Here is a 47,621-nt window from a genome sequence, read left to right on the forward strand (position 1 = left end):
CCCGGCGCTAAACGGAGTACCGTTATAGCGCCGGGATATAAGGCGAAATAGTTAAAACAAATCTTCTTTAATTATCCGACCATCTTCTATGTGGATGATTTTATCTGCTATGTCTAGAACTCGATTGTCATGAGTCACCATTAAAATAGCACATTGCTGTTCCTTAGCCAGTAGCTGCATTATTTCTACAACTTCTCGACCTGATTTACTGTCTAAGGCAGCAGTTGGTTCATCTGCTAAAACTAATTTGGGCTGACTCACCAAAGCACGGGCAATGGCTACACGTTGCTTTTGACCTCCCGAAAGGTGGGTAGGATAATAATTAACTCGATGTCCCAATTTAACAGCATGAAGCATCGCTTCTGATTTCAGACGAGCCTGTCGATAAGAAAGATTTTTTTGTAGTTCAAGTGACATTTGGACATTCTGGCGGGCTGTTAAGAAATCCAGCAAGTTGTGAGCTTGAAAAATATAGCCAATCTGACGTCGTATTTGCACTAACTTCTCATTACTAGCCCCATGTAACTCCCAATCTATAAATTTAAGGCTCCCTTCTTGGACAGATCGCAAACCACCAATCAAAGTTAATAAAGTCGTTTTTCCTGAACCAGATGGGCCAGACATAATTACAATTTCTCCAGATTTTATAACTAAATTAATGTCAAATAAAATCTGGCTTCGTAATGATTTTTGACCGAAGTAGTGATTGATATTTTCAACGGAAACAACAATTTCTTGTTGAAACATGAATTTATTATGTTATGTGATTAAATTAGAAAATGTCTGCTGGATCTACAGAACGCAATTTATTTGTTGATAAAAATGCCGAAGTTAAACACATTAAGAGTGTAGAAAATAAGATTATTAATGCCTTATCGTAACTCATAATTACTGGTAACTGAGTAGCATTTTTTGCCAAATTATATAGACCAATAGATATAATGATGCCAGGGATATAGCCTACGATTGCTAAAATTACAGCCTGTTGAAAAACTACACCTAGCAAATATTTATTTTTAAATCCCATTGCTTTTAATGTTGCATATTCAGCTAAGTGATTAGATATATTACTATAAAGTATTTGATAAACAACAACTACACCAACAATAAATCCCATGATTACCATAAGATTAAATACAAATCCAATAGGTGTTCTTAGACTCCAATAGTTTTTTTCAAAATCAATAAAACCCTGACGCGTTAAAATTTTCACATCTTTGGGTAAGTGATCTGACAAACTTGCTAAAACTTTTTGGTGATCAGCACTGGGTTTGAGAGTAAGTAATCCTATATCTATATAATCAGCAGTACGGTCTCTAAATACCTTGATGAAAGTTGAGTAACTAATCATTAAATTTCCATCAACTCCAAAGGAAGGACCAAGCTTAAACAAGCCACCGACTTTAACTTTGTAGCCAATTGTTGAATTATATCCAAATATTTCAATTCTGACAGATTCTTGTTGCTCAAAATTTTCCGCGATTGGTCCAAATTCTGAGCGAGAACCACGATCAAATAAAACTACATTAGGACGTTTGAGAAGATTTATATTACTCTCAACATCTGGTAATTTAAAAACAGATTCTGCTGGGTCAAAACCCAGCACGTAGATTGGGAACTTACGACCATTAATTGGATTTTTGAGTTTAGCAAATTGAACGTATACAGGCATGACTGACTTTATATCATCAAACCCTAATGCTTGATATAAACGAACACGTGGAAAACTTTGATTTGAGGTTAAAGATTTATATTGAGAACTTATTATAAATAAATCTCCTGCTAAGTTTTTCTGCACTTGCGTAGCACTATCATAGAGAGCATCTTGAAAGCCAATTTGCATGAACATCAAAACAGCAACAAACGTAATACCAGCTAAAGCTACTACAAAGCGAAGTTTTTGTCGAGCTAGTTGTAGCCAGGCTACAGGTATATTGTTAATCATCTTGTAAACCTCAAAATTGAGATTAAAAATGCAATTTTTTGGAAGAAAATCCTCAAAAAATTTATTCAGATTTTCTCTGCTCAAAAAAGTATTTATTATTGAGATTGTCCAAGATTAATAAGTACTTCTACTTGTAAGTTAGTCAGGGCTGCAACTCGTTCATTATCTTTTGGATTATTGATACGAATTTTGACATCAACTACTTTGTTATCTGTATCTGCTCCTGGATTGTTACTAAAGATATTTTGTTGGGTAACTTGTAAGCCTATATCTGTTACTGTTCCTTGCAATTTGCCGGAAAAAGCATCGCTACTAATAATTGCCAACTGACCTAGATGTACTTTTTTAATATCAGTTTCATAGACTTCTGCTACCACATACATTTGGTCTGTGTAACCGATCTGAGCAATTCCTTGATTGCCGATAATTTCTCCAGGCCAAGTATAAATTTTGATGATTTGCCCATCTACAGGCGATCGCACTATGCTTAGATCCAGATCAGCACGAGCCTGTACTACTGCTGTTTTTGCCTTCTCAACCTCAGCTTGAGCTGCTTGTACATCGGTAGGACGGACTTCAGCAATACTTTCCAGCCTAGCTCTAGCCTCACTTAACTGTTTTTGAAGAGTGTCTACTGTACGGCTTCGATTAGCTTTTGCCTCATTGAGCTGTTGTTGGACAGTATCCATTCTCAAGCGTTTAGCATCTGCATCTGATGCTGAAATGGCTCCCTGTTTGTACAACATCTGATATCGTTGATTTTCACTTTTGGCATTACGTAATTCTGCCTGTAAGCGAGCTATGCTTGCTTGTTGTGTAGATATTTCTCCATCTAACTCAGCTTCTAGGCGAGCAATAGTCGCCTTTTGGGCAGCTATATCTCCTGCTTTGGCTCCTGCTTTTACCTGATTGAGACTAGCTTGGGCAACCAAAATTTGTTGTTTCGCATTTTCTAAGGCTGCAAGACGGACATAAAAATTGTCAAGAAGTGCAACTGCTTGACCTTTACGCACTTTATCTCCTTTGTCTACAAGCAGTTTTGCGACTTGCACACCACCTTGGGAATTAGGAGCAGACAAATTAATCACTTCTCCTTGAGGTTCTAAACGTCCAAGAGCGGCAACACTAGTAATAGTAGGGGAATTAATTGGGGTAGCTGAATCATTATTTGCAGACTTTGGTCTAAATCTAGAAAGGCCGTAGAGAGAAATTGCACCGATACCTACAGCCATAGCAATTGCTAAAATTATAGGCAACTGATTTATAGGTATCGTAATTGGCTGCCTTTGTTTTTGCACCATGATTTATGTTTTGCTAGTTAAGGATACTACTCTCTTGCAATTATTCATGTAATTTAAGAGAGACGAATGGCAATATCTCTGCTCTACAGTCATATAAATAGTAGAAAGTAAAGTGGATCAGATTGGCTGATAATTTCGGATTTTATTGTTGCTATCAGAGGATGGATTATAGAAAAAATATCCATCACTCTGTAGCAGTAACAACCAATCAGGAATTTATGTCTTCAAATTTGTACTTATTTATTGATTTAGCACACCTCTTTTTTCCTTTTCATAATGTCTAAGTATTCGCTGCGAGTTCCATCTATACGATAGTGATCGCAGATCTGACAGAGTTTTAAAAGATCTAATCGACTAAATACTTTCTGATGCTCAATTCCATTATCATTTCTCCATCGCCAAAAAGTTGTTCGATCAATACGGCGATTGTTTTCAGGCCATCGTCGTCTCGATAAAAACTCTATAAGTTCTTGTTCATAAAAACAGTAGCCTTTTGGCAATTTGAGGAGCTCTTCTCTTAAGTTAGATAGTGGTATGAGTGGATCTAGCTCAGATAGTCTCATGCCAGCAACTCCGTTTAGTTTCGTGGAATTCTAATCAAGTAAAAGCTGAATGTCACAAGGTGGTAATCATATCTAATGGTAGATGAGGAAATAGAGTTATTAAGGTAGTAAATATGTTCAATGCCATTACCTCCTGTACGGAGTTAAATCTTTATTCAATTTAATCACCAACCATAGTCTTTTTGATACTCAAATGCAACTCCTATGCAACAACTTTAAAAAGAAAAAATAATCGCAAGTAAATTATTAACATGAAGAGTAATAAGCATCTCTTCGCAAGCAAATATATTAGTAGAATTTAGTGAAAAACGTAATTAATTCATCTATCATCAAGCAGAATAATTTGTATCATTTATTTGTGATTGAAATAACAATATAAAATTTATATAAAATCTAGACTCGTACAATATATTTTTAAAATGCCATTTTTTTATAGTAGATGTTTATACTAATAATTTTGATACATTAATCTGCGTATAACTATCCCATTTCACTCTTCTGATAAAAAGAACTTAGAAGGAGATGCTTCAACAGTATAAACAAATAGTAATAAATAGTACATATAATTTGAATCCAAACTCATAAATTACATATTCTCAGAATAAAGAATGGAAGCTAACTTTATAATTCAGTATGAAAAATAACTTATTTTCTTTTATTTTTTGCCTGATTCTCGGATTTTTATGGCATTAACATGACCTTCAAAAGAAGGAATATACAATTTATATGCAATTTTGGAAGATAAACTCTTGGTAGATGAGATAGTGTAATTAAAAGTTGGACATAGGTGATGTGGCTAAAGTTGTTCGCGTCCTCAAGAGAATGAAACTACAGCGATTCATGCTCTCATTAACCAGATTTGATCACCAGCGGCTAATTTTTCATGCAGCCCGCCAGACAGCTCGTAAAGCTGAAATGGCACGTATCGCAGTGCATGAATGGCTCAATCAACACGATTCTGAACTGGAAGAATGGAAAACCAAAACCGCTTCTGAGCTTGGAATTAGTATTAGTGAACTTGAACGACGGCTATTAACTGCTGCTGAAGAAAAGACAGAATCTAGAAAAAAAAGTAGTAATGCTGATTCAGAATAGAACTACGTTTAAACTGTGGCATAATTGCTCCATAATGTATCAAATTATCAACAACGAATGAATGATCACTAATGTAGTTATAGGAATCCTTTTTGTTTGATTAACTTAGTAGTTGAGCTAGGGAGATCTTAACTCTAAATATGAAACCTAAACTGTACTTAATTCGGGTTAAAAGCTCAATAGGAATCCTATATATGAATTGACAATTACCTTACAGAAAACACTTCATTAGAATTTCATATCCCAATAGTTGGTTTGTTGCATATAAGTTGCTACACAGAAGTAAGCAGTCTAGAATAAGCAGCAAGAGTCATGGATGATATGACTAAAATAAACTAATTGGATTAACTTCTTTCGATGAAGTAATCCAAAATAAAGCTATTTCAAGACTTATGTAGCAGCCTTAAAGATATGAATTCTAACTCGCTCTGTAAAGATAATCAATGATTGCTCTCCTAACTATTACTTCAAGATTATTTTGTATAGAGCATATAAATCTTGGCTATTTCCCTATATTCTCCAAGTAAATAATGAAAATTAAGCCATGGCTGCTTCTAGAATTGAAGTTGACTTTGCACAGTTACAAAAAGAAGTAAGCAATTGTGAAAAGGCTTTGCACAAACTGATACAGGTTAAAAAAATGATGTCTGCAAATGCAACTGAAACTCATAAGATCAATAGAAGATTGCAACAAAATCCTGTTGCTATTATTGGAATGGCTTCTATTTTCCCGCAATCTAAAAATTTACGGGAATATTGGGAAAAAATTATTCGCCAAGTTGATTGTATTACTGATGTTCCTCCATCGCGCTGGAATATTGAGGATTACTATGATCCTAACCCCAAAGCCCCTGACAAAACTTACTGCAAACGTGGTGGATTCATCCCCGAAATCGAATTCAACCCAATGGAATTTGGACTTCCTCCAAATCTTTTGGAAGTTACAGATGTTTCCCAGTTACTGGGTTTAGTTGTTGCAAAAGCAGCAATCGAAGATGCAGGCTATGGCGAAACAAGACAATTTAACCGAGAGCGTACTGGGGTGATTTTGGGTGTAGCCCTAGCAAGACAGTTAGCAATGCCATTGGCTACTAGATTAGAGTATCCCATATGGGAAAAAGTCTTAAAAAGTAGTGGCTTATCTGACCAAGATACGCAAAAAATTATCGAGAAAATCAAAAGTGCATATGTGCCATGGGAAGAGAACGCTTTTCCCGGTATGTTAGCAAACATAGTTTCTGGGCGAATTGCCAACCGCCTAGATTTGGGAGGAATGAACTGTGTAGTCGATGCTGCTTGTGCCAGTTCATTAGGAGCATTAGCAATGTCAATTAGTGAACTAGTCGATCATCGAGCCGACATGATGCTCACTGGTGGAGTTGACACTGACAACTCAATTGTTGCCTATATGTGTTTTAGCAAAACACCTGCTGTTTCCCCAAGCCAGAACACCAAACCTTTTGATGCTCAATCAGATGGCATGATGTTGGCTGAAGGTATTGGTATGTTGGTGTTGAAACGCTTGGAAGACGCAATTAGGGATAATGACCGAATTTATGCAGTGATCAAAGGTATTGGCGCCTCCAGTGATGGTCGCTATAAAAGCATTTATGCACCTCGCCCAGAAGGTCAAGTCAGAGCTTTGCATCGTGCTTATGAAGATGCAGGATTTTCACCTACCAGTGTTGGTTTAATTGAAGCACACGGCACAGGTACCATGGTTGGAGATCCCACCGAATTTACAGCTCTCAAAGAAGTTTTTAGCGAAAACAATTCCCGAACACAACATATTGCACTTGGAAGTGTCAAATCACAGATTGGACATGCAAAAGCTGCTGCGGGTGCTGCAAGTCTAATCAAAACAGCATTAGCTTTACACCACAAAGTATTGCCAGCAACCATTAATATCACTCAACCACATCCTAAACTAGGTCTTGAAAACTCACCATTGTATTTGAATACAGAAACTAGGCCTTGGATTTGCTCTCAAGGAGAAGTGCCAAGACGTGCAGGAGTGAGTTCCTTTGGTTTTGGTGGCACAAATTACCACATTGTCTTAGAAGAATACTCTAGTGAACACGATCGCCCTTATCGTTTACATAACACCCCCCAATCAGTACTGTTATTTGCATCAACACCTGAGCAGTTAAGATCACGCTGTCAAGAAATTTTGGGTCAGTTGCAATCTCCAGAAAAAGAAAGAAGTTATGCACAACTAATTGCAACGTGTCAATCATCAGAAATTCCTGCCACAAATGCTAGAGTAGGATTTGTCGCCGAATCTTTGACTGAGGCTTGCAAATTATTGCAGATCAGTATTGACTTGCTCACCAATAAGTCACAAGCGGAATCTTGGGAGCATCCTCAAGGAATTTATTATCGCAAAACGAATCTGCCAACTGAAGGCAAAGTAGTTGCCTTGTTTTCTGGTCAAGGTTCTCAATACCTGGAAATGGGTCGAGAACTTGTCATCAACTTTCCTTGCTTGCGACAGACCTATAGTCAGATAGATAACCTTTTCTGCAAAGATGGTCTCAAACCCGTTTCAGAAATAGTTTTCCCTCGCCCTGTTTTTGATCAAGCTCAAAAACAGTCACAAGTTGAAGCATTGCAAAAGACAGAATATGCACAAGCAGCAATTGGAGCTTTCAGCGTTGGTCTGTATAAGCTATTACAACAGGGAGGATTCAAGCCAGATTTTCTCGTCGGACACAGCTTTGGAGAATTGACGGCTTTGTGGGCTGCGGGTGTTCTCAGTGAGGAAGATTACTTTTTCCTGGTTAAAGCCAGGGGTCAAGCGATGGCTGCACCAAACGATCCTGAGTTTGATGCAGGAGCTATGCTGGCAGTTAAAGGTGATGTCAGTCAAGTTGAAGAAATCATCAAGAACTTCCCTCTAGTGACGATCGCTAACTTGAATTCTCCAAATCAAGTGGTGTTGGCAGGAGCGAAAGCTGAGATCAGCCAAGTACAGGAGCAACTGAAAGCTAAGGCTTATTCTACCGTTTTGCTGCCTGTTTCAGCAGCTTTTCATACACCATTGGTAACTCATGCTCAAAAACCCTTTACTCAAGCAATTGAGGGAATTCATTTCAACGAGCCAATAATGCCTGTGTATACTAATGTGACAGGAAAGTGTTACCCGCAAGAACCACAAGCGATTCAAAAAATCCTGAAACAACACCTGATTAATCAGGTACATTTTAAGCAAGAGATTGAAAATATTTACGCTCAAGGTGGCTATTGTTTCATAGAGTTTGGCCCTAAAGGCATTCTGACTAAATTAGTCAAAGATATCCTCTGTGATCAACCTCATTTAGCTGTGGCTTTGAATGGCAGTTATCAAAAAGATAGCGATCGCTGTTTTCGAGAAGCTGTTATGCAATTACGTGTCGCTGGCTTATCTTTAAAAAACCCCGATCTCTACCAACTTGAGCAGAAAACACCAGAAGTAAAAAACAATAAGCAGCTGATTGTCCAGCTAAATGGTTCTAACTACATCTCAGAAAAAAGAAAACAGGCTTTTGAAAAAGCTTTGCACAACGGACATCAAGTTAATCTCCCACACACAAAAGATAAATCCTCTGAGGTAAATACTCTGTCTACATCCCCTATTCAAAAGACAGATCAGACGCCCATCTCCCAACCTGTCAATACACACCGCAGCGAGTCCACACCAGTTGCAAACGGTAATAAACCAGAAAAATCTTCTGATCTAAACAAATACCCTCAAGCAACTCCTAAAGCACAAATGCAAACAAGTCCAGAACTTACTCAAAATTATCAACTAGTTTTAGATAGTTTAGAATATAGCCTCATAGAATTCAATCGCAATCAACGTGACGCCTTACATGTTCATGAACAATCTTTGAAGCATCAAACGGAATATACCAAAACCTTTTTCCAACTGATGCAGCAACAGAATTCTTTGCTGGTAAATGATCAATTCCCTCACCAAGATGCGGAAACCAAACAAATAGCCCTCTCCTACTCTGAGCGCAGCATCATGCGCTTTCACGAACATCATGGTGAAACACTGCGTGTCCACGAGCAATATCTAAACCATCAAACAGAACAAACCAAAAAGTTTTTCCAATTGCTCCAGCAACATTACAGTCAGCTACTTGCTACCATAAACACGGAACAGCCCACAGTATTGCCATCAGAAACGACATCTATTGTTAGTGATGAACATACTTCTGTTGCTCCAGTTGCAGTCAATGATAGAACTACCACATCTGTTGCTGTACCCACTCACAGCTTTATAACTAACTTTGAGCCTGTTTTAGTCAATGGCACAAGCAATGGTGTGAGTAATGGTGTTAGCAATGGTACTTACAATAGCACTAGTAACGACACAAAAGCAATCTCCGTAAAAACCTCTGATACTCTTGTCATTCCAACTTCAGATGTGCCGTCATTACCTATAACCATTGATGAACCCACCTTTATTCAGACTCTACTAAACATAGTCAGTGAAAAGACGGGCTATCCGGTAGGAATGCTGGAACTGTCGATGGATATAGAGGTGGACTTGGGAATTGATGCCGTTAAAAGAGTTGAAATTCTGGGATCATTACTGGAATTATACCCATATTTGTCCAAACCCAATCTCGAAGAACTAGAAAAACGACGTAGCCTTGGTCAAATCGTAGAATATTTGCGGACTCTGCTTCCAGGAAGTACTGACGTTGAATCTGCACCTGGGAAGACAGCACAAGAAGTTGCTTGGAATGAGGCTAAGAGCAGCGAAGTAAGTGACGTGGGGACGCGGGGAACAAAAGACGCGAAGAGTGAAAATATACAAATAATTTCTTCCGCAGTTCCCCTCACTTTTACTACTTCCGAAGAAGCAACTTCACCAGTTTCCTCCTCCGATTTAACTGATCTCAGTCAAATTCTGCTAAACGTAGTTAGTGAAAAGACAGGCTATCCAGTTGAAATGTTGGAGCTGTCAATGGATATGGAGGCAGATTTAGGTATTGATTCCATTAAACGAGTTGAGATTTTGGGAGGGCTATTAGAATTATGCCCAGATTTGCCTAAGCCCAATCCTGAAGAACTGGGAGAATTACGTACTCTTAGTCAAATCGTTGACTATATGAAACAACAGGCTAATGTGCTGGAAAAAAAAACACTTCTAGCCGAGCCTTGCAACCAGCAATCTGAAGTAAATCATAATATTCTCCGCAGTTCAGTTCATCTCAAATTCCTTCCTGAACCAGATATATTAGATTTTTCCTTACCTGAGAAGTATATCGCCTTGCTTACTGATGATGGCACCCCCATGACTTCAGAACTAGCTCTAGCTCTTTTACAGGGTGATTGGAAAGTAGTTGTGTTGAGTTTTCCTAAAACCTTAATTGCAGATCAATTACCTTTACCAGAAGGAATCAATCGGGTTGTGCTGGCAAATTTGAGCGAGGAGCATTTGCAACATCAGTTAGAAGCGATCGCTTCTCAGTATGGTCAAATTGCTGCTTTTATCCATCTCAATCCTGATAGCCATGATGATACAAGTAATCACGTCCGTTACTTGGAAACTGAGAAAGCACTTCTGCGTCACGTTTTTCTCATCGCCAAACACCTCAAAACATCACTCAATCAAGCAGCATCTCAAGGATGCAGTTGCTTCCTTAGCGTTGCTCGTCTTGATGGCCAGTTTGGGCTAGGCTGTAAAACTAATTTTGGTGCCATTAGTAGCGGATTATTTGGACTAACCAAAAGCCTGAATCAGGAATGGGAAACTGTATTTTGCCGTGCAATTGATCTAAGTCCCGATATAAATACTCAAACATCAGTACAGTATATCCTTAACGAACTTCATGATCCCAATCGGTTAATTGCTGAAGTTGGATATAGCTCACAAGGACGAACAACGTTAGTGTGCAAGCCGGAGAGATGGGGACATGGAGGACATGGAGGACACGGAGGATATGGGGACACAGAGGACATTTTTTCTCCCTTGTCTGTCTCCTCTTCTCATTCTCTCAATCCCCAATCCCAAGTTTTTCTTGTCAGTGGTGGTGCAAGGGGAATCACAGCTGAATGTGTCATCAAGCTGGCGCAGTGTTATCAATGCAAGTTCATTCTGCTAGGGCGTTCGCCTGTAGATCCTGAACCTGTGTGGGCTGAAGGCTGCTCGACAGAAGGGGAATTGAAAAAGCGGATTATGGATGATTTTATCGCCAGAGGAGAAAAGCCTACACCTGCAATGGTGCAGAAAAAGTACAAGGGTATTTCATCTAGACGAGAAATTCAAGCAACGCTACGAGCAATTGAGAAAGCTGGTGGACAAGCGGAATATCTGAGCGTAGATATCACCGATGCAACACAACTTCAAGAGCAAGTTGCTACAGCAGTTGAGCGTTTAGGTGAAGTAACCGGAATTATTCATGGGGCTGGTAATCTAGCAGATAAGCGAATTGAAAATAAATCAGAACGGGATTTTGAAATTGTTTATGCTGCCAAAGTTGCAGGTCTGGAAAACATGCTACATTGCGTGTCACCTAGCCAACTTAATTATTTAGTGTTATTTTCCTCGGTAGTTGGTTTTTACGGGAATATTGGTCAGTCAGATTATGCGATCGCCAATGAAATTCTCAACAAGTCCGCTCATCTTGTTAAACGCAACTATCCAAATTGTCATGTCGTTGCAATTAATTGGGGACCTTGGGATAGTGGCATGGTAACACCAGAATTGAAGAAAGCTTTTGCCGAAAGAAGCATAGAGACTATTCCTATAGAACTTGGAACTCAGATGTTAGTTAATGAACTAGCACCAGTAAATCAACAAACTACCCAAGTAGTAATAGGTAGTCCCTTAGTGTACATACCTCAGTCGTCCAACCCAGATCTGAAAAAATATCGTATCCAGCGCCGATTAATCTTAGCAGCCAATCCATTTTTACAAGATCATGTCATTGCTGGCCGTCCAGTTTTACCTGCTACTTGCGCTCTCACATGGATTGCTAATACCTGTGAACAACTTTATCCTGGCTACAAAATCTTTAGTTGCTCAAACTTCAAAGTTTTGAAAGGAATTGTTTTTGATAAAACTCAGCCAACTGAATACATTTTAGATTTGCAAGAAATTTCTAAAAACGATGTTGATGAGATACAGTTTGATGCTAAAATATGGAGTAAGAATCTAGAAGGGAAAACTCGTTATCATTTCAGCAGCCAGCTAAAGATTAAGCAGAAAATTCCAGTTTCTCCTAATTATGATTCGCTTAATTTAAAAAGGGAAGAAATAACACTCGGTTCTAATAAATCACTTTATCAAAACGGGGCATCAAGCTTATTTCATGGAGCTTCTTTTCAGGGTGTAAAAACTATCTTAAATGCTAGCTCTGAAAAAATAACTCTAGAATGTGCTTTGTCAAATGTTGAGGAAAGAAAACAAGGGCAATTTCCTGTAAAAACTTTTAATCCCTATATTGCAGATGTTCAAGTTCATGCACTTTGGCTTTGGACGCAATATTTTCATCAGCAAGGTTGTTTACCATCAGAAATTAAAACTTTTGAACAGTTCGCACCTATACCATTTGATAAACCCTTTTACGTTTCTTGCGAAGTAAAATTGAAGACAGAATCATCTGTGACTGCTGATGTGATTGCACATGATATTCAAGGGAAAGTATATAATCGCATGATTGGAGCAAAAGGAACTATTTTACCCAGAAGATTTAAAGATTAGAAGGATAAAAAAGGACAAGGAGATATTTGTGAGTCCTTGTCTCTCCATCCTAATTTATCTCCAAAAAATACATAGCTAGAGATTAAATAATGGAAAACTATGAACAAATTAAAAATCCTAAAGTAGCCATTGTCGGTATGGATTGCTTTTTAGGTGGTTGTCAAGGATTAGATGCTTTTGAACGCAGTATTTATGAAGCAAATCAACACTTTACTAACTTTCCTTATGAGAGATGGCAAGAAGTTAAAAACCAAGATATTTTGCTCAAAAACAATAATTTTGACACTGAATTTGCACCTTTAGGAGCGTATATCAAAGATTTTGAAATAGATTTTTTGGATTTTAAATTAGCATCTGAAGAAGACAAATTCAAACCTCAAGAACTGTTGATGCTTAAGGTTGCTGACAATGCGCTCAAAGATGTAAAATTAAACAAAGGAAGCAGGGTGGCAGTTATTATTGTCGCCGCAACAGAACTTTCTCTTCGTATTCTTAAACCAGAAGCGAAAGACACTATTTCCAATCTCTGGAATTTTGCAGATCCTTTATTCACACTAGTTGCCGAACAACATTCTATATTCAAAGCTTTGGAGGTTGCAAAAAAGCTACTTGCAATTCGAGAAGTAGATGCTGTTGTTGTTGGTGCTGTCGAGCTAGCTGAGAATAGCCTTAGTGTTTTAGTGCAAAATCAAACGGCAAAATCCAACACAGGTGTTAATACTTTAAGTTATGACCAGAATGTTAATGGTTGGATGCTAGGCGAAGGTGCAGCCGCCGTAGTATTGAAGCTCCACAAAACAGCACAACAAGACAATGACCGTATCTATGCGGTAGTTGATGCTCTCAATATCTTGAAGGATAATTCTTCTTCTCACGCGATTCCTGACTCAAAAGCAGTCACGCAAGTATGTCAACTTGCTTTTGATTTGGCAGGTATTAAACCCAAGGACATTGGCTATCTAGAAGTTTTTGCCAGTGGGGTTCCTCAGCAAGATGAGTCAGAAATGCTAGGTTTGATTCGAGCTTATCAGACTTCTGAGCCTGATCTGTGTTGTGCGATTGGTAGTGTCAAAGCCAACATTGGTCATACCTCTGCTGCATCAGGAATAGTCAGTTTAATTAAAACAGCACTCTGTTTGTATCACCGTTACATTCCTGGTGTTCCTCACTGGTCTGCTCCCAAAATGCCGCAAATCTGGCAGAATAGTCCGTTTTATGTTGCTCCTGAATCAAAGCCTTGGTTTTTAGAGAAAGGAGCTACTAAAAGAATTGCTGCCATTAACAGTATGGAGATAGATGGCAGTTACGCACATTTAATTTTATCGGAGGAAGCAACTCAGATACATCGTAGCAGCAGATATTTAGAGCAAATGCCTTTTTATCTTTTTGCGATCGCAGCTGAGGATTGTTCTACATTATTAGAGCAGATCGGTTCCCTAGAACAAACAATTGCCAATTCCTCTTCTCTATTTGCTGCTGCAAGCATTACTTTTAAAGCTTTTCAACAGCGTCAAAATGCCACTTATGCACTGGCAATTCTCGGACGTAATCAACAAGAATTGACGCGGGAAATTCAGCGCGCTCTTAAAGGTGTTGCAGATGCTTTCAATACAGGTAAAGACTGGCAAACACCTGTAGGTAGCTATTTTACGCCCAAACCATTGGGTAACAAAGGTAGTGTTGCTTTCGTTTATCCTGGTGCTTACAGTTCTTATCTTGGAATTGCCCGCAATCTCTTCCGCTTGTTTCCCAAAATTTATGAAGATCCAATCATCAAAAGCGTTTACACTCGTGTCAACAATATAGAAAAAATTCTCTATCCCAGAAGTCTGAACAAATTATCAACAAGGCACTTAGAAAAGTTGGAACAGCAATTGATAGATGATCCAGTTGCAATGCTCGAATCTGAGGTTGGCGTTGCTGGACTATTGACTGCTATTCTGAGAAATTATTTCCAACTACAGCCCCAATTTGCCTTTGGGTATAGCTTGGGTGAAACGAGTATGATGCTTTCTCAGGGTATCTGGACACACTTTCACGAAGGTAGTGAAGGCTTGAGTTCATCTGCTTTGTTTAAAACACAGTTGTCCGGCCCTAAAAATGCAGTTCGCAAATATTGGGAATTACCCCAGGAACAGGATAGTGAAGGTAAAGAGTTCTGGAGTACGTACGTTCTCATGTGTCCAGTTTCTCGCGTTCGAGAAGTTCTTAGACATGAGGAGAATGTGTACTTAACTCTCATCAATACTCCAGAAGAAGTGGCGATCGCTGGTGATACAAAAGCCTGTCAAAGGGTGATTAAAACTCTAAATTGTGATGCTTTCAATGCTCCTTTCAATCATGTAATTCATTGTGAGCCAATACGTTCTGAATACGATGCACTTGTTAAACTAAATACCTTACCTATTCAAAACGTACCAAATACCGTTTTTTATTCTGCCGCAGAATACAAACCTATTACTCTTAACAGTGATTCTATTGGACACAATATTGCCAAAGTGCTTGTTCAACAGCTTGATTTCCCTCGGCTAGTTCAGCGCGTCTGGGACGACGGCGCCAGAATATTTATTGAAGTTGGTGCTGGAAATAACTGCTCAAGATGGATTAGTGGAAACCTCAAGCAAAAAGAACACATGATGGTTTCTCTAAATAAGAGAGGGATAGACGAGCATACTTGTATTGTTAAAGCATTAGTAAAGCTCCTCAGTCATAGGGTAAAAATGGACTTGTCCTCACTATATTCTCAAGTTCAAGAAAATAATATAAAAAGTCAATCTAAGCTTAAAACTATAACTTGGAACGGCAATGAATTGAACATTGCATCATTAAACAATACAGACAAAAAAAAATTCCAAGATACAGTTTCAGGTATTTCGATTAATGGTGAAGAAAAACGACAGTATAACATACTGGATTTTAAAGAGTTTGAACGTTTGGATCATTGTTTTAAGCACAATTCTGTAAAAAGTTTTGAATTTGCAGAAAAATCACAAAATTCAAATGTGAATACGATACAGGATGAAAATTCTCAATACTTCTCTGCTTATAGTTCAAGCATTCATACTTCTGTTCAGCAAGAGCGTATGATAAATTTCCGAAAGAATTTATATCAAAATCTCAGTGAAAACACTTCTCGTATTACCAAATCTCACAGTAATTTTTTAGAAATACGACAAGAATCATTGCTTCAAATAAGTGCTATTATTCACCTTCAGTTAGATTGTTTACAGCATATTTTTCATAGCAAACATCACTCATAGAAGATTTATAAGTTATGCACAAGCTGCTAAATAATTGCGGAACCAAAAAACACCTAGTTTCAAGTTTACGTTTCTGTAAAGATATAAAGCTGGGCATTACTACTTCTTATTTTCATAAACTAGAGGGCTAATAACGTGAGTATTTTAAACACTGTAATACCTAAAAATCAAAATTATCTAAATTTTTCAGAGTTTAGTCGCAAGCAAAATCAAGTTTGGCAAGGTGCTTTAGATTCTGTCTCTTTTGATCAGGAAGCTATAAAAACTAAGCTACTGAATTTAGAGAAACCTTGTTACATTATTAGACTAGATGATGAAATTGGTGTAACCAACGAAGGTTACTTGTATCATTCCAATGGACAAACAGGAAAAGTGGAAATGCTCATAGCTGTTCCACCTCTAGCTATTCAACAGTTAGGCGATCGCAATTTCTTGGATTTTTACAATGTTAAATATGCCTATATGACTGGTGCGATGGCTCATGGTATTGCTTCTGAAGAACTAGTCATTGCTCTTGGCCAAGAAAGAATTTTAAGCTCATTTGGTGCAGGAGGACTAGCTCCTTCTCGTGTCGAAGCAGCTATTAAGCGTATTCAACAAGCTCTACCAGAAGGCCCTTACGTTTTTAACTTACTCCACAGCCCAAGCGAACCTGCGATTGAACGTAGTGCTGTTGATTTGTATCTCAAATATCAAGTGAGAACCATAGAAGCTTCTGCATTCCTAGATTTAACTGACAACATCGTCTACTATCGAGCTTCTGGGCTTAGTTTAAATGCAGCTAATCAAATCGAAATCAAAAATAAAGTAATTGCCAAAATTTCTCGCACAGAAGTTGCAAGTAAATTTCTTCAGCCTGCTCCTACAAAAATTCTCAAGCAATTAGTTGAACAAGGTCTGATTAGCGAATTACAAGCAAAACTAGCTGAACAAGTTCCAATGGCAGATGATATCACCGTAGAAGCAGATTCTGGTGGTCATACAGATAATCGTCCTCTAGTTTGCCTCTTACCCTCAATTTTAGAATTGAGAGATGAAATTCAAAACAAATACTGTTACCAAAGACCTGTTCGAGTTGGAGCAGCAGGAGGAATTGCAACTCCCCAATCGGCATTAGCTGCTTTTATGATGGGCGCTGCCTATGTTGTTACTGGTTCTATTAATCAATCTTGTGTTGAAGCTGGAACTTCTCAACATACAAAACAATTATTGGCTCAAGCCGAGATGGCTGATGTGATGATGGCTCCAGCAGCAGATATGTTTGAAATGGGAGTCAAACTTCAAGTTTTAAAAAGAGGAAGTTTCTTTCCTCTACGGGCGCAAAAATTACTAGATTTATACAAAACATATGATTCCATTGAAGACATCCCATTTGAAGAAAAAGATAAACTAGAAAAACAAGTTTTTAGAAAAAATTTGGAAGTTATTTGGAAGGAAACAGCAGCCTATTTATCTCAAAGAAATCCTGATAAATTAATCAAGGCTGCCAACAACCCTAAATTGAAGATGGCTCTAATTTTCCGTTGGTATCTTGGATTATCATCTCGCTGGTCTAACTTGGGGGAAAAAGGTCGAGAAATGGATTATCAAATTTGGTGTGGTCCAGCAATGGGTAGTTTTAATGACTGGGCCAAAGCTACTTATCTCGCTGAACCAAATAATCGGAGAGTGGTTGATGTTGCTAACCATATTATGAGAGGAACTGCATTTTTATTCCGAATGCAGAGTTTGCAAATCCAAGGATTACAAATGCCAGCTAACTACATTCAGTATCAGCCGAAATAGAAATTACACATTTTTCTGCCATTTATGTAATAACTTTTCCTAAGTAAATTGGCAGTTTTGATAAGTTGTGGATGCTCAGTTCCTCGATTTATTAAAGAAGCCGAGGATCTATAACTCCTCATAATTAATGTGGTGAAGTACTAGCTAGTTAGCTTGATTTGTATCGACCTACAATCATTTTTCCAATTACAGTCATGAAACGTGTATTGGTAGTTTATTACTCACAATCAGGGGATGTGACTAGCGCAGCTAAATCTTTTACCAAGTATCTTGATATACCAGAAGTCGAGCTTATCTGGGAGTGTATTAAACCAAGAGATGATTATCCTTCTCCTTGGAGCTTATATAAGTTTTTTGATGTTTTTCCAGAATGTGTGAACGAGGAGCCTCCAGAAATCTCTCCACCGAAATTTAGTCAAGATGATAAATTCGATTTAGTTATTCTTGCTTATCAGGTTTGGTTTTTAGCACCATCTTTACCAATTCAAGGATTTTTGAAATCCAAGTATGCAAAAGTTTTGAAGGATACAAAAGTTATCACTTTAGTAGTTTGTCGAAATATGTGGCACTCCGCCTCAGAAATTATGAAGAGAATGATTGCTGAAGTCGGAGGTATTCATATCGACAATGTGGTTTTGACTCACCAAGGACCACCTTTAGCTACCTTCATCACTACTCCCCGGCTATTATTTACTGGGAAAAAAAACAAATTTTTGGGAATATTCCCTGCTGCGGGGGTTACAGATGAAGACATCTATGCACTATCAAGGTTTGGCAAGCGTTTAGCCAACAATATCGATGTATTAAGTGATTATTCTCATCAGCCAATGCTTAAAGGACTAGGGGCTGTTGAAGTGAATCAACGTTATGTTATCCCGGAATTAATTGGGCGATTACTATATCATCCATGGGCCAAGATTGCTCGTTTTTTTGGTAAGCAGGGAAGCTGGAGCAGAATACCAATTATCTGTTTATTTGCGGTTCAACTCCTATTTGCTATTCCTACTCTTCTCTTATTTTCTACGCTCATGCAATTTCTTTTTGCTTCCTTGATTAATCAAAAAATAGCATTTTATCTTGAGCGTTTGAAATCACCAACTGGGGTGAAATAAGAGTTAACAAGAATTGAATTTTTTGAGTCCTATTAGTTTATTTGAGGTAAATTATGGCTTCAGCATACATTACAGGTTTAGGAGTTTTTCTACCTAATGAACCGGTGAATAATGACGAAATAGAAAACGTTCTTGGGTTCATCAATGAAAAACCCTCTCGGTGCAAAAATCGAATCCTCAAAAACAACGGTATCAAATCTAGATATTATGCAATAGATCCTAAGACTGGTAAGCAAACTCATACTAATGCACAATTAACAGCAAAAGCAGTGCGTACTCTTTCCAAAAATTCTAATTTTCCTTTACAGGAAATAGAGTGTTTAGTTTGTGGGACATCTTCTCCGGATCAGATTGTTCCTAACCATGGTCTGATGGTGCATGGGGAGCTTGGGTGTCCCCCTTGTGAAGTTATATCAACAAGTGGAGTCTGCTGCTCTGGAATGACCGCTTTTAAGTATGGATATATGAGCGTTTATTCCGGGTTGACAAAAAATGCTGTAACCACAGGTTCAGAACTTGTGTCAAACCAATTTAGAGCGAAGTTCTTTCAACCAGAAATAGAAGCTAAAATTCAGGAGTTGGAAGCAAAACCGATCATAGCTTTTGAGAAGGATTTTTTGAGGTGGATGCTTTCTGATGCAGCAGCAGCAGTGCTAATCACAGATACACCTCATCAAAATGGTATTTCATTTAGGGTAGACTGGGTTGATATTATCTCTTTTGCCAATGAGCTAGAGACTTGTATGTATGCTGGAGCCGTGAAGAGAGCCGATGGTTCTTTAAAAGGCTTGCGGGATGTTGAAAATCCAGATGAAGTCTGGAAAGAAAATTATATTGCCTTAAAACAGGATGTAAAACTGCTAGGTGAAAATGTGGTTCCCTATGCAATTCAAAAAGGTTTAGCACAAGTCCGAGACAAACATAACCTGAAATCAGATGATCTCACTTGGTATTTACCTCATTACTCATCAGAACATTTTAAGCAGTCACTCTACGATGAGTTAGTGGCAATTGGATTTGAGATTCCGTTTGACAAGTGGTTTACTAACCTAACATACAAGGGTAATACAGGCTCTGCCTCTATCTTTGTTATGTTGGAAGAATTGATGTCATCAGGAAAACTTGAACAAGGTAATAAAATATTTTGCTTTATTCCTGAAAGTGCTAGATTTTCATATGCTTATATGCTCCTGACAGTGGTCTAATTTGTGCTGCACAGCGACTCTAGTCAGTCGTCTGTCATGTTTATTGCCACTCATTAATAATAATGAGTTTAAGTTAAGAAATGGTGCTATTTTGACAAACGACTTGGCTCATCATCCAGAGATTGAAGTACTGCTCCAGGTGGAATCAGATGGAAAATCTATGGACAAAATTGGAAAGCGATATCAACGCCAATTTTGTAAGGATATTAAATGTAAACACACCTGGCAGTGACTTGCTTTTCAAGAACCAGAGCAGTGAACTCATGTGGGGTCGTTCTGGGAACGATACCTTTGTTGGTTTAAAACCTGGTAGTGATCATTCCGCTCAACCACAAATTGATGTTATCTTGGGTGATGCGGACTTAATGGCGGCACTAAAGGGTAGTCAACTTCACTGGGGCGATAGATTTGTTCTTGGTGATTGGCAACAGCCATATTATACCGACGGCAATCAAATCGACTTTGGTTTAAAACAATTTGCTTCAATTTTAGACTTCAATCCCTGGCAGGATAAAATTCAGCTACACGGCACTTCTAAGGACTACAAGTTACTTAATTCTCCCGCAGGAACAGCAATATTTTGGCAGCAGGGAATTGTACCTGATCTCATTGGGCTTGTACCTGGTATTCATCATTTGAGTCTTGAAGGAGACTACTTCCAGTACGAGGGTTATACTCCACCTCCTGGACCTGCACAAGCAAAGATTCAGCAATTGGGGACTACCGATGTTGACATAACCCTAAGTTCAGCTGCGGATACTTTTGGCAATTTATATGTAGCAGGAGTGACTAGCGGCTCTTTAGGAGGAGTCAATGCTGGCTCTAATGATGCTTGGGTGGCTAAGTATGACAATGATGGCAATCAGAAGTGGATTCAACAATTTGGTACTTCCAGTGCTGACTTAGCTACTAGTATTGCCACCGATAAAGAAGGTAACTTCTATCTAGCGGGAATAAGCAAAGGCGATTTAGGAGGAAATAATCAGGGACAAGAAAATTATGATGTCTGGGTGGGCAAGTATGACAGCAATGGTAATCAGCAGTGGATTCAACAGTTTGGGACTGAACTTATCGATGCTTCCTTTGATGTGACAATTGATGACAATGAAAATGTCTACCTCTCAGGATTTACTATCAGGCAACAAAAACAAGGACTTTTTTTTCAGCCTGATGTTTTCGCAGATGATGTCTGGATAACCAAATATGACAGTAATGGCAACCAGCTGTGGTTTGAAAAGTTTGGTACCTCAGAATTTGACGAAGCTTACGGTATTGACGTCAGTAATGATGGCAATATCTACTCTACAGGATGGACTATGGGCGATTTGGGAGGAAAGAATGCAGGGCTGTATGATGTCTGGGTTGCCAAGAACAACAACAATGGTCAATTAGAGTGGATTCGACAGTTTGGCACCAAGGATAATGAATTTCCCAAGGCAATTGATACAGATGGTCAGGGTAATATCTACATGACAGGATGGACATTGGGTAGTTTGAGGGGGAAGAATGCTGGATCTGATGACGCTTGGATAGCCAAATATGATAGCAATGGTAATCAGTTGTGGATAAAACAGTTTGGCACTTACGGTGATGAAGCCTCCTCAAGTATGAAAGTAGATCACAATGGCAATATATTCCTAGCAGGATATACCGACAACAATTTGGGGGGAAAGAATGCTGGATCTGATGATGCTTGGGTTGCTAAGTACGACAGTGACGGTAATCAGTTGTGGATTCAACAGTTTGGAACCTCTAAGTCTGATGCTGCTACCAATGTTACCTTCGATAACGTTGGTCACGTATACATCACAGGAACTACTGAGGGTTCTTTTGGAGGTATCAATGCTGGATCTGTGGACAGCTGGATAGCTAAACTCGATTCCCAGTCAGGAACTTTGCAAAACTTTAGTGGTACTCCAGAGCAGGTTAGTAAGAGTAACATTCTTATCGATAGCCTGCCAGTTTAGATATTTTTTAAGGATTTCATAGTACATAAAGTATTTGATTTTATAGAACTCATAAACACAGACATATGATAGATAACATTGAAGAATCAAATACAAAAAAACAACCTCAGACTACATCCGATATACATGTCAAGAAGCATTTAAAACTTACAGAAATCAACTATCGGCGTAACAGGGAGTCTAATTACACCGAGAAAATAATAGAGTTGGATCAAAACTTTAATTACAACAACCACAGAGATTATTATTGGAGCGATCCTGAGCTTTCAATTTTGTATGGTACTCCACTTTACGAAGCAGCTTCTTCCTCACAAAAAATTGCTCTCAATCATATTTTTTGGGTTGGAGGTTACAATCTTACTGCTGCTAGCGAGACTAATACAATTCTTTACAATCAGATTACAAGCAGCGTTTTTTACAATGCAGGTGACTACAATACCTTGTGCCATGAGCTGGATGTTGAAACTTCTCAGGAACGCTACCACATTCATGCCTTTCGCACGATTGGTGACATGACAGAGATGACCCTGCTAGGTAAGGTCATATGTGGAAATCCCCTTGCAGGAAATGAGTCCAAGGTGATTCAGAAGGGTCTGGGTGGGCGTTTGTCACCTGGACCTCTGCGACAGTTATTCAGCTTCAACTGGGGAAGTACGCCTTTCTTGGCATCTCAATATTATGCCTTACGTTTCACCGCCAATATGATTCTTAAGCTAACAGAACACCCTCGTTCCCAATACTTCCGGCTATTGGAGAACAAAGGCGAGTTTATCCCAGATCCTGTGGCTGTCTCTCATTACCATTTCTTGGATGAATCTTTTCACACTACAACTTCTCATCTGATCGCTCAAGATCTCTACAAAGACTTTCCAAAACCAACATCTTATGAGAAATTCATGGCTAATTTGGCAATCTACATGATGCAACTTACTATACTCAATGGGCTGTCTGCTGGAGCAGTTGCAAGTTTTTCTCCAGATAAAGTCTTTGTCATGCCCTTAGTTTATAAGATACTAAGAACTCCTCTATTTGATATGTCTAGTCAAGAAGCGCTCTGTTGGATAGAGAAGTGCTTCTGTCACGAACACGAAGGTTTACATTTGAATTTGAAGTACCACCAACACCTTTTCTCAAGTCTCTGCCAATTTTTCGACAAATTAGATTACACATGGTCTATCAATCGTGAGATGCGTGTTATGGCCGCAGGAGCTTCGATTAGCAAGACTGTCCAAGATAACACTAAATTCTTTGATAAATTCTCGAAATCTGTCGCTTGTATATAGAAGTCGAACAATTTTATGAATCACAGTGACTATGATGTCGTCATTATTGGAGGAGGTCCTGCTGGCTCTACTTTGTCTACTTTCCTGGTTCGCAAAGGACATCAAGTTTTGGTACTCGAACGCGAGAAATTTCCCCGTTTTCACGTAGGCGAGTCTCTTTTGCCTGCAACCCAGCTGATCTGGGAAAAGCTAGGAATCGCTGAGTCATTGCAGAATTTTGGTAATACATTTAAATATGGTACGGAAATTCGGATGGGGCTTAATCCACAGCAATCTGAATATGAGTACAGCAGACAAGAATTTTATAACATTCCAAGACAACGGCTTCATCAGCGTCCTTATGCCTATCAAGTAGAACGAAGCGAGTTTGATCTGTTTCTACTTAATCATGCTCGTCAAGAGGGAGTCACAGTTTTTGAGGAAGCAGTCGTCAAAGAAATCCTTTGGGAAGGTGACAAAGCAACTGGAATCCGTTGGAAAAACAAAGACAATATTGAATATATCACCAAAGCCAAATGTATTGCTGATTGCTCAGGGCGGTACGCTTTTATCAGCAGAAGCCGTAAATTCCTGACTCCGAACAAAACGATCAAAACCTCGGCTGTATTTGGACACTTCAAGCATGTCACTCGTGCCTCTGGTATCCAGCAAGGCTACTTTAATGGATACTTGATTGAAAACGGGTGGATCTGGTTCATTCCGCTTGCATCAGACATCATGAGTATTGGAGTGGTAATGAACGAGCCAGGAACAAGTTGGTGGAAGCAGAAAAGCTCAGAGGAAATTTTACTGACTTATATTAAGCAATATAAGTTTATCCAGGAGCGGTTTGAGCAGGCCGAACAATTTTCCAAAGTCCGAATGTTGCACAATCTATCCTACGCTTCAAAACACTCTGTGGGAAATGGCTGGATTCTTGTGGGAGATGCCAATTTCTTTGTTGATCCTCTTTTCTCTTCTGGGGTACACATCGCCTTTCGTTCAGCAGAAAAAGCAGCAGATGCTATTGATGGGTTTTTGAAGAACAATTGGGACAAAAAAGCTTTCCAATACTACCAAAAGTGGAGTCAGAAGGAGCATTTCCATGTTTCCACAACGATGGGACTCATGTACAAGATGCTGAAATACCGGGTTTCCATGGAGATTCTTGTCAAACTAACTGGCAAGTACAGCAATCACTGGGATAATCCACTACTGCGGCGCTTGGTTGCCTGGGGTAGTGGGTATTACGAAGAGTTCCACTTGGTACTTTATTGTTCTTGGATATTCTGCATTCTTCTGATCGCGATTGGCTGGGTGTATGAAAAGTTTTTGGGTATCTCAGCTTGGAATACTCATCATGAGTTCAACTCAGAATCACCACAGGCGATCGCAAAATCTGTAGGAATCCTTGAGAAATGAAAATGTTAGCAATTCAGTTCTATCAACCACTCCAGTTCATGATCTCAATCATCCAGAGCAATCAGTAGTTTCAACTGATTAGTTAGAAACTGTTCCTTTAATTTCACAGGTATAAATATGAATCAGTCGGTGATTAATTCAAGTGCCAAGCAGTCTTACACAGCAGAAGAAATACAAGCCTGGCTAGTCTCTAACATTTCTGAGATGCTAGGAGTTGAAGCAGATGAAATAGATATTCGAGAACCTTTAGATAGTTACGGCTTAGATTCAGCACAAGGGATGGTTATTACCAGTAGAGCAGAGAAATTGTTTGGATTTAAGATGTCTCTTATTCTGTTGTGGCATTATCCCACTATTGAAGCATTAAGCAAGCGTTTAGCGGAAGAATTGGTAGATTCGGAATCATTTGAGATTTGATTTTGATGAGTAATGCGTTAAATATTTAAGCACTAAAGTGTTTACTACAAACCTATCAAAAAGTGGTCTGTCCCATTAATTTTGATGAGTCGTGGATGTTCAGATCCCTGACTTATCAAAGAAGTCGGGGATCTATAAACCCTTAGAATTAATGCGGTAGACCACTAGTTAACCTTTTTCTCGAAAACTTGTTTCTGAAAGCATATAAATACAATCATATTGAGAGATAGAGAAACTATGAACGTACATGAACTTTTAGAAAACCTGACTCAAAACGGTATTGACTTGTGGGTTAACAATAATAAACTAAATCTTCGTTCTCCCAAGGGGGTAATGACACCAGAAATACAGGCTGAACTAACTGCTCATAAAACCGAAATTTTAACCTTGTTACGCGATAGAGATATTGCTCTCAAAGCCGCTTCTGTTCCATTAGATATAGGACTCAGTCTACAAACAATTGGTCGTATAATCGGGGGATTTATTCAACAATCAAATATGGAATATAAGCCACCAGTGATTGATCCTAAAGTTATGGCTCAAAAGCTAACAATTACATTTAGACCATTACCGAAAAATTATAAGCAGCTAGAAGTTATTAAATTCCAAGAAGAATTGGCAATTAAACTCAAGGATTATGGAGTAAAAGTTTTACCTTGGAAAGAAGCAACAACCGAATTAAGTTATGAAATTAATTTACCAATAAACCAATTAAAGAAAAACTTCAAAATTAGGAGTGTTAAATCGGAAATAGATGCAGTAATTGATGTGGAAAAATCTCCTCGTTGTATCCGAAAATTGGGTGTATTGGCAGCAGAGAGTTTGTATCAAATATATTCTCGCTTTATCTTAAAAGATCGAGAAATTTCTGTTTCTAGAATAGCAAAATTGAGTAGTTGGGCTGAAGACCATGTAGCAAAATACATTGAAGATCCTACCAATACTCAAGTAATTACTTTAACAGAAATAGATAAAAAATTTACAAATCCTTTAATTTCTTATCAAGAAAAAATCAATATTGGCTTAAATACTCTCATCAGAACATTTTCAGAGATGGTAATTGGAGTATCCAGTGAAAAAATTTCCATTTTAAATATGAATCTTTCTGATTCTGTATTTCATAAAAATGAGATCGAACACTTTGTTTTAAACTCATTAGTGCCTAAAGTTTTTGTGCCGATATATCCACTTTTGCTGAGTCGATTTACTTTAGGGCAGTATAATCCTCATGAATCTAGCTATGCTAAAAAACTAGTAAAATTAGGTAATGATCTGGCATCAACAGGTTTATTTCCACCAGGTTTTAAACTGTGTGAAGTTATTAAAAGAAAATCTCATAGAGATATTGTTAACGTCATTGTGAATGGGAGGACAGGTGTCTCTTATGGTTTTGTTGCTTATGCTGAACCTCCGCAATATGTTGGTAAGCCAGAAATAACTGAAAATGAGTGGCAAATTCTATTGTCGGTTGCGGGATTTAGTAGTGATGAATTTCGTCAGAATGACCAAGGTAGATATTACATCAAAACCAAGATCAAAGGAGAATATAGATTTAAACAGATTCCAGATATTTGGCTTGTCAGTTCTCGTTCTGGCTCAAACAAAACAAATTTAAATCTTGAAAGTGATATTATTCGGATTGGTTTGAAAGAAAAGTTATTTTTGCAATTACCACAGGGTATTCATCCAGAGTTAGTAGATATCAAACCTTCTTATGATATCTATGTCATGCTTGCTATTACTTTATCTGCTGCTTTATACACACCAGAAATGATTAAAGATGGTGCGCCAATCGTTCATTTCCACGGCTATCCAGCATCTGACTGGTTTAAAGCAAATGAATATTATGTTGGAATAAACAACCCTTCAGTTCCTTGTGGAACTTATGAATCAGGAGTACTAAATTTTTTGGGTATTTCTTGCATGGCAAATCAAGAGGTAGAAAATACAGCCCTAGTAAGTTTAGTAGAACCAGATCATGGCACAAATTTTATAGCTAATGATTTGGAGTATCTAGTAGAAAGATTGAAGACTGGGTGTAAACAAGGACAAATTGAACTTGGTGGAAAACATTTTGCTTCTTTGAAAGCAAAAGCCAGCGATCGCTAAAGCTGAATTGAATCAAACTGAGTACAAAGCATGAAATACAGCACATAATACTTATGCTCTACGACAGAGAACTTTCTCCTTTGGAGCAAGTTATAGAAATTGTGAATCGTCGTGCTAGCGCTTACAATATAGTCACGATTTGTCGAATCAACGGACTCCTCGACGAAGAAACCATCAGACAAGCTTTGGAATTACTACAACTACGTCATCCTCGGCTTAACTCTCGGATTGTTGATAAGTTAGATAGTCTGCGCTTTGAAACTGGAGATATCCAGATTCCTTTACGTGTAGTTAAAAAACTGCATTCACAACAATCACAGGAAGTTGTTTGGGAAGAACTCAATCAAAAAATTGAGAGTGACAAAACTTTAATGCGAGTTGTCCTTGTTCATCTCAAAAATGACAGCAACGTCAATTATTTGATTACAACAATACATCATGCGATCGCAGACGGTTTGTCATGTATACAACTGCATTCAGAACTTTTGAAATATTGCCAAAAAATCATATCTTTTGAACCAATAGAAGTTGTCAGCTTACCTGCACTACCATCGATTAAAAAACTCCTACCAGAATCAATGCAGAGATGGAAAGGTGCGCTGAATATCTTCTTGACCATATTCAAGCATGTGGTAAGAGATATGCGATACCGACCAAAAACTTTAAAGTTTGAAAAATTTGCACCCATAGAATCACGCCGTACTGGTATTGTCCACCGAAAGCTTAACAAAGAGCAAACCACACAATTAATAAATATTTGTAGAAAAAACCAGACAACTGTACATGCTGCTTTGTGTGCGGCGATGTTATTTGCAGCAGGTAGAAAAATCAATGCTGGCAAAAAAACGAATGTGGGTGTAAGCTGTTGGTCAAGCATTAATCTGCGTAACCGACTCAAACCAAAAGTTAGTGATGAGCATTTAGGTGTCTTGGTTTCCGGTGATATTTCCTGTCATACCCTAAAAATAAATACAGGCTTTTGGGATTTAGCGCGCAACAGAAGACAACAAATGGAAATAAATACAGAAGGTGATCAGGTCTTTTGTTCAGCTTTATTAATTGAGCCGTTAACCGATTTTCTAATCACATTTCCTCGCCAAATGTTTGCCACAGTAGGTGTCACAAATATAGGAAGAGTCAACATTCCTGCGGATTATGGTGTTTTTAAACTTGAAGAAATTAGCTTTGTTCCTGCATGGGGAGCATTTGGAGGTTTGTGTGTTGCAGTTCTCACTTTTGAAGAAAAAATGGTTTTGAATTTCATGTTTTCTGAGCCTGCAATTAGTCAGGAAACAGCAGAAGTTCTCGCCGATAATGTCCTTGCTTGTATTTTTGAGGCTTGCAACAACGCAAAATTCACTTTTTCCGATCAAATTGTTGCACTTCCTCGGCATCAGCTACCCTCAACTGCTCCTACTGCTTTGAGTGTTGCTCGTCGAGGTTCTGGACGCTATCAATAGCCATTATTTTGATTGTCCAATTTTAATAAGTTTTTAATACAAAGGTAATTATGCTCTATGACAGGAAACTTTCTCCCTACGAGCAAGCGATGGAGATTTTGAATCGTCGTGCGACAACATACAATATAATTACGATTTGTCGAATTAACGGACTCCTCAACAAAGAAATTATTAGACAAGCTCTTGAGTTGTTACAAGCACGTCATCCTCGTCTTAAATCGCGGATTATCGGGAAATTAAATAGTCTGCGCTTTGAAAGTGGAGACATCCAGATTCCTTTACGTGTTGTGACAAAGCTGCACCCACAACAGTGGCAAGAAGTTGTTCAGGAAGAACTCAATCAAAAAATTGAAAGTGACAAAAGTTTAATGCGAGTTGTCTTTGTGCGTCTGAAAAATGAGAGCAACGTCAACTATGTGATCACAACAATACATCATGCGATCGCAGACGGTTTGTCATGTATGCAATTGCATTCAGACCTTTTGAGATATTGTCAAAAACTCATATCTTTAGAACCGATAGAAATTATCAGCTTGCCTGCATTACCACCGATAACAAAACTTTTTCCAGACTCAATGCAGGGATGGAAAGGTCGCCTAAATCTCTTTTTAGGGATGTTGAGACTTTTGTTAAGGGATCTTCGATATCGACCAAAAACTTTAAACTTTGAAAAATTTGCACCAATTGAATCACGCCATACTGGTATTGTTCACAGAAAGCTCAACAAAGAGCAAACCACACAATTAATAAATGTTTGTAGAAAGAACAGGACAACGGTACACGCTGCTTTGTGTGCAGCGATGTTGTTTGCAACAGGTATAAAAATCAATGCTGGCAAAAAAACAGATTTGAGTGTCAGCTGTTGGTCTCCCATTGATCTGCGTCATCGACTCAAACCAGAAATCACTGATGAACATTTGGGTGTTTTGGTTTCCGGTGATATCTCATGTCATACATTAAAATTAAATACACGCTTTTGGAATTTAGCTCGCAACAGAAGACAACAAATGCAAGAGACTGTGGAAAGCGATCGCGTCTTTTGTTTACCCATGTTAACCAAGCTGTTAATTAAGTTTCTTCTGGCTTACCCTCATCAAGTATTTTCAACAGTCGGTGTCACAAATATAGGTAGAGTCAATATTCGTTCAGATTATGGTGTATTTGAACTTGAAGAAATCAGCTTTGTTACTTCTAATGCAGCATTTAGAGGACTGTGTGTTGCAGTTCTCACTTTTGAAGAAAAAATGTATTTGAATTTCATGTTTTCTGAACCTGCAATTAGTCAGGAAACAGCAGAAATTCTCGCCGATAATGTCCTTGCTTGTATTGTTGAGGCTTGTAACAATAAAAAATTCACTTTTGCTGATCAAATGATTGCCATTCCCCGGTATCCTGCTTTGAGTATTGTTCGTCGAGTCCCTAGACACCGTCAGTAAAAAATTTTCTGAATAGCAATCTTGATCTTTACAGCCTACATAACTTTAAAGAACTAGTTTAAAAAGTGAGTAAGTTTTATGAACCTCTCTGGACAAACACTTCTCATTTCAGGAATTGGTGGATTTATTGGCTTGCGGACTACTGAACTAGCCATAGCGCGAGGGATGAAAGTCCGGGGATTAGGACGTTCCGCAGAAAAAGTCAAAAAAGCACAACAACTAGGTGCTGAGATCATAGTTGGTAGTGTCACCGATCCTGCAACTGCTGAATTAGCTTGTCAGGGAGTAGACATCGTTTTGCATACGGCTGGTGTTGTCCAAGAAACTGGACAAATTAAGCATTTTCGTGAGATCAATGTGGGTGGAACCGTGAATATGGCTAAAGCTGCCAAAAATGCTGGTGTCAAAACCTTTACTCATCTCTCCAGTGCGATGGTTTACGGTTTCAACTATCCCGATGGCGTTACAGAAGAAGGGCCACTGCGTGGTGAGAATAATCCTTTCTGCCAAACAAAAATAGAAGCAGAAGCAGCACTCTTACAACTGGATACTCCACCAGATTTTGGAATCATCATTATTAGACCAGGAGATGTTTATGGACCAGGGAGTATTCCCTGGATAGTCCGACCAATAGTGATGATGCAGCGAAAATTATTCGCATTGATTAACGATGGACAAGGAGTTATCAACCATTTATATATTGATAATCTGATTGATGCCATCTTTCTTGCTATGGAAAAAGAAGTATATGGAGAAATTTTTAATATCACTGATGGTAAGAATACTTCTTGGAAAAAATATTTTACCAACTTAGCTGAAATAGCAGATTTACCTGTACCTTTTTCTTTATCAAAAGATGAAGCTAAATTATTTCTTCGGGTACGCGAACAGGGACAAAAACTTTTTCGGAAAAAGCCTGATTTGCTGCCAGAAACTATGGATTTTCTCTCTCGTCCCTATGCTTATTCTATTTCCAAAGCCCAAAGAATGTTAAATTTTGAAGCAAATATTAACCTAGAAGAGGGAATGAGACGCACCCAGAAATGGCTGCAAATAACAGATATTCAAAAATTAATTTAAGAAGTAAACTACTCCTTAAAAATATATGATTATACAAAAAATTACTCTCTTTCATCTGTTTGTAATCTCTAATTTTGTCATTTTGGGTTTGGCAACAGCAAATCAAAATTCCACTATCAACCTAACTGTTGTAGTAAATGGAATCCGTAATCAAAATGGGCAAGTTTGCCTGAGAATTTATAATAATGAACAAGGATTTCCCCTGAGTGATACTAGTGAAGTACAAAGTGGTTGTGTTCAAATTCAGGGAAGTTCTATCAAAAAAGAATTCTACGGATTGCAGCCTGGAACTTATGCTGTCGCCGCAGTAGATGATCAAAATGGAGATTACAAACTAAACAGAGACTTTCTAGGTATTCCACAAGAGGGTTTTGGTGTGTCTAATAATCCAACAATATCAGTTAAAACTGGTATACCAAATTTTAAAAACTCAAGTTTCCCACTGAGGAAGAATGCAACAATTAGGATTGCGATGAAATATTCGCTAGATCCATAAAAGATCAAGTTTGACTGCGGTGCGATCGCCATCAGTGCATAGTAGCGATTGATGCTATTGTGGCTTAAACGCCACAGCCAAAAGTGCATCCAAACCATCGTATCAAGGACAAACGGCTATAGATGTTGCATGAAAGTTGCATATACCTTTAAAAAATCATGCTTTTCTGGAATTCTTATTTATAGCTCAGCGAACCTTGTGCTCTTGGATTCATTTCCGCCAGTGATATTTTTTTACACTGGCTTTTTTTTCCTTTATATGAAAATATATTCTCTGTTATTGACACTCTCAGGTCTAAAGACACTGAGATTCTGCGGACAGAGTATACTTTGGTAGCACCCAAAGTCTAACTCTCGCTACGGTTGTCAAAGACCGTCTACCCAGTAAGCCTAAGTCTAAGCTTAGATTGCTGGCTACTTTTCTTAAAATATTTGCTGCACCATTTAAGTCAGCGTTAACAATTAGCCCTTTTGCTGACCGATACAAACCACGCTGTACACGCTTTCCCGATGCTTTCCACCCTTCCGGCTTTTCGCCGTACTTGGGTAGGGAGTCTCCATCTAAGTAGCTGGCTTTTGAAGTGTAGCTTTCTTCGGTTTCTTGGTATCTGATGCCGTGTAATTCACAAAGCTGTTTTAATCGGTCTTTAAGCTTCCCTAATGGCATTTGAACAAACTTTTGATTGTTCAATCTACCCATATCAGCGTTAGCTTTAAATCCATCATTCCAACCAATAACTAATGTTCCAATGCCATATTTAAGGCAATGGTCAATAATTAGCTTTGCTGCTTTGTTGATGCCATCACGCATTTGATGGTTACGTTTACGGGTTACACGGTCTAACCAGTTGTCCCAATAAGCTTCGGGTTTACCTTCTTTGCGTGTTGATACTTTTTTGTTCCATAGTTGATTCATTGCTTTCATTACACGAGCGTCAATCAACAAAGAATTCCCCAAAGTGTCAACACAAGCAGCGAGATTATCAGCAGTACCAAGGTCAATTGATAAAGCTTGATTAATGTCTAATTCGTGTTTTTGTTTTTCCACCTCATAAGACATCTCAAGATAAAAAGCACCATTTTTAGGAAGAATGGTAAACTCTTTAATCTTTGAGTAATCAATGTTTGATGGCATTGGTAATTTGAAATCTGACAAGCCAAACCACCGTCTCACAGTTAAGCCTAAAGAAAACTGTAGTTGACCATCAACAAGCTTGGGTTTTTGACCTCCACTGTTGGGATATGCCACCTTAAACAGCTTAGAACCCTTGAGGTAATCAGGTGGTTTAGGCTTAAAATGCAATTGTCCTTTGAAGTGTTTTTCTCTGAGTTCCTTAAAAGATTTAAAAGCTTCTAGCACTGATAACAATGTTTGCTGTGCTGGTGTAGATGGCAAAGATTGAGCAACTATTGATTTAGAAACTGATGGTTCATAAGCTAAATCAAATTTACCAGTTAATATTTTGCCAGTCTTAAAAAATGTTTGACGCGCAAAATAAACACCATTGTTGTAAAGCTTCCCTGATTGTTGACAGAGATACTCTAATAACGCTGTAGTTTCACCATCAGGAGAAAGTAAAACTTGTTGCACTCCCATCGTTTTTTTTGCTTTAGCCACTGGCTCGACTTTCCAGAACTTTGTTGATTTCTCTATAGTAATCGACTAGACTAAAAGTGTCAATAGATGTAGAGCAATCAACAGAGAAAATGTTAACGCAGGAAGATTACAAAACCCATAACCATGTTCAATTCTTGGTCAATTTCCATTTTGTGTGGATACCAAAGCGAAGAAAAAAAGTTTTAACTGGTGAGATAGCAACAAGAATTAGGCAGATTTTTGCAGAATTAGCAATAGAAAAGGGTTGGGATATTTTAGCTTTAGAAGTAGCACCAGACCATATCCATTTATTTGTTAGCGTCAAACCAACAGATACCCCGCATCTTGTAGTTAAAGCTTTTAAAGGACGCTCTAGTTACTACCTGCGAAAAGAGTTCCCATCCTTGTTAAAACTACCTTCTTTGTGGACTAATAGCTATTTTGTTAGCACAGCAGGCAACGTTAGTAGTGAGGCTGTCAGACGTTATATTGAAGACCCACATCACGGATAATACAAAGAACACGGTGGTTAAAACCACTCGTGTCGCTTCCCTCTCAGGTCTGTAGCTTGCTTCCCGTAGGGTAGACGCTGAGTTTCCCGCATACCGCGAGGTCTTATGAGAAAGCTGGTAGACTCAATACGGTTCGGATAAGACAAATCGATTAACTTTTAAATCCTGTACCAGACGCGATATATCGCGTCTGGTACAATCCCAAAATTATGACGAAAAATCCTTAACCGAACCGTATTGCTGGTGGACTTATGCAAACAATAGCCAAAACTCTAATTTTTAGTTCGCGTTCTTAAATTAAAGTAAAAGTTTTTTAATACTTCACATACATATTCAATTTCCTCATCTTTCAAATCGGGATAGCTGGGAAGATTTATCCCACGCCGACTAATATCCTCGGCAACCCTATGACGTTCATATCTTTGAGAATACATAGGCATAGTATGAACTGGGTAAAAAACTGGTCGAGTTTCAATACCTCCAACCTTAGCTAAATATTCTCTCAAGCTGTCGCGTTGACTTGCCTGGGGAGTGAGAATGGAAACCATCCAGTATGAATGAAAAACATCACCAATCTCAGGATGAACTTTTAATTTTGTGTCTTTTAAGTATTTATTGTATAGTTCAGCAATATGGTGCTTTTTTTGCAAAATATCATTAATTTTTTCTATTTGGGCTAAACCTATAGCTGCACAAATATTAGTCATACGGTAATTGTAACCAACTACATCATGCCAATACTCTCGATACTTAGCTAAACCTTGTCTGTTGAAATGAAGTGCATGTTCAAAGGTACTTTGATCGTTGGTGATTAACATTCCCCCTTCACCAGTTGTTATAGTTTTATTTCCATAGAAACTAAAAGTAGCTACATCACCAAAAGTACCTACATGCTGACTTTGATATTTAGAACCTATAGCTTCTGCACAATCTTCAATCAAAAATAGTTTATATTCATCAGCTATTTCTTTAATAACTGACATTTCACAAGGATGACCGTATAGATGTACAACTAAAATTGCTTTAGTTCTATCTGTTATACTCTTACGGATTTCTTGAGGATTTATTTGCCATGTATCAGGCAGAGAATCAACAAATATAGGAGTTGCACCTGTGTAAACAACAGCATTTACTGAAGCAATATAAGTTAGTGTTGGAACAATTACCTCATCGCCACAACCTATACCAAGCGCTAATAAGGCTAGATGTAAAGCGACCGTTCCATTACAAACTCCTGTAGCATGTTTTACATTAATATATTTTGCAAATTCCCTCTCGAATAAAGATACATATTTTCCCTTAGAAGAAATCCAATTAGAATCAAGACAATCGTTTACATATTTTTTTTCATTACCAAATAGACTTGGTTTATAAATAGGAATTTTATACATTTTTTAGCAAGTCTTTTTTAGTAAGCCTTTTGTTAGTCATACTTGAAAGCAAGTATTCTGAGAGATTGCAACAATAAAAAATTTGGATTTTATATAATTTAGTTACACAGTATTACTGCCAAAACTCTTATTTAGCGATCAACAGCTAAGAAAATAAATGGAGCTTGATTGGGAGCATCCCAATTTTTTCAATATACCGCTAACGGTTTAAACCGTTAGCTAATAGCACAAGTCGTCTGAAGACGACTCAAATAAATCAAGCTATGAGACTGCGATTTCAATCGCAGGCGGGTTTTTTGAACATTTGGGATGCTCTCGCTTTATTTCTCTAGTTTTTGTCAGATTGATGTTTATATGCAGAGTTACATAATCTGTGCCTCATACTAGCAGCAAATACCTCGTCGCCACTAGCGACCTATGAAATAAACAAGTCAAATACTCTTTTTTTCTGGCTTCTGACTTGTTTATTAAAAGTATAGGAATCCTATTTTATTTTGAAAACACTCCTTACATTTCTATTTCTTTTCTATTTATCTGTAAATCAAATAAATTACCAATTTAATAATTATATGAAATCAGTGGATTGTAAATTTACATGCTACTTTCATGCAATCACATGCTACTGGATAAAAGTTGTTAGAGATAATTCATTTAGAGGATGTTTGAAAAGTATTGGGCGAATATATAGTAGTTCTCGGTTGTGTCCAATACGTACCCCACCCCTTAATCCCCTCCCCGCTTGCGCTTAGGGGAGGTTTTGCGTCAGCAAAGCCGGGGTGGGGTTCCGACTGTATTGCAATCGAGTCAGAAGTGCTATAATTCACTACTACACAAGCGCGACGCGTAGTGGATTCCTGAAAAGAAGTTCGCCTGCGCGGACTAATGGAAAATTAAGGGTTTTAAACCCGCGTCGGCAGTTTTGGCGTTAGACAAAGCCGGGGTGGGGTTCAAAGGGAATTATAAGTAATCAAGCGAATCTGATATGAAACGAGAATCTTCGGGTTTGAAACTTGATCAGTCGCGGGTGTTCAGATCCCCGACTTCGCAAAAGTTGTCGGGGATCTAAGTTGGGATATATAAGCCTTCATAATTAATCAAATACATATTTTTCTGCGACTTTCCAGTAACGAGAAAAGCGCTTGAGGTCTATATAACCGTCATAATCAAAAAATGGCTCTAATTCAAAAATTTCTAAATCTACAAAACGCTCTATTTGCTGACAAATATTTTCAAACTTGGGACTAGGACTATCTGCTGTTACTACTTGTGTAGCATTATGTGAGTTAGCAAAAGCCAAAACCTCTTGGGCAACATCGCCACGTCGGATAATTACAGGTAACTCTAGCAAGCATTCGTAAATAAAAGCGATGCGTTTGAGACTAATTTGCCATTCTTCTAGTAAAGCATCATCCCAAACCCAGATAGCAGGTGCATCTGGATATTCTTGCAATGCTGGATTGTGTGGACTCAAGCAATCCCCATGTACCCAGATAACAGGTTTACTCATACAATTTAAATTCAATCCAAGTCAAATGTTAATTGGTAGCTAGAGTTTATACAATATAGGGAAAACCCTTTAATTTATAAATCTTAAGTATAATCGCCCATGACAATTTCACGCCGCCATTATCACATCACTACTTTCGGTTGCCAGATGAACAAAGCTGACTCAGAGCGGATGGCTGGTATTTTAGAAGACATGGGCTTTGAGTGGTCAGAAGATCCGAATCAGGCAGATGTAATTCTCTACAACACCTGCACTATCCGAGATAATGCAGAGCAAAAAGTATATTCTTATCTAGGCAGGCAAGCAAAGCGCAAGCATGAACAACCGGATTTAACACTAGTTGTTGCTGGTTGTGTTGCTCAACAGGAAGGAGAAGCCCTACTGCGACGAGTACCAGAATTAGATTTAGTCATGGGCCCACAACACGCTAACCGTCTAAAAGATTTATTGCAACAGGTATTTGACGGCAATCAGATTGTAGCCACAGAACCAATTCATATTATTGAGGATATTACCAAGCCACGCCGAGATAGTAAGGTTACGGCTTGGGTGAATGTAATATATGGTTGTAACGAACGCTGCACCTACTGCGTAGTACCGAGTGTGCGGGGTGTGGAACAATCTCGTACACCAGAAGCAATTCGCGCCGAAATTGAGGAACTAGGACGTCAAGGTTACAAAGAAATCACACTCTTGGGTCAAAATATTGACGCCTACGGACGGGATTTGCCAGGAGTGACACCAGAAGGTCGTCATCAGCATACATTTACAGATTTGCTGTACTATGTTCATGATGTTCCAAGTGTGGAACGAATCAGATTTGCTACTAGTCACCCCCGTTATTTTACTGAGCGCTTGATTCGAGCTTGTGCAGAATTGCCAAAAGTATGCGAACACTTCCACATTCCATTTCAATCTGGGGATAATGAAGTTTTAAAACGCATGGCACGGGGTTACACTCACGAGAAATACCGCCGGATTATCAACACAATCCGTGAGTATATGCCAGATGCAGCGATTAGCGCTGATGCAATTGTGGGTTTCCCAACAGAAACAGAAGCACAGTTTGAGAACACACTCAAGTTAGTAGAAGACATTGGTTTTGATCAGTTGAACACTGCTGCTTATTCCCCTCGTCCGGGAACACCCGCCGCCGTGTGGGAAAATCAACTTAGTGAAGAAGTGAAAAGCGATCGCCTACAAAGATTAAACCATTTAGTGGGGATTAAAGCCGCCGAGCGATCGCAACGTTATATGGGACGTTTAGAAGAAGTTCTAGTAGAAGACCAAAACCCCAAAGACAAAACTCAAGTAATGGGACGCACCCGCACCAACCGCCTAACTTTCTTTAGTGGTGACATTAACGAACTCAAAGGTAAGTTAGTGAAAGTCAAAATCACTGAAGTTCGCGCCTTTAGTTTGACGGGTGAACCAGTTGAAGTGCGAGAAATAGTATCAGTCTGAAACTGCTTCGGGTTCTAGTGATCTGGAAACCTAACTTTGAAGGGTTTGTAGTAAGGACTTTAGTCCTTAATGAGCGCTTAAGCGCTCACTACATCATAATCTTGCATCAGCTTTTCATCCCGCCAATAAATAAATTTATTGGCTAATAGCTAAAGTCAGATAAATCTGACTAGGACAGTGTTTGAGTCAGTTTTAACGAACTTATGCTATTAGCCTCATTCCTTAATTCTGAGGCGGGATATGGGGTTGGTGCAAGATATCAGTTAATGAGCGCTTAAGCGTACCCTACCCTACAGGAACACCTTACGGCGTACGGGAAGCCGCTATCGCGTCTACACTTACGAACTCAGCTAGCGTTGACTTGCCAGACCACTAGTACAACAAGGCAAAAGTAAAAAGTAAAAAGGCAAAAGAAAGAAAGCTTATTTTATAGGCTTTTCAGCCATTTTTAATGGTAGCTTTATTTCCGCCGACCTGTACTAGTTTAAAACAGCTTCGCCCCGCCGATAAATTTCGCGCGCATAATCAGTCCAAACTCCTTGTCCCCAGTAACGAAAACAACTGGTCTGCAACAACAAGTTATATAACAAAGCTTCTTGATAATCTGGACGCTGCGTTATTGAGGGATCTTGCTGCACCAATGAGTCATATTTTTCATGAAACATGATACTGAGTTTCTTCATCGGGTCTAAAACATTTTCATAGCCTTCCACCCAATTTAAATCATTCGTCCAAGAAGCACCATCCATATGAAATTGATGATCATTTGCTTTTAACTCTGCGATTACCTGTTCTACAGTTTCCGGTGTTGCATTATCTGGATTCACTCGCTGCCAAATTTTATGCTGATGCACAGCTTGACAAGTTGGGTAATCTCCAGGATTTACACCTGCTGCTTCAATTAGTTCGAGATATTCAGTACCATTGAGTGCAACCACATCTGCATAATTATTGCCTGCATCACGAATTTCATGATAAACCCTAAAGAAATCACGGGGATATTCGTTCATCATCACGCCGCCATTTTCTCCATCGGCTATTTGGGTAACTAAAGAGGGGATTGTCATATTACCAATTTGTTGCTTACCCCTACCCTTGGCTTCAAAATAAGGTTGCATCTGAGCAACTAATTTTGTATCCGAACCTTGAGTTTTAATTAATGCTGTAATGCTGATAGCTTCACCATGAGAATTACGGGCAATCAAACGATTGGGAATATATTTATTCTCGTGTTTTAAGGCAGAACCATCAAGGTTTTCCAGTGAATGTTCTTGCACCATTAACCAACGATAGCCACATTCTTTTAATGCTTTGATGTATTCAAATAGAGTATCTGGATGATTAGGTAAATGCATTTCTGGAGGAGAAAAACCCTTGACGCGCTTGAGAGCATCGTAACCAAAAATAGCTGCAAAATGATGTTGCCACGCTTGGATGTGTAGTTTAATATCAGGAATAGGTGTGGAGGGAACTACGGCATGACTCCACATCGTTCCTAACCATTCTACATAAGGCTGATATTGGGAATCACAAGTAATACGCTTAAGATTATCGAAGATATCATCGCGTCCCATTTGACGCAAACCCCACAGCAGATTACCTGAATAATCAAGCATAATTCGAGGGTTACAACCTTCCGAAATCAGTTGCGGGATAAATTCTCCCATGCGGCTATAGCACCATGCAAAAGGCTCGGCATTATGATTATCTCCATTATTTGGATGTTCAAACATATACTGGAGATTACTGATGATTTCGCCGTTTGCACCTGCGGGAATGCTTGGTTGATGCATGTGTAAAGCGCAGGCAAATCCCGCAGTAATATTTTCTAACTTAAGGTTAGTAGTGTTTAAATATACTGGTTCCTTTTGTTTAATTATTGACTGAATTGCGGCTTCCCAACCGCAAAGATTTGGCAACCCTGACCTTAATTCTGCCAATGTGGGTAGATTGAAGGATGGTGCTGTAGCAGTCATTTGTCATTTGTCCTTTGTCATATGTCATTTGTCATTGGGAAGGGTTTTGATGGTTATTTAGGTTTTGTAACTTTGTTTGTGTTTATTCCCGCAGACTTATTAATTCTTTAATCATTGTGACTGGCTGAATATCGTTTACCCGAATCCAGTAACAATTCACAGTTAAATTTGTTAGTTTGAAACAATTGGTATACAGTCTTATTACTGCGAGATAAAACCAGCAAGCAAAAGGGGTAATAGGAGCAGGACAGACACAATCAACAATAGAGTTCCCGGATCAATCTTAATTTGTGGGTCACGCATTGTTTTGTTGATGAAAGAAGTATATATATGTACTCAGTTTAAATTATCTTGGTTTATTTCTCCAATCTAGGAGACTATTTATATTAAATAGGGTGCGTGATAGCGAAGCCATAACACACCCTACAGTAATTTTATTTTCACTAAGCAGTTTTGATCACAGAAGATCTCTTCGCTGTCTATTCGTTTCATCCAAAGGTAAATTACCTTCGGTTTCGATATCTAATTCTTCGCGACGAACTGTTTCTTGAGCTTCAACTACATCTCTATCAACAATCTTTTTGACACGGACTTCTTCACGTACAAAAGCTTCTTTCTCTATTTCAGGTGTTTCTTCGTAGAGTTCTATACGTGCTACTTCTCCTGTTTGGAATTGAGCTTCATTGGGACTAACTGCAACACCTTCTGCGGTGGCTGGAACTCTCTCAATTACAACTCGTTCTTTCTCAATTGGAACTGAAACAGTTGCAGTTTCTGTTTCAATATGTTTACCAACGGCAACTTCTCCGGTTTTGATGCGGTTTTTGTTAGCAATTAGGCGTTCTTCATACAATTTGAAAGTTTGATGGTTTTGCTCATTTAAATTATATAAAGACGCATCATTTTGATAATTGTAGCTATCGCGATCGTATGTTAAATTTCGTTCTGGACGATAATTCCTGCGTACCTGCTCTTCGTAATCATAATCGACAGTCATGTCATCTTTATAAGCAGGTAAATTTTGTACTTGCTGTTTGCTTAAGCCATCAACATAAACACGCTGTTGACTATAGTCTATGCGAGAAAGACCTATTGGTAGCAATATTCTTTTGCTATGAAAATCTGATTCAGTTTCAATGACTAAATAACGAAAACGTCCATCTGGGTCTACTAGCGCATCCATAACTTTACCAATTCTATTTCCGCCTTCGGTATAGGTCGGTAAACCTTTAATATCATCACCACCAAAGGTATCTCGGTAAGTAGGATCAAAGTCTTCAAGCTTGTAAAGAGGCATAATAAAATTACCTATGAAAGCATCTATAACTATTACTTTAAAAAGTTAGTCAGTTTTTTTCCTCTTGCTTGCGACTGAATTATCTTAATTATTAAGTTTGAAAAAATCCATAGTTAATAGTAATAGCTGAAAAATCATGGTTATTGAGTTTTAACTGGATTATTATTAATTATGGTATCTATCTATGGTTAGATTAAACAAATATTTTAAGTTAGTGTTACTTTTAGTGAACTAAAGTACATTGCTTTTGAGCTAATTCTTAATTTTTTGTTCACATGTCGAATCACCCTTGGTTAACGTTGGTAAAAAAACACCGAGCGATCGCAGTTATCCGCGCTTCAAAATTAGAACTTGGACGCCAGATGGCTTTGGCTATGGCATCTGGAGGTATACAATTTATCGAAATCACTTGGAATAGTGCTAACGCTTGCGAGTTAATTGGCAAACTCCGTTCAGAATTACCTAACTGTATCATCGGCACTGGAAGTTTGTTAAATTTAGAACAAGTTTATCAAGCAATATCCGCAGGGGCGCAATTTATATTTACACCCCATATTGATCCAATGATGATCCAAGCAGCAGTTGCAGAAAATATAGCGATCATTCCTGGGGCGCTTTCTCCCACAGAAATAGTTACAGCTTGGAATCATGGTGCAACTTGTGTGAAGGTGTTTCCTGTACAGGCTGTAGGTGGAGCAAGCTATATTAAGAGTTTACAAGGGCCATTGGGTCATATTCCTTTGATTCCTACAGGCGGCGTGACTTTAAAAAATGCCCAAGAATTCTTACTATCAGGAGCGATCGCAGTAGGTTTGAGTAGTGAGTTATTTCCTAAACAATTTGTAGAAACTGAAAATTGGCAAGCAATATCTCAGCAAGCAAAAACTTTAGTCAATACTTGTTTAATCAGAGATTGATTAGTAACAATTAAGATTGCTCTATCAGTCAATAATTTTAATTATTGGCGGATTCTTCCTTGTGAGTAAAAATACATAAATTTGATTTTTCAACAATTCCTCATTTTTCTTCTCCTTTGCTAGTTACGAATTGGGACATCTGCTATAGGATGAAATTAGGAAAACTTACGCCGATTGCAGCAAAAAGCGAAAAATAATCAGGGAAAACTAAAGTTTTCCTAAACAATGGCATTATGGTCTAATCATTATGGAAAAGACATCTTCTTCCAGTTGGGTGCATTTTCTAAAAGTACTCTTTGTGGGTACAGCACTCTGTTTAAGTGTTTTTAGTACCCCTTCACAAGGGGTTTTGAAACAATCAAAACAATCAAAAAGAAGTACAATCAGGCAAACAATCGTTAACCTCAAACAATCTCAACGACGCTGGATACAAGTTGATTTGTCCCAACAACGATTAATTGCTTGGGAAGGTAAAAAGCCTGTTTACAGAGTGATTATATCTACAGGAAAGAAATCTACACCGACTCGCACTGGTGTTTTTCGGATTCAAACCAAACTGAGAAAAACTCGGATGCGGGGTAGAGGCTACAACGTTCCCAATGTGCCATATACGATGTACTATAGGGAAGGCTATGCTATTCATGGAGCCTACTGGCATCGAAGATTTGGTACACCAGTTAGCCACGGCTGCATAAATTTACCACCGAAACATGCTAGATGGGTATACAAATGGGCATCGGTAGGTACGCCAGTAGTTGTGCAAAGATAATAATTTACTGGTTAGTGGTTAGTTGTGAATAGTTGGTAGTCTTTCCAAACAACAAACAACCAACGATTCACAACAAACACCAAACAACAAACACATTACTTTGGGCATTTTCTGCGAATTAATAAATTAAGATAATGGGAAATTGGATTGGTAGTAGTTGGCTGGCTTGGTTAACAACTTTTTTAGCATCTGTAGGAATCTTGTGTGGAGCTGCTTTTACTTCTTCCGATTCAAAGACAACTCTTTCACATTTTTCCTATCGTATATTTGATCGCAATTCTATTAACGAAGCTGATATCTGGAAGGAACTACGCCCTCCTCGCAAAATCGAAATTGATTTGTCAAAACAGCGCCTATATGCTTGGGAAGGAAGCCAGCTTGTCTATTCTATGCGAATTTCCACAGGTAAGCGTTCGACTCCTACAAAAAAAGGTAAGTTTTTGATTGGCTCTAAGCATCGCTATGCCAGAATGCGAGGCCCTGGCTATGATATTTCTGGTGTTCCCTATACTATGTATTTTTACGAAGGATATGCAATTCATGGTGCTTTTTGGCATAGTAATTTTGGAACACCAGTTAGTCATGGTTGTGTAAATTTACCAGTCAAAGAAGCTCGTAAGCTTTTCAATTGGTCTGATGTGGGGACGGTGGTAGTAGTGCATAAGTGAAGAATGCAAAATATAGCAATCCGATTTGATTTCTGAATTACTCGTAGAGGCAGGCAACAGGCAATAGGCAATAGGCAATAGGGAAAGCTGATAGTCATGCTTAAGGTCAAAATGTACGGAATTTTTTCAAAAATCAAATAGGAGTCCTATATGAACCTTTGTCGTTAGATTACAGAGAAAAATGCTGAAAGCCCCTACAGCAAATTATCAAATCTTTAAATCCAAAAGAGCCAGACGAATTTGCTCTATTCGCCTACGGTTGACTCCGAGATCCGACTCTCCCACGCGAGATGCTGATCGCAGATGAATTACTGACTCATTCGGAGGAAAATAAAACTCTACGTCATCAACAAATTTGAAGATGCGGCTTTTTGAAAGGTGCTTTTCTTCTGCAAAATGCGCTTGCAAGAATTGTTGCAACTTCAATTAATCCCTATTAGGGATTGAAACCCTTGGGCTTTGGAACGTTCATTTATGAGAGTGGTGTTGCAACTTCAATTAATCCCTATTAGGGATTAAAACTTAAATCACAATTTTTTATCTGGAATATTTCTGTAAAAGCTTGGAGATCTATATAGAGGTAGACAGTACACGGTTGTGTGCAATCAACCTCAAACACCCTCTTATATATGATTAAGTTCGAGAAATATCAATGATTAACCGTGTTTTGGATGTGATTTTTATAGATTCCTTTGCATTTGTCATTAATACGATGTTTGGTAGATTGCTTAAAAGTAAAATATGTAACTATGTGAGTGAGGGACAAGATAAACAGTTTACTGAAAATGAACGAGATACAGAGCAGAATGATCATGACGAATTTGCGGAAAATTTATATTTGTGATAGATAAAATCATGACTAAGTAATCGTCCGATATCTCAAATACATCAACGAAAAGCGATCGCACCGGGAGCATCCCAAATGTTCAAAAAATTGTTAGTCATAATTTTGGACATGTAGAGACGTTGTAGGACATGTAGAGACGTTGCACTGCAACGTCTCTACAGGGTTTAAATGTTAATTGATGTGTCTGATTTGAACCGTATTGTATTCGCCTCTACCCACCACCAACAAACAATAACTAACTCAATTGTGCTACCAGTTGATTTTCCAACAGAGTTTCATTTGTGAGTAAATCCTCAACTGTGATTCGCAAAAATCGTTGTTCATCAACTAAAAACAGGATCTTGATGCGATCGCTTCCTGGAAATCCTAGTGGTGTCAACTTAGCAATAGTCCTCGCTCCATCTCGATCATTGAGGGGTTTGACAGTCGTCACACTACTATCAAGACGACGGGTAATCATGCGATCGCCATCAAAATAAACTTCTGTAGCGCCTGTATCTGTCCCCAATTCGCCCATAATTAACTCAATGCTGGTCTGACTTTCTACAGAAGCACCCAAAACTACTTGTACTGGTTGAGACATCGGATAAGGTTGTCCCTCTCTAATAATCGGATGCCAACTGTGTCGATAGTTACGTCGATCCCAGTAGCGGATACCGTAACTGTGGTAAAGAAAGTCTTTGATTTCTACGCCTTGAGTGATTTGCAAAGCACCTTGAGCTATGGCTTCAAAGGGGCGATCGCACCGGATTTTTTCTGGTGCAAAATATTGCTTTACCCATGTCTGTACTGCTGGTATTTGTACGGTACCGCCAACTAATAGCACAGCATTAATATCGCCAACTTCAATTCCTTGGCGTCGTGCTTGTTGTAGTAGCTGAGTCATCGACTCATCAAGTCGTTCAAAAAACAAATGTTCTCTAAGGATACCTTCCAACGTATCGCGATCTAATTCCAACTCATAACTTTCAAAGGTTTCATCGTTGAAATAAACTTCACTCGCTTGGGTTTGAGTTGATAGCTGAATTTTTACCTTTTCCGCCAGTCGCATTGTTAAAGGACTGACTGATAAGCCTTGAGTTGTGGCAAAATAATCAACTATCCAATTGTCTAAATCAGAACCACCTAAATTTTGTCCAGCTTTAGCCAAGACATGAGCAGTTTTCACCTTTTGTTTGGAGTCTTCTGCTAAAAATTTATTGCCAAACTTGAGTAAAAACCCAACAGGCTTACTAGCGACTTTGGTACTTTTATCCAACTGCACCAAGGATAAATCCAATGTACCACCGCCAAAGTCAATTACCAAGAGAATTTCTTGGTCTGCCATACCATAACCTAAAGCGGCGGCTGTTGGTTCATCCAGCATCCGCACTTGTTCGACTGGTAATCCTTGACAAACTTTGCCCAACCAGTAACGATAAGCTTCAAAACTATCCACAGGTACGGTTAATACCAATGATTCCAATCCTCCTTGCATGGGTTCTAATTGGGTAATCACCTGGTTGAGGAACCATTGTCCCACTTGTTCAAAAGTAACTATTTGTCCATCTAATTCCGGTAAGAAACCTTGGATATCTGTACCGATACCGCGTTTGAAAGTACGGAAAAAGCGGGGATCATTTTTCAAGTCTAAACCGCGATCGCGCACTTGTTGCCCGACCAAAACTTGTCCTTTAGTAGCATTTTCTACATAAAGTAAACTGGGGACGAGTGGCGGATTTAGACTTTGTTGAACTGATAAACCGGGTAGATTGAGAGTTTCTGACTCTTGGGTGACAGGATTCCAACGAGTGATAACTGTGTTGCTTGTACCAAAATCGATTGCGATCGCCATATCTAGTAATTTTGCGCTTTTGTTGCCAAGACGCAAATAGCTACTTCACCTTTATTAAAAATTATTCTCTAACAGCCACCAAGAACGCAAATAGGCGATCGCTTGTTCTTTGTGTTTCGCTTCCACTTCAATCCAAGGTGCTTGGCGATAAACACTCGGCATAGCAATAATTAAATCACTATGCTTTCTATCATTAAAAGCTTCTTCCCCATTAGAAATATGAACTAATTGCCACTCAGGATTAGTCCAAGTTTGTTGAGCAGCATAAAACATTTCTGTCACACTGGGATCATCATAACTATCTAAATTCTCGTGACAGATATGATGATGAGCATCGAATACCAATGGCACACCAGTAAGTTGGCAAACTTCTAAAATTTCGCTAGCACTGTAAGCATACTCATCATTTTCCAAAGTCAAGCGACTTTTGATGTTTTCTGGTAGCTGCGAAATTACTTCTACTAACTGTTCAATTCGTTGAGATTTCCCACCATGAATATTCATCAACGACCAAGCAGAACGAGGTAAGCCCAACAAATCTAGTGTTCTCGCATGTCGTTGTAAAATTTTAATACTTGTTGTCACTACCTGCGGCGAATCAGAACTTAAGACTACATATTGATCAGGGTGCAGCACTATTCTGATCCCCAGTTGATTTGCCCGTTGTCCAATTTTACTCAAATCATCACTCATTTCCTCAAGCAAACTAGCCCCGATGTCATCTTCCCAATCACTCAATGGGAATAAACCAGAAGACATGCGATAAAGTCGAATATTATATTGTTGACAAAAAGTTAATGCCCCATCCAAACGCTGTAAGTTATCTCGATATAATTCTTTGAGGGTACTAGCGCGTTGTTCCTCACTCAATTGTAAATAGCGGGTGCGGGTAATCGTCCGAAAGCGCACCTGTTTAGAAAAAGTGATGCAAACCAATCCTAAATACGGCGGGGTATCTTTAGGTTTGGGGTGTACTACTGGGAGATTATCTAACTCAACTGGGGTCATTAACTCATAAATTTATGTGGTCGCCTCTTCGATTTAACTAGTTTTTGCCCCTGAATGATGAGTATCTGAAGGTAGAAAGTTTCCTCAAACTGATGGAAATAGCGGTTTCCTCCCCTAGTGCATAATTAGCGAGTGAAACTTTCACGCCGATTATCCATGACAACATTATACAGCGTATTGCAGGTTTATGAAGTACAGTAACAACAGTTTGTAAACCAGTT

General features: G+C 38.6%; 32 protein-coding genes and 1 pseudogene. 21 read left to right on the forward strand and 12 right to left on the reverse strand.

Annotated features, from left to right (window positions below; translation table 11 throughout):
* Positions 1 to 51: 51 nt before the first annotated feature.
* The 4 genes from AC5JMK_RS18715 to AC5JMK_RS18730 form a co-directional block, all read right to left on the reverse strand.
* A complete protein-coding gene (locus tag AC5JMK_RS18715) occupies positions 52 to 747 on the reverse strand; it encodes a DevA family ABC transporter ATP-binding protein (RefSeq protein WP_495910781.1) in 696 nt (231 codons plus the stop codon).
* A 25-nt stretch (positions 748 to 772) separates the two neighbouring features.
* A complete protein-coding gene (gene devC / locus AC5JMK_RS18720) occupies positions 773 to 1,945 on the reverse strand; it encodes an ABC transporter permease DevC (protein ID WP_495910782.1) in 1,173 nt (390 codons plus the stop codon).
* A gap of 95 nt (positions 1,946 to 2,040) precedes the next feature.
* Complete coding sequence (locus tag AC5JMK_RS18725) at positions 2,041 to 3,246, reverse strand: ABC exporter membrane fusion protein (protein ID WP_096674801.1); 1,206 nt, start codon at positions 3,244 to 3,246, stop codon at positions 2,041 to 2,043.
* A gap of 248 nt (positions 3,247 to 3,494) precedes the next feature.
* Positions 3,495 to 3,809, reverse strand: coding sequence for a hypothetical protein (locus tag AC5JMK_RS18730; RefSeq protein ID WP_016864395.1), 315 nt, complete (start codon positions 3,807 to 3,809; stop codon positions 3,495 to 3,497).
* Between the two features lie 840 nt (positions 3,810 to 4,649).
* Here AC5JMK_RS18730 and AC5JMK_RS18735 point away from each other — a divergent pair.
* From AC5JMK_RS18735 to AC5JMK_RS18805, 15 genes are all read left to right on the forward strand, one after another.
* Entirely contained in the window at positions 4,650 to 4,904 is a 255-nt protein-coding gene (locus AC5JMK_RS18735) for a hypothetical protein (protein ID WP_096678782.1), read from the forward strand.
* Positions 4,905 to 5,448: 544 nt separating this feature from the next.
* The gene (locus AC5JMK_RS18740) at positions 5,449 to 12,603 is read left to right on the forward strand and encodes an SDR family NAD(P)-dependent oxidoreductase (protein ID WP_495910783.1); all 7,155 of its coding nucleotides are present in this window, start codon (positions 5,449 to 5,451) and stop codon (positions 12,601 to 12,603) included.
* An 89-nt stretch (positions 12,604 to 12,692) separates the two neighbouring features.
* Complete coding sequence (locus AC5JMK_RS18745; protein WP_495910784.1) at positions 12,693 to 15,863, forward strand: PfaB family protein; 3,171 nt, start codon at positions 12,693 to 12,695, stop codon at positions 15,861 to 15,863.
* 156 nt (positions 15,864 to 16,019) lie between these two features.
* Positions 16,020 to 17,648, forward strand: a complete 1,629-nt coding sequence (locus AC5JMK_RS18750; protein WP_495910790.1) for a PfaD family polyunsaturated fatty acid/polyketide biosynthesis protein — start codon at positions 16,020 to 16,022, stop codon at positions 17,646 to 17,648.
* A 194-nt stretch (positions 17,649 to 17,842) separates the two neighbouring features.
* The gene (locus tag AC5JMK_RS18755; protein ID WP_096678784.1) at positions 17,843 to 18,760 is read left to right on the forward strand and encodes a hypothetical protein; all 918 of its coding nucleotides are present in this window, start codon (positions 17,843 to 17,845) and stop codon (positions 18,758 to 18,760) included.
* Between the two features lie 53 nt (positions 18,761 to 18,813).
* Positions 18,814 to 19,965 carry a beta-ketoacyl-ACP synthase III gene (locus tag AC5JMK_RS18760; RefSeq protein WP_096674809.1) on the forward strand — a complete coding sequence of 384 codons (1,152 nt, stop codon included), beginning with the start codon at positions 18,814 to 18,816 and terminating at the stop codon, positions 19,963 to 19,965.
* Positions 19,966 to 20,114: 149 nt separating this feature from the next.
* Positions 20,115 to 21,932, forward strand: a complete 1,818-nt coding sequence (locus AC5JMK_RS18765) for an SBBP repeat-containing protein (RefSeq protein WP_096674811.1) — start codon at positions 20,115 to 20,117, stop codon at positions 21,930 to 21,932.
* 65 nt (positions 21,933 to 21,997) lie between these two features.
* Positions 21,998 to 23,215, forward strand: coding sequence for a hypothetical protein (locus AC5JMK_RS18770; RefSeq protein WP_096674813.1), 1,218 nt, complete (start codon positions 21,998 to 22,000; stop codon positions 23,213 to 23,215).
* A 15-nt stretch (positions 23,216 to 23,230) separates the two neighbouring features.
* Positions 23,231 to 24,616 carry an NAD(P)/FAD-dependent oxidoreductase gene (locus tag AC5JMK_RS18775; protein ID WP_096674815.1) on the forward strand — a complete coding sequence of 462 codons (1,386 nt, stop codon included), beginning with the start codon at positions 23,231 to 23,233 and terminating at the stop codon, positions 24,614 to 24,616.
* A 117-nt stretch (positions 24,617 to 24,733) separates the two neighbouring features.
* A complete protein-coding gene (locus AC5JMK_RS18780; protein WP_096674817.1) occupies positions 24,734 to 25,033 on the forward strand; it encodes a phosphopantetheine-binding protein in 300 nt (99 codons plus the stop codon).
* A 237-nt stretch (positions 25,034 to 25,270) separates the two neighbouring features.
* Entirely contained in the window at positions 25,271 to 27,142 is a 1,872-nt protein-coding gene (locus AC5JMK_RS18785) for a TubC N-terminal docking domain-related protein (RefSeq protein ID WP_096674819.1), read from the forward strand.
* A gap of 53 nt (positions 27,143 to 27,195) precedes the next feature.
* Entirely contained in the window at positions 27,196 to 28,602 is a 1,407-nt protein-coding gene (locus tag AC5JMK_RS18790) for a phthiocerol/phthiodiolone dimycocerosyl transferase family protein (protein WP_096674821.1), read from the forward strand.
* A gap of 50 nt (positions 28,603 to 28,652) precedes the next feature.
* Positions 28,653 to 30,038, forward strand: coding sequence for a phthiocerol/phthiodiolone dimycocerosyl transferase family protein (locus tag AC5JMK_RS18795; RefSeq protein WP_096674823.1), 1,386 nt, complete (start codon positions 28,653 to 28,655; stop codon positions 30,036 to 30,038).
* 78 nt (positions 30,039 to 30,116) lie between these two features.
* A complete protein-coding gene (locus tag AC5JMK_RS18800) occupies positions 30,117 to 31,118 on the forward strand; it encodes an NAD-dependent epimerase/dehydratase family protein (protein ID WP_096674825.1) in 1,002 nt (333 codons plus the stop codon).
* A gap of 25 nt (positions 31,119 to 31,143) precedes the next feature.
* A complete protein-coding gene (locus AC5JMK_RS18805) occupies positions 31,144 to 31,614 on the forward strand; it encodes a DUF2141 domain-containing protein (RefSeq protein ID WP_495910785.1) in 471 nt (156 codons plus the stop codon).
* A gap of 294 nt (positions 31,615 to 31,908) precedes the next feature.
* Here the strand turns inward: AC5JMK_RS18805 and AC5JMK_RS18810 are convergent, their stop codons facing one another.
* Positions 31,909 to 33,210, reverse strand: coding sequence for an RNA-guided endonuclease TnpB family protein (locus tag AC5JMK_RS18810; RefSeq protein ID WP_096674827.1), 1,302 nt, complete (start codon positions 33,208 to 33,210; stop codon positions 31,909 to 31,911).
* Positions 33,211 to 33,320: 110 nt separating this feature from the next.
* Between AC5JMK_RS18810 and tnpA the strand changes: the two genes are divergently transcribed.
* The gene (gene tnpA, locus AC5JMK_RS18815; RefSeq protein WP_096674829.1) at positions 33,321 to 33,722 is read left to right on the forward strand and encodes an IS200/IS605 family transposase; all 402 of its coding nucleotides are present in this window, start codon (positions 33,321 to 33,323) and stop codon (positions 33,720 to 33,722) included.
* A 272-nt stretch (positions 33,723 to 33,994) separates the two neighbouring features.
* On the opposite strand, the gene AC5JMK_RS18820 is transcribed toward tnpA, so the two are convergent.
* Positions 33,995 to 35,113 (reverse strand): DegT/DnrJ/EryC1/StrS family aminotransferase, encoded by a 1,119-nt coding sequence (locus tag AC5JMK_RS18820; protein ID WP_096674831.1) that lies wholly within the window; start codon positions 35,111 to 35,113, stop codon positions 33,995 to 33,997.
* A 1,090-nt stretch (positions 35,114 to 36,203) separates the two neighbouring features.
* On the reverse strand, positions 36,204 to 36,620 hold the full coding sequence (locus tag AC5JMK_RS18825; protein WP_096674833.1) for a hypothetical protein: 417 nt from the start codon (positions 36,618 to 36,620) through the stop codon (positions 36,204 to 36,206).
* A gap of 99 nt (positions 36,621 to 36,719) precedes the next feature.
* Here AC5JMK_RS18825 and miaB point away from each other — a divergent pair, with 99 nt between their 5' ends.
* Positions 36,720 to 38,084, forward strand: a complete 1,365-nt coding sequence (miaB, locus tag AC5JMK_RS18830) for a tRNA (N6-isopentenyl adenosine(37)-C2)-methylthiotransferase MiaB (protein ID WP_096674835.1) — start codon at positions 36,720 to 36,722, stop codon at positions 38,082 to 38,084.
* A 479-nt stretch (positions 38,085 to 38,563) separates the two neighbouring features.
* Here the strand turns inward: miaB and AC5JMK_RS18835 are convergent, their stop codons facing one another.
* Both AC5JMK_RS18835 and AC5JMK_RS18840 read right to left on the reverse strand, forming a co-directional pair.
* Entirely contained in the window at positions 38,564 to 40,060 is a 1,497-nt protein-coding gene (locus tag AC5JMK_RS18835; protein WP_096674837.1) for a polysaccharide deacetylase family protein, read from the reverse strand.
* Positions 40,061 to 40,517: 457 nt separating this feature from the next.
* On the reverse strand, positions 40,518 to 41,357 hold the full coding sequence (locus AC5JMK_RS18840) for a DUF2382 domain-containing protein (protein ID WP_096674839.1): 840 nt from the start codon (positions 41,355 to 41,357) through the stop codon (positions 40,518 to 40,520).
* A gap of 275 nt (positions 41,358 to 41,632) precedes the next feature.
* Between AC5JMK_RS18840 and AC5JMK_RS18845 the strand changes: the two genes are divergently transcribed.
* The 3 genes from AC5JMK_RS18845 to AC5JMK_RS18855 all read left to right on the forward strand — a co-directional run bounded on the left by AC5JMK_RS18845 (position 41,633) and on the right by AC5JMK_RS18855 (position 43,711).
* On the forward strand, positions 41,633 to 42,274 hold the full coding sequence (locus AC5JMK_RS18845; RefSeq protein ID WP_495910786.1) for a bifunctional 4-hydroxy-2-oxoglutarate aldolase/2-dehydro-3-deoxy-phosphogluconate aldolase: 642 nt from the start codon (positions 41,633 to 41,635) through the stop codon (positions 42,272 to 42,274).
* A gap of 247 nt (positions 42,275 to 42,521) precedes the next feature.
* Positions 42,522 to 43,043, forward strand: a complete 522-nt coding sequence (locus tag AC5JMK_RS18850) for a L,D-transpeptidase (protein ID WP_495910787.1) — start codon at positions 42,522 to 42,524, stop codon at positions 43,041 to 43,043.
* A 134-nt stretch (positions 43,044 to 43,177) separates the two neighbouring features.
* A complete protein-coding gene (locus tag AC5JMK_RS18855) occupies positions 43,178 to 43,711 on the forward strand; it encodes a L,D-transpeptidase (RefSeq protein WP_096674845.1) in 534 nt (177 codons plus the stop codon).
* A gap of 207 nt (positions 43,712 to 43,918) precedes the next feature.
* Here the strand turns inward: AC5JMK_RS18855 and AC5JMK_RS18860 are convergent.
* Positions 43,919 to 44,089: pseudogene (locus AC5JMK_RS18860) on the reverse strand (DUF1499 domain-containing protein); the annotation flags it as partial.
* Positions 44,090 to 44,363: 274 nt separating this feature from the next.
* On the opposite strand from AC5JMK_RS18860, the gene AC5JMK_RS18865 reads away from it, so the two are divergent.
* The gene (locus AC5JMK_RS18865) at positions 44,364 to 44,555 is read left to right on the forward strand and encodes a hypothetical protein (protein ID WP_495910788.1); all 192 of its coding nucleotides are present in this window, start codon (positions 44,364 to 44,366) and stop codon (positions 44,553 to 44,555) included.
* A gap of 238 nt (positions 44,556 to 44,793) precedes the next feature.
* On the opposite strand, the gene AC5JMK_RS18870 is transcribed toward AC5JMK_RS18865, so the two are convergent.
* The gene (locus tag AC5JMK_RS18870; RefSeq protein WP_495910789.1) at positions 44,794 to 46,392 is read right to left on the reverse strand and encodes an Hsp70 family protein; all 1,599 of its coding nucleotides are present in this window, start codon (positions 46,390 to 46,392) and stop codon (positions 44,794 to 44,796) included.
* Between the two features lie 54 nt (positions 46,393 to 46,446).
* Positions 46,447 to 47,400 carry a UV DNA damage repair endonuclease UvsE gene (gene uvsE / locus AC5JMK_RS18875; RefSeq protein WP_096674854.1) on the reverse strand — a complete coding sequence of 318 codons (954 nt, stop codon included), beginning with the start codon at positions 47,398 to 47,400 and terminating at the stop codon, positions 46,447 to 46,449.
* Between the last annotated feature and the right edge of the window lie 221 nt (positions 47,401 to 47,621).

The organism is Pelatocladus sp. (assembly GCF_059505505.1).

Excerpts from the sequence above, each read along its gene's own strand:
- AC5JMK_RS18810 (WP_096674827.1), bottom strand. The coding sequence starts at position 33,210 with ATGGGAGTGCAACAAGTTTTACTTTCTCCTGATGGTGAAACTACAGCG.
- AC5JMK_RS18735 (WP_096678782.1), top strand. The coding sequence starts at position 4,650 with ATGCTCTCATTAACCAGATTTGATCACCAGCGGCTAATTTTTCATGCA.
- AC5JMK_RS18785 (WP_096674819.1), top strand. The coding sequence starts at position 25,271 with ATGAACGTACATGAACTTTTAGAAAACCTGACTCAAAACGGTATTGAC.
- AC5JMK_RS18820 (WP_096674831.1), bottom strand. The coding sequence starts at position 35,113 with ATGTATAAAATTCCTATTTATAAACCAAGTCTATTTGGTAATGAAAAA.
- AC5JMK_RS18780 (WP_096674817.1), top strand. The coding sequence starts at position 24,734 with ATGAATCAGTCGGTGATTAATTCAAGTGCCAAGCAGTCTTACACAGCA.
- AC5JMK_RS18725 (WP_096674801.1), bottom strand. The coding sequence starts at position 3,246 with ATGGTGCAAAAACAAAGGCAGCCAATTACGATACCTATAAATCAGTTG.
- AC5JMK_RS18825 (WP_096674833.1), bottom strand. The coding sequence starts at position 36,620 with ATGAGTAAACCTGTTATCTGGGTACATGGGGATTGCTTGAGTCCACAC.
- AC5JMK_RS18865 (WP_495910788.1), top strand. The coding sequence starts at position 44,364 with ATGATTAACCGTGTTTTGGATGTGATTTTTATAGATTCCTTTGCATTT.
- AC5JMK_RS18800 (WP_096674825.1), top strand. The coding sequence starts at position 30,117 with ATGAACCTCTCTGGACAAACACTTCTCATTTCAGGAATTGGTGGATTT.
- AC5JMK_RS18770 (WP_096674813.1), top strand. The coding sequence starts at position 21,998 with ATGATAGATAACATTGAAGAATCAAATACAAAAAAACAACCTCAGACT.
- AC5JMK_RS18730 (WP_016864395.1), bottom strand. The coding sequence starts at position 3,809 with ATGAGACTATCTGAGCTAGATCCACTCATACCACTATCTAACTTAAGA.
- tnpA (WP_096674829.1), top strand. The coding sequence starts at position 33,321 with ATGTTAACGCAGGAAGATTACAAAACCCATAACCATGTTCAATTCTTG.
- AC5JMK_RS18715 (WP_495910781.1), bottom strand. The coding sequence starts at position 747 with ATGTTTCAACAAGAAATTGTTGTTTCCGTTGAAAATATCAATCACTAC.
- AC5JMK_RS18805 (WP_495910785.1), top strand. The coding sequence starts at position 31,144 with ATGATTATACAAAAAATTACTCTCTTTCATCTGTTTGTAATCTCTAAT.
- AC5JMK_RS18775 (WP_096674815.1), top strand. The coding sequence starts at position 23,231 with ATGAATCACAGTGACTATGATGTCGTCATTATTGGAGGAGGTCCTGCT.
- devC (WP_495910782.1), bottom strand. The coding sequence starts at position 1,945 with ATGATTAACAATATACCTGTAGCCTGGCTACAACTAGCTCGACAAAAA.
- AC5JMK_RS18870 (WP_495910789.1), bottom strand. The coding sequence starts at position 46,392 with ATGGCGATCGCAATCGATTTTGGTACAAGCAACACAGTTATCACTCGT.
- AC5JMK_RS18840 (WP_096674839.1), bottom strand. The coding sequence starts at position 41,357 with ATGCCTCTTTACAAGCTTGAAGACTTTGATCCTACTTACCGAGATACC.
- miaB (WP_096674835.1), top strand. The coding sequence starts at position 36,720 with ATGACAATTTCACGCCGCCATTATCACATCACTACTTTCGGTTGCCAG.
- AC5JMK_RS18850 (WP_495910787.1), top strand. The coding sequence starts at position 42,522 with ATGGAAAAGACATCTTCTTCCAGTTGGGTGCATTTTCTAAAAGTACTC.
- AC5JMK_RS18760 (WP_096674809.1), top strand. The coding sequence starts at position 18,814 with ATGGCTTCAGCATACATTACAGGTTTAGGAGTTTTTCTACCTAATGAA.
- AC5JMK_RS18835 (WP_096674837.1), bottom strand. The coding sequence starts at position 40,060 with ATGACTGCTACAGCACCATCCTTCAATCTACCCACATTGGCAGAATTA.
- uvsE (WP_096674854.1), bottom strand. The coding sequence starts at position 47,400 with ATGACCCCAGTTGAGTTAGATAATCTCCCAGTAGTACACCCCAAACCT.
- AC5JMK_RS18740 (WP_495910783.1), top strand. The coding sequence starts at position 5,449 with ATGGCTGCTTCTAGAATTGAAGTTGACTTTGCACAGTTACAAAAAGAA.
- AC5JMK_RS18745 (WP_495910784.1), top strand. The coding sequence starts at position 12,693 with ATGGAAAACTATGAACAAATTAAAAATCCTAAAGTAGCCATTGTCGGT.
- AC5JMK_RS18765 (WP_096674811.1), top strand. The coding sequence starts at position 20,115 with ATGGAAAATCTATGGACAAAATTGGAAAGCGATATCAACGCCAATTTT.
- AC5JMK_RS18795 (WP_096674823.1), top strand. The coding sequence starts at position 28,653 with ATGCTCTATGACAGGAAACTTTCTCCCTACGAGCAAGCGATGGAGATT.
- AC5JMK_RS18790 (WP_096674821.1), top strand. The coding sequence starts at position 27,196 with ATGCTCTACGACAGAGAACTTTCTCCTTTGGAGCAAGTTATAGAAATT.
- AC5JMK_RS18845 (WP_495910786.1), top strand. The coding sequence starts at position 41,633 with ATGTCGAATCACCCTTGGTTAACGTTGGTAAAAAAACACCGAGCGATC.
- AC5JMK_RS18755 (WP_096678784.1), top strand. The coding sequence starts at position 17,843 with ATGAAACGTGTATTGGTAGTTTATTACTCACAATCAGGGGATGTGACT.
- AC5JMK_RS18855 (WP_096674845.1), top strand. The coding sequence starts at position 43,178 with ATGGGAAATTGGATTGGTAGTAGTTGGCTGGCTTGGTTAACAACTTTT.